Annotated in this window: 59 protein-coding genes and 1 tRNA gene (1 of these 60 cut by a window edge); 19 read left to right on the forward strand and 41 right to left on the reverse strand. The window is 68.1% G+C overall.

What is annotated here, in order from left to right:
• Window positions 1-110: 110 nt before the first annotated feature.
• The 10 genes from GLP40_RS14805 to GLP40_RS14855 form a co-directional block, all read right to left on the reverse strand.
• On the reverse strand, window positions 111-836 hold the full coding sequence (locus tag GLP40_RS14805; RefSeq protein WP_154788455.1) for a lysophospholipid acyltransferase family protein: 726 nt from the start codon (window positions 834-836) through the stop codon (window positions 111-113).
• Window positions 837-1,100: 264 nt separating this feature from the next.
• Window positions 1,101-2,105 carry an ROK family glucokinase gene (locus tag GLP40_RS14810; protein WP_154788456.1) on the reverse strand — a complete coding sequence of 335 codons (1,005 nt, stop codon included), beginning with the start codon at window positions 2,103-2,105 and terminating at the stop codon, window positions 1,101-1,103.
• Window positions 2,102-2,959 (reverse strand): hypothetical protein, encoded by an 858-nt coding sequence (locus tag GLP40_RS33850; protein ID WP_230329574.1) that lies wholly within the window; start codon window positions 2,957-2,959, stop codon window positions 2,102-2,104. Before GLP40_RS33850 ends, GLP40_RS14810 begins: the two co-directional genes overlap by 4 nt.
• Complete coding sequence (locus tag GLP40_RS14820) at window positions 2,956-4,560, reverse strand: ArsA family ATPase (protein WP_230329575.1); 1,605 nt, start codon at window positions 4,558-4,560, stop codon at window positions 2,956-2,958. Before GLP40_RS14820 ends, GLP40_RS33850 begins: the two co-directional genes overlap by 4 nt.
• A 47-nt stretch (window positions 4,561-4,607) precedes the next feature.
• Window positions 4,608-5,045: an SRPBCC family protein gene (locus GLP40_RS14830; protein ID WP_154788457.1), complete on the reverse strand. Its 438-nt coding sequence runs from the start codon at window positions 5,043-5,045 to the stop codon at window positions 4,608-4,610.
• Between the two features lie 19 nt (window positions 5,046-5,064).
• Entirely contained in the window at window positions 5,065-5,457 is a 393-nt protein-coding gene (locus GLP40_RS14835) for an SRPBCC family protein (protein WP_328290175.1), read from the reverse strand.
• Between the two features lie 152 nt (window positions 5,458-5,609).
• Window positions 5,610-6,767 (reverse strand): glycosyltransferase family 4 protein, encoded by a 1,158-nt coding sequence (locus tag GLP40_RS14840; protein ID WP_154788458.1) that lies wholly within the window; start codon window positions 6,765-6,767, stop codon window positions 5,610-5,612.
• Between the two features lie 268 nt (window positions 6,768-7,035).
• A complete protein-coding gene (locus GLP40_RS14845) occupies window positions 7,036-8,046 on the reverse strand; it encodes a peptidase MA family metallohydrolase (RefSeq protein ID WP_154788459.1) in 1,011 nt (336 codons plus the stop codon).
• A 110-nt stretch (window positions 8,047-8,156) separates the two neighbouring features.
• Window positions 8,157-9,161: an NlpC/P60 family protein gene (locus GLP40_RS14850; RefSeq protein WP_154788652.1), complete on the reverse strand. Its 1,005-nt coding sequence runs from the start codon at window positions 9,159-9,161 to the stop codon at window positions 8,157-8,159.
• Between the two features lie 257 nt (window positions 9,162-9,418).
• Window positions 9,419-10,036: a C40 family peptidase gene (locus tag GLP40_RS14855; protein ID WP_154788460.1), complete on the reverse strand. Its 618-nt coding sequence runs from the start codon at window positions 10,034-10,036 to the stop codon at window positions 9,419-9,421.
• 786 nt (window positions 10,037-10,822) lie between these two features.
• Here GLP40_RS14855 and GLP40_RS14860 point away from each other — a divergent pair.
• A complete protein-coding gene (locus tag GLP40_RS14860) occupies window positions 10,823-12,628 on the forward strand; it encodes a DEDD exonuclease domain-containing protein (RefSeq protein WP_154788461.1) in 1,806 nt (601 codons plus the stop codon).
• Window positions 12,629-13,018: 390 nt separating this feature from the next.
• Here GLP40_RS14860 and qcrB read toward each other — a convergent pair whose 3' ends face one another.
• From qcrB to ctaE, 4 genes are all read right to left on the reverse strand, one after another.
• On the reverse strand, window positions 13,019-14,638 hold the full coding sequence (qcrB, locus tag GLP40_RS14865; RefSeq protein ID WP_154788462.1) for a cytochrome bc1 complex cytochrome b subunit: 1,620 nt from the start codon (window positions 14,636-14,638) through the stop codon (window positions 13,019-13,021).
• Window positions 14,635-15,783 carry a cytochrome bc1 complex Rieske iron-sulfur subunit gene (qcrA, locus tag GLP40_RS14870; RefSeq protein WP_154788463.1) on the reverse strand — a complete coding sequence of 383 codons (1,149 nt, stop codon included), beginning with the start codon at window positions 15,781-15,783 and terminating at the stop codon, window positions 14,635-14,637. Before qcrA ends, qcrB begins: the two co-directional genes overlap by 4 nt.
• A gap of 73 nt (window positions 15,784-15,856) precedes the next feature.
• The gene (gene qcrC / locus GLP40_RS14875) at window positions 15,857-16,717 is read right to left on the reverse strand and encodes a cytochrome bc1 complex diheme cytochrome c subunit (protein WP_154788464.1); all 861 of its coding nucleotides are present in this window, start codon (window positions 16,715-16,717) and stop codon (window positions 15,857-15,859) included.
• Between the two features lie 81 nt (window positions 16,718-16,798).
• Window positions 16,799-17,410 (reverse strand): aa3-type cytochrome oxidase subunit III, encoded by a 612-nt coding sequence (ctaE, locus tag GLP40_RS14880; protein ID WP_328290176.1) that lies wholly within the window; start codon window positions 17,408-17,410, stop codon window positions 16,799-16,801.
• Between the two features lie 177 nt (window positions 17,411-17,587).
• On the opposite strand from ctaE, the gene GLP40_RS14885 reads away from it, so the two are divergent.
• Window positions 17,588-17,992, forward strand: a complete 405-nt coding sequence (locus tag GLP40_RS14885) for a hypothetical protein (protein ID WP_154788465.1) — start codon at window positions 17,588-17,590, stop codon at window positions 17,990-17,992.
• 144 nt (window positions 17,993-18,136) lie between these two features.
• Window positions 18,137-19,192, forward strand: a complete 1,056-nt coding sequence (gene trpD, locus GLP40_RS14890; RefSeq protein WP_154788466.1) for an anthranilate phosphoribosyltransferase — start codon at window positions 18,137-18,139, stop codon at window positions 19,190-19,192.
• 24 nt (window positions 19,193-19,216) lie between these two features.
• On the opposite strand, the gene GLP40_RS14895 is transcribed toward trpD, so the two are convergent.
• The gene (locus GLP40_RS14895) at window positions 19,217-19,771 is read right to left on the reverse strand and encodes a phosphoribosylanthranilate isomerase (protein WP_154788467.1); all 555 of its coding nucleotides are present in this window, start codon (window positions 19,769-19,771) and stop codon (window positions 19,217-19,219) included.
• A 108-nt stretch (window positions 19,772-19,879) separates the two neighbouring features.
• Here GLP40_RS14895 and GLP40_RS14900 point away from each other — a divergent pair, with 108 nt between their 5' ends.
• Window positions 19,880-20,191: a hypothetical protein gene (locus GLP40_RS14900; RefSeq protein WP_154788468.1), complete on the forward strand. Its 312-nt coding sequence runs from the start codon at window positions 19,880-19,882 to the stop codon at window positions 20,189-20,191.
• Window positions 20,192-20,200: 9 nt separating this feature from the next.
• Here the strand turns inward: GLP40_RS14900 and GLP40_RS14905 are convergent, their stop codons facing one another.
• A complete protein-coding gene (locus tag GLP40_RS14905) occupies window positions 20,201-20,476 on the reverse strand; it encodes an Lrp/AsnC family transcriptional regulator (RefSeq protein WP_154788469.1) in 276 nt (91 codons plus the stop codon).
• Window positions 20,477-20,551: 75 nt separating this feature from the next.
• Entirely contained in the window at window positions 20,552-21,007 is a 456-nt protein-coding gene (locus GLP40_RS14910; protein ID WP_328290177.1) for a MarR family winged helix-turn-helix transcriptional regulator, read from the reverse strand.
• A gap of 92 nt (window positions 21,008-21,099) precedes the next feature.
• On the opposite strand from GLP40_RS14910, the gene GLP40_RS14915 reads away from it, so the two are divergent.
• Window positions 21,100-21,951, forward strand: coding sequence for an NAD(P)H-binding protein (locus GLP40_RS14915; RefSeq protein ID WP_154788471.1), 852 nt, complete (start codon window positions 21,100-21,102; stop codon window positions 21,949-21,951).
• A gap of 23 nt (window positions 21,952-21,974) precedes the next feature.
• Here the strand turns inward: GLP40_RS14915 and GLP40_RS14920 are convergent.
• From GLP40_RS14920 to GLP40_RS14930, 3 genes are all read right to left on the reverse strand, one after another.
• A tRNA-Asp gene (locus GLP40_RS14920) sits at window positions 21,975-22,049 on the reverse strand.
• 93 nt (window positions 22,050-22,142) lie between these two features.
• Window positions 22,143-22,328, reverse strand: coding sequence for a hypothetical protein (locus GLP40_RS14925; protein WP_154788472.1), 186 nt, complete (start codon window positions 22,326-22,328; stop codon window positions 22,143-22,145).
• Between the two features lie 111 nt (window positions 22,329-22,439).
• Entirely contained in the window at window positions 22,440-22,904 is a 465-nt protein-coding gene (locus tag GLP40_RS14930; protein WP_154788473.1) for a carboxymuconolactone decarboxylase family protein, read from the reverse strand.
• A gap of 297 nt (window positions 22,905-23,201) precedes the next feature.
• Between GLP40_RS14930 and GLP40_RS14935 the strand changes: the two genes are divergently transcribed.
• Window positions 23,202-23,966, forward strand: coding sequence for a YdcF family protein (locus tag GLP40_RS14935; protein ID WP_230329576.1), 765 nt, complete (start codon window positions 23,202-23,204; stop codon window positions 23,964-23,966).
• 113 nt (window positions 23,967-24,079) lie between these two features.
• Here GLP40_RS14935 and fabG read toward each other — a convergent pair whose 3' ends face one another.
• Window positions 24,080-24,829: a 3-oxoacyl-ACP reductase FabG gene (gene fabG / locus GLP40_RS14940; RefSeq protein WP_154788474.1), complete on the reverse strand. Its 750-nt coding sequence runs from the start codon at window positions 24,827-24,829 to the stop codon at window positions 24,080-24,082.
• A gap of 47 nt (window positions 24,830-24,876) precedes the next feature.
• A complete protein-coding gene (locus tag GLP40_RS14945; protein ID WP_154788475.1) occupies window positions 24,877-26,028 on the reverse strand; it encodes an acyl-CoA dehydrogenase family protein in 1,152 nt (383 codons plus the stop codon).
• 142 nt (window positions 26,029-26,170) lie between these two features.
• Here GLP40_RS14945 and GLP40_RS14950 point away from each other — a divergent pair, with 142 nt between their 5' ends.
• Entirely contained in the window at window positions 26,171-26,845 is a 675-nt protein-coding gene (locus GLP40_RS14950) for a TetR/AcrR family transcriptional regulator (protein ID WP_328290215.1), read from the forward strand.
• On the opposite strand, the gene GLP40_RS14955 is transcribed toward GLP40_RS14950, so the two are convergent.
• Window positions 26,842-26,985: a hypothetical protein gene (locus GLP40_RS14955; RefSeq protein WP_154788476.1), complete on the reverse strand. Its 144-nt coding sequence runs from the start codon at window positions 26,983-26,985 to the stop codon at window positions 26,842-26,844. The genes GLP40_RS14950 and GLP40_RS14955 overlap by 4 nt on opposite strands.
• A gap of 138 nt (window positions 26,986-27,123) precedes the next feature.
• Between GLP40_RS14955 and GLP40_RS14960 the strand changes: the two genes are divergently transcribed.
• Together GLP40_RS14960 and GLP40_RS14965 are read left to right on the forward strand one after the other, a co-directional pair.
• The gene (locus GLP40_RS14960) at window positions 27,124-27,267 is read left to right on the forward strand and encodes a hypothetical protein (RefSeq protein ID WP_154788477.1); all 144 of its coding nucleotides are present in this window, start codon (window positions 27,124-27,126) and stop codon (window positions 27,265-27,267) included.
• 294 nt (window positions 27,268-27,561) lie between these two features.
• The gene (locus GLP40_RS14965) at window positions 27,562-28,803 is read left to right on the forward strand and encodes a metal-dependent hydrolase family protein (protein ID WP_154788478.1); all 1,242 of its coding nucleotides are present in this window, start codon (window positions 27,562-27,564) and stop codon (window positions 28,801-28,803) included.
• Here GLP40_RS14965 and GLP40_RS14970 read toward each other — a convergent pair.
• The gene (locus tag GLP40_RS14970) at window positions 28,794-29,507 is read right to left on the reverse strand and encodes a helix-turn-helix transcriptional regulator (protein ID WP_328290178.1); all 714 of its coding nucleotides are present in this window, start codon (window positions 29,505-29,507) and stop codon (window positions 28,794-28,796) included. The two genes, GLP40_RS14965 and GLP40_RS14970, sit on opposite strands and share 10 nt — an antisense overlap.
• Before the next feature lie 129 nt (window positions 29,508-29,636).
• Between GLP40_RS14970 and GLP40_RS14975 the strand changes: the two genes are divergently transcribed.
• Complete coding sequence (locus tag GLP40_RS14975) at window positions 29,637-30,146, forward strand: DUF2231 domain-containing protein (RefSeq protein ID WP_328290179.1); 510 nt, start codon at window positions 29,637-29,639, stop codon at window positions 30,144-30,146.
• Window positions 30,147-30,180: 34 nt separating this feature from the next.
• A complete protein-coding gene (locus tag GLP40_RS14980) occupies window positions 30,181-30,597 on the forward strand; it encodes a hypothetical protein (protein WP_154788479.1) in 417 nt (138 codons plus the stop codon).
• Between the two features lie 97 nt (window positions 30,598-30,694).
• Here the strand turns inward: GLP40_RS14980 and GLP40_RS14985 are convergent, their stop codons facing one another.
• The 4 genes from GLP40_RS14985 to GLP40_RS15000 form a co-directional block, all read right to left on the reverse strand.
• The gene (locus GLP40_RS14985) at window positions 30,695-32,050 is read right to left on the reverse strand and encodes a TIGR03118 family protein (protein WP_154788480.1); all 1,356 of its coding nucleotides are present in this window, start codon (window positions 32,048-32,050) and stop codon (window positions 30,695-30,697) included.
• An 89-nt stretch (window positions 32,051-32,139) separates the two neighbouring features.
• The gene (locus GLP40_RS14990) at window positions 32,140-32,637 is read right to left on the reverse strand and encodes a nuclear transport factor 2 family protein (RefSeq protein ID WP_154788481.1); all 498 of its coding nucleotides are present in this window, start codon (window positions 32,635-32,637) and stop codon (window positions 32,140-32,142) included.
• A gap of 13 nt (window positions 32,638-32,650) precedes the next feature.
• Entirely contained in the window at window positions 32,651-33,484 is an 834-nt protein-coding gene (locus GLP40_RS14995) for a TIGR03619 family F420-dependent LLM class oxidoreductase (RefSeq protein ID WP_328290216.1), read from the reverse strand.
• Between the two features lie 2 nt (window positions 33,485-33,486).
• Window positions 33,487-34,299 carry an SDR family NAD(P)-dependent oxidoreductase gene (locus GLP40_RS15000; protein ID WP_154788483.1) on the reverse strand — a complete coding sequence of 271 codons (813 nt, stop codon included), beginning with the start codon at window positions 34,297-34,299 and terminating at the stop codon, window positions 33,487-33,489.
• A gap of 105 nt (window positions 34,300-34,404) precedes the next feature.
• Here GLP40_RS15000 and GLP40_RS15005 point away from each other — a divergent pair, with 105 nt between their 5' ends.
• Window positions 34,405-35,010, forward strand: a complete 606-nt coding sequence (locus GLP40_RS15005; RefSeq protein WP_154788484.1) for a TetR family transcriptional regulator — start codon at window positions 34,405-34,407, stop codon at window positions 35,008-35,010.
• 232 nt (window positions 35,011-35,242) lie between these two features.
• On the opposite strand, the gene GLP40_RS15010 is transcribed toward GLP40_RS15005, so the two are convergent.
• The 5 genes from GLP40_RS15010 to cysD are packed head-to-tail and all read right to left on the reverse strand — an operon-like array spanning window position 35,243 to window position 41,228.
• Entirely contained in the window at window positions 35,243-36,376 is a 1,134-nt protein-coding gene (locus GLP40_RS15010) for a sulfotransferase family protein (RefSeq protein ID WP_154788485.1), read from the reverse strand.
• Between the two features lie 18 nt (window positions 36,377-36,394).
• Entirely contained in the window at window positions 36,395-37,246 is an 852-nt protein-coding gene (locus tag GLP40_RS15015) for an SDR family oxidoreductase (protein WP_154788658.1), read from the reverse strand.
• 2 nt (window positions 37,247-37,248) lie between these two features.
• Window positions 37,249-38,445, reverse strand: a complete 1,197-nt coding sequence (locus tag GLP40_RS15020) for a hypothetical protein (RefSeq protein ID WP_154788486.1) — start codon at window positions 38,443-38,445, stop codon at window positions 37,249-37,251.
• Window positions 38,446-38,451: 6 nt separating this feature from the next.
• Window positions 38,452-40,323 carry an adenylyl-sulfate kinase gene (gene cysC / locus GLP40_RS15025; RefSeq protein ID WP_154788487.1) on the reverse strand — a complete coding sequence of 624 codons (1,872 nt, stop codon included), beginning with the start codon at window positions 40,321-40,323 and terminating at the stop codon, window positions 38,452-38,454.
• A complete protein-coding gene (gene cysD / locus GLP40_RS15030; RefSeq protein ID WP_196054668.1) occupies window positions 40,323-41,228 on the reverse strand; it encodes a sulfate adenylyltransferase subunit CysD in 906 nt (301 codons plus the stop codon). Before cysD ends, cysC begins: the two co-directional genes overlap by 1 nt.
• A 337-nt stretch (window positions 41,229-41,565) precedes the next feature.
• Here cysD and GLP40_RS15035 point away from each other — a divergent pair, with 337 nt between their 5' ends.
• Complete coding sequence (locus GLP40_RS15035) at window positions 41,566-42,453, forward strand: helix-turn-helix domain-containing protein (protein WP_328290181.1); 888 nt, start codon at window positions 41,566-41,568, stop codon at window positions 42,451-42,453.
• A 115-nt stretch (window positions 42,454-42,568) separates the two neighbouring features.
• Here the strand turns inward: GLP40_RS15035 and GLP40_RS15040 are convergent, their stop codons facing one another.
• Window positions 42,569-43,741: an FAD-dependent monooxygenase gene (locus GLP40_RS15040; protein WP_154788490.1), complete on the reverse strand. Its 1,173-nt coding sequence runs from the start codon at window positions 43,739-43,741 to the stop codon at window positions 42,569-42,571.
• Between the two features lie 113 nt (window positions 43,742-43,854).
• Window positions 43,855-44,682 carry a helix-turn-helix transcriptional regulator gene (locus tag GLP40_RS15045; protein ID WP_154788491.1) on the reverse strand — a complete coding sequence of 276 codons (828 nt, stop codon included), beginning with the start codon at window positions 44,680-44,682 and terminating at the stop codon, window positions 43,855-43,857.
• Between the two features lie 84 nt (window positions 44,683-44,766).
• On the opposite strand from GLP40_RS15045, the gene GLP40_RS15050 reads away from it, so the two are divergent.
• Both GLP40_RS15050 and GLP40_RS15055 read left to right on the forward strand, forming a co-directional pair.
• The gene (locus tag GLP40_RS15050) at window positions 44,767-45,519 is read left to right on the forward strand and encodes an SDR family oxidoreductase (protein WP_154788492.1); all 753 of its coding nucleotides are present in this window, start codon (window positions 44,767-44,769) and stop codon (window positions 45,517-45,519) included.
• Entirely contained in the window at window positions 45,516-45,680 is a 165-nt protein-coding gene (locus tag GLP40_RS15055) for a hypothetical protein (RefSeq protein ID WP_230329577.1), read from the forward strand. The genes GLP40_RS15050 and GLP40_RS15055 overlap by 4 nt, the downstream gene beginning before the upstream one ends.
• On the opposite strand, the gene GLP40_RS15060 is transcribed toward GLP40_RS15055, so the two are convergent.
• The 3 genes from GLP40_RS15060 to GLP40_RS15070 all read right to left on the reverse strand — a co-directional run bounded on the left by GLP40_RS15060 (window position 45,677) and on the right by GLP40_RS15070 (window position 48,190).
• Window positions 45,677-46,216: an NUDIX domain-containing protein gene (locus GLP40_RS15060; RefSeq protein ID WP_154788493.1), complete on the reverse strand. Its 540-nt coding sequence runs from the start codon at window positions 46,214-46,216 to the stop codon at window positions 45,677-45,679. The two genes, GLP40_RS15055 and GLP40_RS15060, sit on opposite strands and share 4 nt — an antisense overlap.
• A 149-nt stretch (window positions 46,217-46,365) precedes the next feature.
• Entirely contained in the window at window positions 46,366-46,920 is a 555-nt protein-coding gene (locus GLP40_RS15065; RefSeq protein WP_328290182.1) for an NADAR family protein, read from the reverse strand.
• Between the two features lie 73 nt (window positions 46,921-46,993).
• Window positions 46,994-48,190 (reverse strand): hypothetical protein, encoded by a 1,197-nt coding sequence (locus tag GLP40_RS15070; protein ID WP_154788494.1) that lies wholly within the window; start codon window positions 48,188-48,190, stop codon window positions 46,994-46,996.
• A gap of 167 nt (window positions 48,191-48,357) precedes the next feature.
• On the opposite strand from GLP40_RS15070, the gene GLP40_RS15075 reads away from it, so the two are divergent.
• The 4 genes from GLP40_RS15075 to GLP40_RS15090 all read left to right on the forward strand — a co-directional run bounded on the left by GLP40_RS15075 (window position 48,358) and on the right by GLP40_RS15090 (window position 52,743).
• Window positions 48,358-49,617 carry an FAD-binding oxidoreductase gene (locus tag GLP40_RS15075; RefSeq protein WP_154788495.1) on the forward strand — a complete coding sequence of 420 codons (1,260 nt, stop codon included), beginning with the start codon at window positions 48,358-48,360 and terminating at the stop codon, window positions 49,615-49,617.
• Between the two features lie 122 nt (window positions 49,618-49,739).
• Window positions 49,740-50,558 (forward strand): SDR family NAD(P)-dependent oxidoreductase, encoded by an 819-nt coding sequence (locus GLP40_RS15080; RefSeq protein WP_196054669.1) that lies wholly within the window; start codon window positions 49,740-49,742, stop codon window positions 50,556-50,558.
• Window positions 50,559-50,860: 302 nt separating this feature from the next.
• On the forward strand, window positions 50,861-51,478 hold the full coding sequence (locus tag GLP40_RS15085; RefSeq protein WP_328290183.1) for a dihydrofolate reductase family protein: 618 nt from the start codon (window positions 50,861-50,863) through the stop codon (window positions 51,476-51,478).
• 218 nt (window positions 51,479-51,696) lie between these two features.
• Window positions 51,697-52,743: a hypothetical protein gene (locus GLP40_RS15090; RefSeq protein WP_196054670.1), complete on the forward strand. Its 1,047-nt coding sequence runs from the start codon at window positions 51,697-51,699 to the stop codon at window positions 52,741-52,743.
• A 325-nt stretch (window positions 52,744-53,068) separates the two neighbouring features.
• Here the strand turns inward: GLP40_RS15090 and GLP40_RS15095 are convergent, their stop codons facing one another.
• From GLP40_RS15095 to ctaC, 3 genes are all read right to left on the reverse strand, one after another.
• Window positions 53,069-53,323, reverse strand: a complete 255-nt coding sequence (locus GLP40_RS15095; protein WP_328290184.1) for a helix-turn-helix domain-containing protein — start codon at window positions 53,321-53,323, stop codon at window positions 53,069-53,071.
• 709 nt (window positions 53,324-54,032) lie between these two features.
• Window positions 54,033-54,449: a cytochrome c oxidase subunit 4 gene (locus GLP40_RS15100; RefSeq protein WP_154788498.1), complete on the reverse strand. Its 417-nt coding sequence runs from the start codon at window positions 54,447-54,449 to the stop codon at window positions 54,033-54,035.
• 12 nt (window positions 54,450-54,461) lie between these two features.
• Window positions 54,462-55,119, reverse strand: partial view of an aa3-type cytochrome oxidase subunit II gene (ctaC, locus tag GLP40_RS15105; protein ID WP_154788499.1) — the 3' portion only. It continues 461 nt past the right edge of the window; only the last 658 of its 1,119 coding nucleotides appear in the window; the start codon falls outside the window, past its right edge; its stop codon occupies window positions 54,462-54,464.

Consider the following 55,119-nt stretch of genomic DNA (forward strand, 5'->3'; position numbering starts at 1 on the left):
CTCGATGAGTTACCGACAGGTGCGAAATCAGTTGGCGTCTTTCATGGCGAAGGCCCCGGGAGCTGAGCTCCCGGGGCCTTCGCCGAATGACGCTTCGCTGAGCGAACGGATCAGCCCGCGATGGTCTCCGGGACGCGGTCGGCGTCCGGGCGGCTGCCGGAGGGCACGCCCTTCTTCAGGCTGGCGGCGTAGACGTCGACGTACTCCTGATTGCTCATCCGCATGAGCTCGTACATGATCTCGTCGGTGACGGCGCGCTCGACGAAGCGGTTGCCGCCCATACCCTCGTAGCGCGAGAAATCGATGGGCGCACCGAATTTCACGATCACCTTGCGCGGACGCCAGCGGAACGGACCGGGAGGGCACACCTCGTCGGTGCCGATCAGGGCGACCGGGATCACCGGCACTCCGGTCTCCAGGGCGAGGCGTGCCACACCGGTCTTGCCCTTGTAGAGGCGGCCGTCCGGGGAGCGGGTGCCTTCGGGGTAGAGCCCGACCAGGCGGCCCTCACCGAGCAGTTTGCGCGCGGTGTTGAGGGCGGATTCGGCCGCGTCCGCGCCGGAGCGGTCGATCGGGTACTGACCGGTGCCGGAGAAGAAGAACTTCTGCAGCCGGCCCTTGAGACCCGGGGTGGTGAAGTATTCGGCCTTGGCCAGATAGGTGATCCGGCGCGGGCTCATCAGGGGGGTGAACAGCCAGTCGGTGAACGACAGATGGTTACCGGCCAGAATGGCGGCACCCTTCGGGGGAATGTTCTCGACGCCCTCGACCTCCGGCCGGTTCACGAGATGCATCAGCGGCCCTACCAAGACGAACTTCAGCAGCCAGTAGAACATTGCGTCCTTTCCCTGTTTTCGATACCCGGGACCGGCCTCGTTGCGGGCACCACCACTGTTTGCCTACCCTACCGCCGAGTCCGCGCGGTAACCAAGCTTCCCCGCCTCCCCGGGACTTCAGCGGGCGGCTGAGAGCCGTTGCCCGTTACACGGCGGTCAGGCGCGAACCGATTTTGGGCGTACCCGACGAGTTACCCTAACCGGCACGAAATCAGTTGTCGCCTTGGGCAATGAGACAACTCGACGAGGTCAGGTCGGCGGTGGTCAACGACGGGCCTGCGCCACCGGGACCGCGTCCTGGTCTGTGAGCACCGCCGCGCGGGCCAGTTCGGCGGCGCCGATCATGCCCGCGGCCTCGCCCAATTGCGCGGTGCGAATGCGGGCCAGGCGGCGATGCCGGGCCCCGGTGATCGAGGTCGCGTAGTGTTCGCGTGCGTCGTCGAGGAACAGTGGGGCCGAACTGCTCACGCCGCCGGCCACCACGATCAGGTCCGGGTCGAAGATGTCGCTCACGAAGGCCAGGCCCAGGCCCAGCCAGCGCGCGAAATCGGCCATCACCTCGAGGGCGACCGGGTCCCCGTCCTGGGCTGCGCCCGCCACCCGGCGACCGGTCAGCGAGCCCGGATCCCGCCCGGCCTCGCGGGCCAGCACGGTGGACCGTTGCGGATCGGTCGCCAGCAACTCGATCGCGGTGTCCGCCAGAGCCGTTCCGCTGCAATACCTTTCCCAGCAGCCGCGCTTGCCGCAGGCGCAGGCGCGGCCATTCGGCACCACCTGCAGATGCCCGAGTTCCGGTGCGACGCCGAAGCTTCCGCGATACAACTGGCCGTTGCTGAGCAGCGCCGCCCCGATGCCGGTGCCGATCGCCACCAGCACCACATTGCGCCCGCCCGCCGCCGCGCCGAAGCGGTACTCCGCCCACAGCGCGGCGTTGGCGTCATGCTCCAGGATCACCGGCAGGCCGAGCCGGTCGGTGAGACGCTGCGCGACCGGGGCGTCCTCCCACGGCAGGTGCGGGGCGAAACGCACGGTGGCGCGGTCCTCGTCGACGAAGCCCGCCACCGCCAGCCCGACCGCGCCGATGGCGTGCCGGCCGCACAGTTCGCGCACCGCCCTGGCCAAGCCGTCCTCGAGGGCGCGCGCGGAGTGCGGCGTCGGCGCGGTCACGGTATCGAGCACCTCGCCCGCACCGTCCACCACCGAGGCCCGAATATTCGTGCCTCCCACATCGATACCCACGGTCAACGGCACGTTCGCACCGCCCCTCATGCCTTGATGGTCACATCGATGGGCGTGTACTTCGCGCGCTTGCCCCGCCGGCCGGCGCTCGGGGCCGTGGCCTCACGGCCGGGCGCGGGCCGATCGCTGGCCTCACGCGGGCGCGCGACCGGCGGACCGAACGGCTGACCGTGGTCCGCCGCCTCGGCACGGAAGCCGGTGCGCGGCACGGTGTCCGAGTGTTCCGGGCCATCCGCGCCGGGACGGCGAGCCGCCCCCGTGCCCGGACCGACGGGGTCGTCCGATGCCTCGGCGCCGGCGGCGGCGGTTCGACGCTCGGTTTGGTTCCGGGCGGCCGCGCGGCCCTGCGCGCCCGCGAGGAAACGCGCGAACACCGCGGCCAGACCCGCGCCCGGAGCAGGCTGGTCGCCGGGCACGGCGGATTGCCGTCCACCACGGGCGAATTCACCGTCCTCGCCCGCACCGGCCTCTCCACGGCCAGCGGCGTCGGCGAAGGGCAGATCGCCTCCGCCGGCGTCGGTTTCGCCCAGATGCGAATGATGGTGCCAGGCTTGATATTCCGGAGACTGCGGATCCAGGTCCGGAGGAATCACCGGATCCACCGGGACGCCGGCGAGCGCCTCACGCAGCACGGTCACGATGGCGGTGCCGTGTTCGGCGATGGCCGCCACCACATCATGGTGCTCACCGCGCACGATGGCCGCGGCTGCGCACACCGGACACCAGCTGCAACTCGACCATTCGGTGCGGCCCTCGGCGGCGGTGCGGCGCAGCACCGGCTCGACACGTTCGAGGACGGCCTCGGCCAACAGCCGCAGTTCCTCGGCGAATTCGCCGAGGTTCTCATCGGGGTGGCCGGGACGGGGGTGGTGCGTGGTGGTCATTTCGGCCAGACCTGAGGATCGGGCCGGAAGCGGATCACCAATTGGTCGCCGTCGAGTTCGGCGGCCTCGACCGTGCACCGCCGCAACACCGGGGCCAGCCGCAACCGCCGCCGGACCCCGTCCGCTCCCACGATCAAATCGTCCTCCACTCGTCCCAGCCGCAGCGTCGACGGATCGACCACCGGCAGATGCATGCGCATCGCGAACATCGAGTGCACGCCCGCCCCGGATTCGAGCCGTACCACCGGCTCGGCGGGAACGGGCAGCACACCGTCCGCATCTGTGCCAAGCATAGGGACCGGACGCCATCCCACCCAGTCACCACTCGCGTCCACCGCGTAGGACAGCGCCGCCAGCGAGTTCAGACCCACCGGCTCGGACCCCGCATGCCCCACGACCTGCACGGGCACCCCGCGCAACCGCGTGCGCAGCTCCTCCACCACGTCGAGTTGCTCGCCGCGCCGGTTGAAATACCACTGCACCGCCGGATGCGGCGGCTCGACCGGATGCGGGGGCGGCATCTCCGGCAGCACTTTGTTCACCAGCACCGCGTCCAAGCGGATACCCAGCAGCGCCGCCGCCGAACGCACCCGCGCCGATTCGGCCACCGCCACCTGCTCGGCGACGGTCACCAGCCGCGCGCCGGTGCGCGTCCGATCCGCCAGCAGGTCACGGGCTTCGGTGACCGCCTGCACGATCTGCTCGACGGTCACCGCCAGCACGGCCTTGCGGAAGTCCGTGCCGATCGCCTCCATCGTCCTGGCGTGCGCGGGCCACACCCGCTCCAGATATCCGAGCAACGTGTCCGGGGCGGTGACGATCCGCAGCATGTCCGCCGACGGCGGGCAGTCCACCACGATGTCGTCCCAGCGCCGGGCCTCGGCGAATTGCGTGATCTCCAGCAGAGCCAGCAGTTCCTGCACCCCCGGCAGGCCGGTCAGCTCCGCGGGATCCAGTGCTCCGAGGTCGAATCCATGATCGTGCCCCGCCCCGGACACCATGACCAGTACCTGCCGGAACCGATCCTCCAGCAGCGCAAGCGAATCCACCTCGATGACATCAAGCGTCGGCGGCGTACCACCGGGAACCGCCTGCGAGGCATCGGTGCTCGGATCGCCCGTGACGCGGCCGGTCCCCGCACCACGGAATACCCCTCCGGCGGCTCGGAACCCAGCATCGTCCGAGTAAGCCGCCGGACCACGGCCGAGCAGAGTGGCACCGTCTCCCGGCCGGGCGTCACCGATGTGCGGCCCGCCGGGCGCCTGCATCGCGGCACCGTGTCCAGGACCGGTGAAGTGCATCTCCGCCCCGGACCGCGAGGGTGCGGCGAGATCCGCCCGCCAGGCGGCGCCGAATTCCCCGGTGGCGGATCCGGATTCCGGGTCATCGGCGAATTGCGGTGCGGGGATGGCGAACATGGGGAGGGGCACAGTGGCGACAGCGGGGGTCGCGCCATGACGCAGGCGGTAACCCAGGGCGTCGCCGAGCGAATGGGCCTGATCGAGCGAGGCCAGCAGGACGCGGCGGCCGGCGCGGGCGTAGGCGAGTGCGGTGGCGCAGGCCAAGGTTGTTTTTCCGACACCGCCCTTGCCGATGAACAACTCGACGCGGGTGGCGGGGCGCGGCGAGCGTTCGGTACCGCCGGCGGTCAGCCTTCGACCCGTTTCTTGAGTTCTTTGAGGGCCGTGTCGGTGATGACCTTCTCCGCCTTGCGTTTGAACATGCCGATCATGGGGATGTTCAGGTCCACGGTCAGTTCGTAGACCACCTGGGTGGTGCCGTCGGGCAGGCCGATCAATTCGTAGGTGCCGTCCTGCGTCTTCTGCAGATCACCGTCGATCAGGCTCCAGCTCACCGCCCGGCCGTCGGGCCGCCAGGAGTAGGACAGGATGTAGGTGTCCTTGACGACGCCGGCGTCGAGCACGAAACGGGCGGTGCGGGCGCGGCCGTCCGGCAACGTGTCCAGCACCTCGACCGTGCGGGCCGCGGAGACCCATTCCGGATACGACTCCAGGTCGGCGATGACGGCCATCACTCGGTCCGAGGGGGCGTCGATCACGATCGACCGTTGAGTTCGATCGGCCATGGGCGGCAACGCTTCCTTTCTAGTGAGCGGCCGCGGGCGCGACCCCGGCCTTGCGTCCGGCCTCGAGGCGGGCCTTGATCTCGAAGGACATGACCTTGCCCGCGACGCGGCGGGTCCGGTTCAGGGCCAGCAGCTTACGTCCGGACATACCCTCGATGCCACCGCGTGGTTCGGCGTGCATGAAGTAGTGCATGATCACGCCGTCCAGCATGGGCTCCAGCCAGACCTCCATGGTGCCGTCCGCACCACCGCTGACGGTCCAGCGAATCCCCTTGTCGCCCCGGTCTTCCCGGACCTGCAACTGCAAGTCGGGCCACCAGCGGCGCCAGCGGGCACGATCGGCCAGTACCTCGGCCACGGCCGAGCCCGGCGCGGCGACGAAAGTCTGGTCGGCAACCTGGATACTGCTCACTGTGCCTATCTTGCCTTACGCGCCGCTCCGGGCGAGTTCGCGGCCCCGAAGTCTCGTTCTTCCCTCCCCTGCTGCCAGGTAAAGGTCTACCGAGCCGCGGTCCGGAATCGAGCGCTTCCCCGCGCTTGGCCGCGAACCTTCCGGTGATCGCCTCAGTACGCTCGTGTCTCGGCCGAAACGCTCGGATCCAGCAGCTCCCGTAGTCGCGCACCCATCAGGTCCCAGCGCCATTGCTGCTGCACCCAGGCTCGACCGGCCGCGCCCATGGCGGCGGCGGCATCACGGTCGGACAGGATGTCGACGATGGCGGCGGTGAGGGATTCCACCGAGCGGCCGTTCACGACGCGGCCGGTCTCACCCTCGCACACGGTCTCCGGTGCGCCCCCGGAATTGCCCGCCACCACCGGCACTCCCGTGGCCGAGGCCTCCAGGAACACGATGCCCAGCCCCTCCACGTCCAGGCCGAGACCGCGGGTGCGGCAGGGCATGGCGAACACATCGGCGATGGTGTGGTGCGCGGCGAGTTCGTTCGAGGGCACGCGGCCGGTGAAGACCACATCGTCGCCGAGCCCCATGACGTCGGCGAACTGCCGCAACTTCTGCTCGTACGGCCCGCCGCCGGCGATGACCAGCACCGCGCCGTCGATCCGCTTGCGAATCTCCAGCATGGCCGTGATCAGCATGTCCTGCCCCTTGCGCGGAACCAGCCGCGACAGGCACAGAATGGTCGGCCGGTCCCCGAGGCCGTAGCGGGCCCGCAATTCTGCCCGGGCGGCCGGATCCGGCTTGAAGACCTCGGAATCCACGGCGGGCGGCAGATATTCGAGCGCTGCCTGCGCCCCGAACGCCGTCGAGAACCGACGCCGCGTGTATTTGCTGACATAGGTGACGACATCGGTGTGATCGCCGATGACCCGCAGCGCCTGCCGCGCCCCGGGCAGCATCGACCAGCCCACCTCATGCCCGTGCGTGGACGCCAGAATCCGCTCGGCGCCCGCCTGCCGCAGCACCGGTGACATCAGCGCCAGCGGCGCCGCCGCCCCGAACCACACTCGATCGCACTTCTCGTCGCGCAGGAGCTTCTTGGCGCGCCGCGTCACCAACGGCGTCGGCAGCATCAGCGTCGTCGGATGTCGGACCACCTGAAACGGCTGCTGCGCATCGAACTTCCAGTGACTGTCCCCCCGCCACCGCGGCGCGTACACCACCAGCTCATCAGCGGGCAACTGCAGGGCGAGCGATTGCAGATACGACTGAATCCCACCCGGTCGCGGCGGGAAATCGTTGGTAACCAGCAGAGTTCGCCCCATGCCACAAACCTACTGCACCCGGTCCCCGCACTCCTCCCACCCCGAAACCTCGCACCCCGAGCCGCCAACCGGCTCGAGCAAGACCCGCGGCCCCGCGCCCTCCGGCGCCGCACCCCCGCCCCGCCTCGCAGCCCCACGGCCTTGCTCTCGAGGCCGAGCGCGTCGCGGCCTCGCGCGCCTCGCGGCGCGGCGTCTGCCGGCTCGATGAATCGAGACCGGAGCGCTGACCGCGGCAATCACGCGGGTCAAAGCATCATGACCTGGTGGCTCAGGCGCCTTCGGCGGTGCGGGTGGTGAGCCAGGCGCGCCACTGGGCGATCAGGTCCTGGTAACTGGCGCCGAGGATGGCGCGCAGGGCGGTGTCGACGGCGGACCTGTCCTTGGGGCCGGAGGCGAGCTGACGGTAGAGGTCGACGAGTTCGGGGTCGCCGTAGCGGTCGGCGATGAACGCGCAGACGGACCAGCCCTGTTCGTAGGCCAGGGAGGCCGTGCCGCTGGCGGGTTCGAACATGGCGTCGGGCGGAAGATCGGCGGGCAGGTCACCGGCGCGGGCGCGCGCGGTGAGGGTGGGGGCGATCTGGGTGATGGGGTGGCGCAATGCCCGGTGGGCCGAGTATTCGGCGAAGCCCTCGAGCATCCACATCGGGGAGCCGTCGACGGTGACCGCGCGGCTGGCCATATGGGTGAGTTCGTGACGCAGCACCGAGCGCAGCGTGTCCGCGCCCAGGCGACGTCCGGACTCGGGGCCGAAAACCACGCGCTGTCCGGTCAATTGGGCGCCGGGACGAAAGGGGTCGGCGACGGTGGAGGCCGCGACCTCGACGGGCACGTCACCGACAGCGTGGGTGAGGGCGGCGAATTCGGACGGGCTGGAGGCGACCACCACGACGGGCGCCTGATTCCAGTCGGCGCCCCACAGCGAGGTGACCGCGGCGGTGCTTGCCGCGAGTTCGCCTGCCAGCACATCGATATCGGCGCGCTGCCCGGAATGCCCCAGTACGATGCCGATCCGCCCGGGCCCGGTGGCCACCGTTTCCGCGATCACCTTGCCGTAGGACTCCATGGTCCTTTTCACCAGCGGCACCTGCGGATCCGTGGCCGCGAGCCGGCCGGAGTCCTGGCCCGGCACCACGGCGCGCAGCTTGGGCACGACCGAGTTCGGCAGCATGAGCAGCGCACCGCACGCGGCGGTCAGCGCGCTGACCATCACCAGCGTGAGGACGAACTGCAACCGCCGCCGCGCCGACAACCAGCCGCGCACCTGCCGCAGGGCGCTCATCGCCACCTCGCCGTGATCATGCTCCGCACGGTGGGCATGGGTGGGGACCCTCCGTGGTCACGCAAGCTGCCTCCTCCGGGTCCTGATCACTCATGCCGGGTTCGCGGAGTTCAGAACCGGCGCGCCGAATGGAACGGTGTGGAGCCCATCGGCGCGACCTGGACCGGAACGCCGAAAGTCGAAGCGTGCAGCATCAATCCGTTGCCGGCGTAGATGCCCACGTGTGAGATGTCAGAGTAGAAGAAGACCACGTCTCCGGGCTGGAGGTCCTTCTCGTCCACGGGCGTGCCGAAGCTGGACTGCTGCTGACTGGTGCGCGGCACGTTCTTGCCGACCTGGTGGAAGGCCCACTGCACCAGGCCGGAGCAGTCGAACTGGTCGGGGCCGGTGGCGCCCCAGACATACGGATCGCCGACGCGGGTCAGGCCCGCGGCCAGTGCGCTGGTGCCGGAACCGGGCACCAGGCCCCTGAGCAGGCTGTCGCGATCGAAGCCGGGAGGGAACATCGAACCCGCGAGCGCGGACTTGTCCCCGGCGGAGAGCTGACCCCAGGCGGCGATCACCTGAGCCATGGATCCTTGCAGCGCAGCGCGTTTGGACTCCAGATCGGACCGGACCGCATCGGCCGCGGCACTGGCGGCGCGGGCGGTGTCGGCCGCGGCGCGGGCGCTGGCCTCGGCGGCGGCGGCCGCGGCGGTGGCCTTCTGATATTGGCCCAGTTGATCATTCGTGCGCGCGCCCACCAGGTCCACGATGGACATCTGGTCGAGCAGCTGTTGCGGAGAGTTGCTCACCAGTAGCGAGGTGAGCCGGTTGGTGCGGCCACTGAGCAGCGCCGAGGTCGCGGCGCGATCGATGACCGGTTGGTAGCGGCGGATTTCCGCCTTGGCCGCGTCGAGCGTGGCTGCCGCGTCGGCGGCGCGCTGGTCGGCGGCGGTGGCGGCGGCGACCTTGGTGTCCAGATCGGCCTGCGCATTGAGCGCCTGCTGATTGAGCTGTTCGGATTGTCGCGACAGGTCGATGAGCCGCTGCACCGCTTCCCCAGCAGATGCCGGTGCGGAGGCCGGATCGGCTGTCGCGGGTCCGACGCCCAGGGCGCCGTAGGTGCCGACCATGAGTGCGCCTACCGTGAGGGCTTCACCCACCAGTCGCCTGGTTCGCTGACTGTGTGTCCGATGCTGTCGCCGCTGCGCTGCCACGGTTGGTGTCGTCCCGTTCTCTTACCCTGAGCCGGTCAAGAAGGTCTCGATAAGATTACGAAACGGCGACCGGTTGTGTCCAGCAGGCCACGGAATCATCACGGTCACCGTTCCTTCCGCAGGTCGGCCGCCTGCGGTCGGCTGGGAGAAGGATCCCCCGGTCGAACGAAGGATCAGATGCGACGCGCGCCCGCGAACGGCATCGAGGAGATCGGCGCGACCTTCACCGGCTGACCGGAGGTCGACGCGTGCACCACATTGCCGTCGCCAATATAGATGCCGGAGTGGCTGCCGCCGTAGAACGACACAACGTCGCCGGGCTCGAGGTCGTCGAACGATACGGGGCTGCCGGTATTGAGCTGCTCATAGCTGGTGCGCGGCAGGCTGACCCCGGCCTGGGCGTAGGACCACTGCACCAGACCGGAGCAGTCGAAGGCGTTCGGGCCGGCGGCGCCGTAGACGTACGGGTCGCCGACGCGGCTCATGGCGGCGTCGACCGCGACCCGGTGGGTGTTGTTCTGCGGGGCGAGGCTCGGAGCCCCCGGGGTGACGGTGCCCGGGAGGGCGGGGATCGGGATGGATTGCGGGACGCCCGGGATGCCGGCGGGGAGTTGGATCTGGTCGGGCACATCGATCGTGCCGACCGGCGTGTTCACCGGCTGGGCCGATGCGGGAGTGGCGGGCAGCAGCAGCGCGCTCAGCGTGGCAGCGCCGACTGCACCGGCCGCAGCGGCACGACGCGCAGTGCGCTGCATGCCCCGGACCTGTCGCTTGACGGTGATGGTCGCCATGGTGAGGTACTTCCAATCTGCCCCGCGACGCCGCACCCGGTGGTGCGTCGGACTCCGCGAGGTCTCAGGAAGATTACGAGCACATAACGGTGCTTTGTAAAGCCGTGATAAGGATTCGTGACTCGAAATTGTTACGCATCCCCATTTCGATGCGATAAACATCACAGCAATCACGAAACGATAACAGTGGCCGTTTTTCCGAGAGCGTCCCAATGGCTACCGGCGGGTAGCGCGTGCCCGCACGAGCCCCTCCCAACCTCGACGGATTCCACATAACACCAGGTAATGGCCATTGTTCGCGACCTGGTCGATCCCGACACGCCCATCCGACACGCCCGACCGCAGGACAGCGGGGCAGCACACACCGGACGCCGATTCGAATCGGTCACCTCACTCGCGGAATTCATTCACAATCCGAATGAATGTGACGCTGGCCACATTTTCCCTTATTCTCGTGAATTCGAGGATTTGATCTTGAGAATTTCCATCACATATCCAGACATTTCCCCAGGTCGCGCGTAGCAACTCCCTGGACGCGGCCCGGGTTCCCGGCCGACCTGCGAAGAACGCCGTACGACACACTCCCGGACGCGGTCACGACCCGCTCGCCTGCGGTCGTCACCCATCGCCGGACGCCTCATGATCGCCGCCGCGGCGGGAGCAGGCCCCGTCCACGCCGCCACCGCCACGGAATCCGACCGGGCGATCGGCCCCACCCGTGTATCGGGTGAGCGAGGGCCGACCGCACGGAGACCTCCGAGGGCAGCTCGCCGCCGATCGACGGGGATGCGGCGACCGAATCAGACAAATGCCTTGCCCAGGAAAGCGTGTCGGACCCTGCGCCTAGGCTTCCCGTCCGTGTCCGGACAGCTGGCCTTCGACGAGCTCGAAACCCCGCTCTATGACACGACGTTCGTGGTGGTGGACCTGGAGACCACCGGCACCAGTCCCGACGGCGACTCGATCACCGAGATCGGGGCGGTGAAGGTGCGCGGCGGCGAGGTGCTCGGGGAGTTCGCGACGCTGGTGAACCCCGGGTGCGCGATTCCGCCGCAGATCGTGCAGATCACCGGGATCACGACGGCCATGGTGATGGACGCGCCGCGGATCGAGCAGGTGCTGCCCGGATTCCTGGAGTTCGCGCGGGGCGCGGTGCTGGTCGCCCACAATGCCCGCTTCGACACGGGGTTCCTGAAGGCCGCGGCGGCGCGGTGCGAATTGCCGTGGCCCGCTTTCCAAACGGTGTGCACGGTCCAGCTGGCGCGGCGGGTGCTCGGCCGGGACGAGGCGCCCTCGGCCAAGCTCTGGTATCTGGCACAGCTGCTGGGCGCCGAGACACGGCCCACGCACCGCGCCCTCGACGACGCCCGGGCGACGGTGGACGTGCTGCACGCGCTGATCGCCCGGGTAGGCAATCAAGGAGTGCAGAGTCTCACCGAGCTGCTCGACTATCTGCCGGAGGTGACGCGCCGCCAGCGCGCCAAACGCGTGATGGCCGCGGACCTTCCGGCCACGCCGGGCGTGTACCTGTTCCGGGGGCCATCGGATGAAGTCCTCTACATAGGGACGGCGGTGAACCTGCGCCGTCGCGTCCGCAACTACTTCACCGGCTCCGACACCCGCCCGCGCATGCGCGAGATGGTGCAGCTGGCCACCCGGGTCGATCATGTCGAGTGCGCGCACGGCTTGGAGGCCGGTGTGCGCGAGCTACGGCTGCTGCTCGCCCACACCCCGCCCTACAACCGCAGATCGAAGTTCCCGCAGCGCGCGTGGTGGCTGACGCTGACCGATGAGCCCTTCCCCCGCTTCGCCGTCTCCCGCACACCCACCCGAGATGCGCTGGGCCCGTTCACCTCCCGCGCCGATGCGGTGGAGATCGCCGCGACCGTCGCCGAGCAGGCGGGCCTGCGCACCTGCACCACCCGGATCCCGCGCACCGGCCGCCACGATTGCCCGCCGGCCGTGGTCGGCGGTTGCCCGGCGAGTGCCCATGGCAGCCCCTTATATATAGAGGAGTACGAACGCGTTCCCGCCGCTGTCCGCGCCCTGTTCACCGGGGCCGACGACGCACTCTTGCACACCATTGCCGGGAAGCTCGAAACTCTGTCCACCGCAGAACATTTCGAGGCCGCAGCCCGCCTGCGGGATCGCACCGTGACAGTGGTCCGCGCCCTGCGCCGCACCCAGCGCCTGGCCGCCCTGGCCGCCATCCCCGAACTGATCGCCGCCCACCCCGACGGCGCGGGCGGCTGGGAGTTCGCGATCATCCGGCACGCCCGCCTCGCCGCCGCCGGCACCGCCGTCCGCGGCATCTCCCCCATGCCGGTGGTGGACCGCCTGGCGGCCTCCGCCGAAACCGTCATTCCGCCCCGGCTCGCCGGCCCCGACGACGACCCCGCGTATCCCCCACTGCGCGGCGCGCTTCCGGAGGAGGCGGGCCTGCTGCTCCGCTGGCTCGAACAGCCCGGCACCCGCATCGTCCGCACCACCGACGGCTACGCCGAACCTCGTCTCGGCGCGGGCGCGTGGCTGGACTGGGTCGCCCGCGCCGAGGCCGCCGCCCAGCGCACCGCCCCGGAGCAGACACCGTAGGAGTGACCGCGCCCGGTTCGGCCGCCGCCACCGTGCGCAGTGGGCGCATCCCTCGCCGGTGGTGTGGCCGCCGCCGGAGACCTACGCCGAGACGCGGCGGAGATCCTGCCGGGCGTGCGCTACCGGCGGCTCGTGCTGTGGCGGTTCTCGCTGGTGTGGACCAAGCCGAATCCGGATGGGCCGCAAGGCTGGTCGCTAGCGCGGGATGCCGTGCGCCCGGCCGGTCTCCACCGCGTACCGCGTCGCCATCGCGGGCCGGTCGCCCGCACAGCGGCGATAGTCCGGAGGCTGACGAAATCCCGCGGTCCTCGTCACCCGATCGCTTCGGGCCAGGAGAACGGGGAAGGCCCCGAGTCGAATTCGACTCGGGGCCCTCCCTGGTGACGACGATCAGTGATCGTGCTTGCCGATGGCGGCGTTCTGCGCCGCCTCCAGCACCTCGAGCATCTTGTGCTCTTCCTCGTGGGCGACGGCCACGTTCTCCGCCTGCTCCGACGCGGGGTCGGCGCGCAGGAAGGAGCCGGTGCCGGGCTTGCCGGCGGAACCCAGCTTGGCCATCTTCTTGGGCACCGGGGCGCCCTGGTACTCCAGCGGGATCGGGTGGCCGTGCGAGTCGACCGGGCCCAGCGGCTGGTGCACCTCGATGTACTCACCGTGCGGAAGCCGCTTGATGACACCGGTTTCCACACCGTGCTCGAGCACCGCGCGGTCACTGCGCTGCAGGCCGATGCAGAACCGGTACGCGACGAAGTACGCGATCGGCGGGGCCAGCAGCAGGGCGATGCGGAAGAACCAGGTGGTGGCGTTCAGCGAGATGTTGAACTTCAGCGCCAGGATGTCGTTCACACAGGCCAGGGTCAGCACCATGTAGAACGCGATGGCCATGGCGCCGATGGCGGTGCGGACCGGCACGTCGCGCGGACGCTGCAGCAGGTTGTGGCGGGCGGTGTCGCCGGTGAGGCGCTTCTCGATCCACGGGTAGGCGATCAGCACCACGAACACCACGCCCATGATGAGCGCGACCCAGACCGGCGCCGGGACCGTGTAGCGGCCCAGGTACAGCTCCCACGGCGGCATGAGACGCGCCATGCCGTCGGTCCACATCATGTAGAAGTCCGGCTGCGAACCCGCGGAGACCTGAGACGGGTTGTAGGGACCCAGGTTCCAGATCGGGTTGATCTGGAAGACGCCACCCATGATGGCGACGACGCCCAGGGTGAAGGCGAAGAACGCGCCCTGGTCGGCGGCGAACACCGGGATGATGCGGGCGCCGACGACGTTCTTCTCGGTGCGGCCCGGTCCGGGGAACTGGGTGTGCTTCTGATACCACACCAGCGCCACGTGCGCGGCGATGAGCGCCAGGATGATGCCCGGCAGCAGCAGCACGTGCGCGATGTACAGACGCGGAATGATGATGGTGCCCGGGAAGTCACCGCCGAAGATCAGCCAGTGCATCCAGGTGCCGATGACCGGAAGACCCATGGTGATGCCGCCGAAGGCGGCGCGCAGACCGGTGCCGGAGAGCAGGTCGTCCGGGATCGAGTAGCCGAAGAAGCCCTCGAACATGGCCAGGATGAGCAGCAGCGAGCCGATCACCCAGTTGGCCTCACGCGGCTTGCGGAACGCGCCGGTGAAGAAGATGCGGAACAGGTGGATGATGATCGACGACGCGAACAGCAGCGCCGCCCAGTGGTGCACCTGGCGCACGAACAGACCGCCGCGCACCTCGAAGGAGATGTTCAGCGCGGTCTCGTAGGCCCGCGACATGGTGACACCGCGCAGGGGCTGGTAGGCGCCCTGGTAGACGGTCTCGGACATGGACGGGTCGAAGTACAGCGTCAGGTAGATGCCCGACAGCAGCAGGATGATGAACGCGTACAGCGCGATCTCACCGAGCAGGAACGACCAGTGGGTCGGGAAGACCTTGTTGATCGATCGCTTGGCGAACGCCGCGACGCGGTAACGCTCGTCAATCTCGTTGGCCTGGACGGCCACTTTGCTAGGGCTCATGAACGACGCTCCCAGAAAGCCGGGCCGAGGGGCTCGATGAAGTCGTGCTGGGCGACCAGGTAGCCCTCGGCGTTGACGGTAATCGGCAGCTGCGGCAGCGCACGAGCGGCGGGACCGAAGACCGGCTTACCCCACTCGGTCGCCGAGAACTGCGACTGGTGGCAGGGGCACAGAATTCGGTTGGTCTGCTGCTCGAACAGCGAGGTGGGGCAGCCGAGGTGGGTGCAGATCTTCGAGTAGGCGAAGTAGTCGCCGAAGTTGAAGCTCTCCTGGCCCTTGCGCTTGATGGCGTGCTCCGCGTCCTGGGGCCGCAGGCGGATCAGCATGACCGCGTTGCGGATTCCGCGCAGCGACTGCAGGGTCGCGTGCTCGTCACCGCGCCAGGATTCCTTCCACGGGAAGACGGTCTCCATGGCGCCGGCGTCGAGGTCCTCCGGCTTGACGAGGACGATGTCCTCGGGCCGGCCGGTGTCACGACGCAGATAGATGGTCTCGCCCGGGTAGTCCGGGGTCCAGCCGGAGACCCACAGCGGCGACTTGTCGCGCTTGGCCCACGGGTTCTTGATCATGCCGCCGACGAAGACGAACAGCGCGCCGACGCCCAGCAGCCCGACGCCCAGGCCCGCGGTGCGGGTGATGAGCTTGCGGCGGCCCAGCGTTGAGGTCTCGGCGGCGTCCTGCAGCTGCGCGACCAGGGTGCGCCGGTTGACCTCCGAGGACGCGCCGTCGTGGCGGTCCTGGATGGAGATCTCGGCGGGAATGAAGTGCTTGCGGATCAGCACCACCGCGACGCCGATGGCCAGCACGGCGATGCCGAGGGTGAGGCCGTAGAGCGGGGTGGTCAGCGTGTACATGCCGTTGCCGTCCTGGTGACGGCCCTTGTACTCCCACGGCCAGAACAGGAAGACACCGATCAGCGCGGCACCCGCGAGCGCGGAGATGCCGAACCACAGCGCCACCCGGCGCTCGGCGCGCTTCTCGGCCCGGGTACCCGGGACCGGCCAGCGCGGGGCGCGGTAGGCGACGTCGACGCCGTCGAGCTCGGTACCGAGCTTGACCAGCTCGTCGCGGGACATGGCGTCGAGCTGCTCTTCGGTGGGTTCGGTGGGGCTGTCCCCCATGCTGTTTCGCTCCTGTTCACTCATGGCTGCGCCCTTTCGGTCATGAGTCCGGGCGCTGCGTGGTCATGCTGCGCCGCCGCCTCCGCACCTGACGTACTCATGACCGGGAACCGATCCACATCGCGGAACCGACCAGGACCACGATGCCGACGACCCAGATGGCCAGGCCCTCGGTCGCGGGACCGAAGCCGCCGAGGCCGTAGCCGCCCTCGGAATGGGTCTCCATGCGGTCCTTGATGTAGGCGACGATGTCCTTCTTCTCGTCCGGCGTCAGCTGCCGATCGGAGAACTTGGGCATGTTCTGCGGGCCGGTCACCATGGCCATGTAGATCTGCTGGTTACTGGCCGGCTCCAGCGGCGGCGCGAACTTGCCGGACGACAGCGCGCCGCCCTTGCCGGTGAAGTTGTGGCAAGACGCGCAGTTCATGCGGAACAGCTCGCCACCGCGGCCGAGGTCGCGGTCCTCGACGATGGACTCCTGCGCGATCTCGCCATTGCTGTCGCGCAGCACGGTCGGGCCGCCGCCCTGAGACTGGACGTACGCGCCGAGCGCGTCGGTCTGGTGCGCGTCGAACTTCGGGGGCTTGCGCTGGATCTGCGCCTCGTTGCGGGCGGCCGGCATGCGGCCGGAGGAGACCTGGAAGTAGACCGCGGCCTCACCGACGCCGATCAGGCTGGGGCCGCGATCCTGGACGCCCTGCAGGTTGGCACCGTGGCAGGTGACGCAGGAGGTGTCGTAGATCTGCTTGCCCTCGCGGATCAGCGCGGACTGGTCCTCTTTCGCGGTCGCGACCTGAGCCTGCGGGGTCAGGGCCGACGCCGCGAAGCCGGCTCCGACGAGGCCCATCAGGAGTACCAGACCGCCGGCCAGCTTCCGACGCATACGGCGCTGCTTGCGGATCTTGGTGGCCTGGCCGATCCCCTCGGGATCTGGCGCTGACGGGGGAGATGAACTCATCTGTGTCCCTTTGGAGTAGACGGAACCGACTTGTACAAGTTTGTGGTCGCCGACGCGGGCTGGGCCTCGGCGCGTCCGGTGCTAGCGGACGAAGTAGATCGTGGCGAAGAGGCCGATCCAGACGATATCGACGAAGTGCCAGTAGTAGGAGACGACGATCGCCGCGGTGGCCTGCGCGGGGGTGAACTTGCTGAGTTTGGTGCGGATCAGCAGGAACACGAACGCGATGAGACCTCCGATGACGTGCAGACCGTGGAAACCGGTGGTGATGAAGAACACCGAGCCGTACACGCTGCTGGAGATCGAGGTGCCCTCCTGGTACAGGGCGTGGTACTCGGTGGCCTGGCCGCCGACGAAGAACGCACCCATCAGGAAGGTGAGCAGGTACCAGCGCCGCAGGCCGAAGACGTCGCCCTTCTCCGCCGCGAACACGCCCATCTGGCATGTGAAGGAGGAGGCGATCAGCACCGCGGTCACCGGCACGGCGAGCTTCATGTTCAGCTCGGTCGGCTCCGGCGGCCAGTTTCCGTGGGCCTGCGCGCGAGCAACGAAGTACATGGCGAACAGGCCGGCGAAAAACATCAGCTCGCTCGACAGCCAGATGATGGTACCGACGCTGACCATGTTGGGCCGGTTCAGCGAATGCACACGCTGGGTAATGGCCGATCCTGGGGTCCCTACTGCGGTCGTCACGCGGTAAGTATGACTTGTCGTAGTACGACAGGCGTAGGCGGGTACGAAACTTTGTCGTACGTGTCGGAAAGCCCAGCGCGAGCGGGCGTCTCGCGGTGACCTTCGGCGTGTCACCGGAGAGCCTAGATTGCGCAGGTAAGAGGAAGCTGAGCCCTGCTGAGAGGGAGTTGAGCGGTGATGTCGTGGTGGCAGCGATTGCTGGGACGGGGCGGCACAACGAAACTTGATCCGGCGCGCCCGGATCTGGTGGTGGTGGCGTCGAGTTTCGATGATGCGGAAGCCTGTTCGACCGCCCTGGGCAAGGCCTTGGACTGGTCCGCCGATCAGCCGGTGGTGCTCAGGCACCATCTGCGGGTGCCCGTCGGCCAGGTGAATGCGGTGCAAGTCATCGCCGCGCAGATTGGCTATGACACCGCCTCGGTGGACGGCGCGGATCCCGCGAACCTGGTTTTGCAGCGAGTGCAGGTGCTCGACGCCCTGCACTGCTCCCAGGAACGTGCCCGCATCGCCGCGGTCGCGCACCGCCATGAAGGCGACGTTCTGGGCTGGGATGCGCTTCAACCCGCGGAACGGCCCCGCTAGCGAGAGTTCTGGGGCGGAGCTGCGGGAAATCCCGGGTGGGTCGGGGCGCAGCCCCCTGAGAGTCCCGAATGCTGGGTCATCCACACTAGGCTTGCCCCAACGACACTGGTGTCCGGCATCGACCGGCCACGGGAAGAGAAGGCAATGAGCGCGCGCAGCTGGCGAGAAATCCTCGGCATCCTCACCGACGGCAACGATCTGTCCTCGGATGAGGCCGCGTGGGCGATGAACGAGATATTCTCCGACAACGCCACCACCGCGCAGATCGCGGCCTTCGGTGTGGCGCTGAAGATGAAGGGCCCGACCCCGACCGAGTTGAGCGGTCTGGTCAGCGGAATGCTCTCGCACGCGCGGCGGGTGCCGTTCGAGGGCGCGGCGGTGGATATCGTCGGCACCGGCGGTGACCGCTCGGGCAGCGTGAACATCTCCACCATGTCCTCGATCGTGGTCGCGGCCACCGGGATTCCGGTGATCAAGCACGGCAACCGGGCGGCCTCCTCCAAGAGCGGCGGCGCGGACGTGCTGGAGGCGTTGGGCGTGAAGATCGCGCTGGGGCCGGAGTCGGTGGCGGAGTGCGTGCGGCAGACCGGCATCGGCTTCTGTTTCGCGCCGGTGTTCCATCCCTCGCTGCGGTTCGCCAGCCAGGCGCGCGGTGAGATCGGCATTCCGACGGTCTTCAATATCCTGGGCCCGCTGACCAATCCGGCCCAGCCCAGCGCGGGCCTGATCGGCTGTGCCTTCCCGGATCTGGTGCCGGTCATCGCGGGCGTGTTCGCCGATCGCGGGGCTTCGGCGCTGGTGGTGCGCGGCAATGACGGGCTGGACGAGATCACCACGGCCGACACCACCGATGTGTGGGTGGTCGCGGGCGGCCGGTCGCACGAAACCACCGTCGACCCGACTCGATTGGGTATCGAGCGGGTAGATCCGTCGGCGCTGCGGGGTGGCGACGCGCAGATGAACGCGGTGATCGCCCGCAATATGTTCGCGGGCGATCCGGGCCCGGTGCGGGACGCGGTGCTGCTGAATTCGGCGGCGGCCGTGGTGGCGTTCGATCTGACCGCCGAGGAGGTCGAGGCCGATCTGCACGCCAAGCTCGCGGTGGCGTTGAAGCGGGTGGCCGAGACCGTGGATTCCGGTGCGGCGGCGAGCCTGCTGGACCGCTGGGTCGCGGTCTCCAACGAACTCGACGCGAACTGATCCGGTTCGGGCCGGCGAGGCGCGTCAGGCCCCCGGTTCGGCCACCGAGTCCACGGCCTGCTTGAAGCGGCGCATGGCATCGAGACTCTTGATACCGGGCGCGGTTTCCAGCGAGCTGGAGACGTCGACGCCGAAGGGCCGGTGGGCGGCGATGACCTCGGCGACGTTGTCGGGGCTCAGACCACCGGCCAGCACTACCTGCCCGGGCGCCTTGACGAGCCAGTCCGGGAATTCGGTGAACACGCCCGACCCGACGCTGGCGTCGTAGAAGAAGTACTCGCAGGTCTGCTCCGGGGCTGGTTCGACGGCCGAGCAGTAGGCCAGATTCGGCAGCTCGGTCCAGTTGTAGAGCTGGATGACGTCGAAGTCGCCGATCACCTCGGCGACCTCGGTCCGGTCGAACGCGACGACGAAGGAGCGGATCTTTCCGCGCGCGTACGCGGCCAGTTCCCGCGCCCGGGCGGGCTCGACATACCGCTTGCTCTTGGGTGTGCCGACCACGCCGATGGCGGAATAGCCGAGTTCGACGGCCCAGTCGATCTGTTCCTCGGTGGTCAGCCCGCACACCTTGACGAACATGGGTTCCTGCCTTCTTCCTGGAAGATTTCCTTCGAGTGTCCTGAGAGTTCCGGGCACCCAGCTGTGTGTTCGTCGTTGGGGTCCGCGGGACGGCGCTAGAGTTTCGCCATGCGATACGGAGTGGTGCTACCCGGCCTGGTGGTCGCGTTCCTGGGCCTCGGCATCCCGGTGAGTGCCGCTCATTGGGCCGCCCATGACGGTGCCGCGGACCCCGGCACCCTCACCGTCGACGGCCGCAATTACGGCACTCCGGACGACTGCGTGACCATCCGCAGCGTGCCGCGCCGCCTCACCATCGACAATGCCACCACCCAGCGCGCCCGGGTGTACCTGTTTCCCGGCTGCAAGGGCGGCGTCACGCACACCATCGAGCCGGGGCACAACGGCACCGCGCTGGGCGCGTCGGTTCAGACCCGCTGACCCGGCCGGCTATTCGCCGATCGAGAAGCCGGCCTCCACGTCCGCGCGCGAGTAGGACTTGAAGGCGATGTGGGTGGCGGTGCGCAGCACGCCGGGCGTCTTGTTGATGTGGCCGGTGACCACGTCGGCGATCTCCTCATGGTCGCGCACTCGGACCACGGCGATCAGGTCCACATCCCCCGCGCACGAATAGACCTCGGCCACCCCCTTGATGTCGGCCAGTTCCTGCGCGGTCTCCGGAATCCGATCCGACTCGGCAGAGATCAACACGATCGCGGTAATCATGTGCCCAACTCTAGGTGATCGCCGGGGCGGCAGTGCCGATCCGGGATCGAACGGCGGCGGCAGGGGCGAACCGGGTCAGTCCGGGATCGCGTCGGTGTGATCGAGAGGTTCGCCGAGCAGGTCGGTGGCGGCGCGGTGGATCTTCGCCAGCGCTGACATGAGGTGGCGGCGTTCGGTGGCGGTGAGCTCGGCGGTGACCTTGTCCGATAGGGCCTTCCGGTCGGCCTCGACGGGTTCGCGGAGGGCGCGGCCGCGGTCGGTGAGCCAGAGCCGGACCAGGCGGTTGTCCTTGTCGTCGCGGCGGCGGGTGAGCAAGCCGGCGGCGGCCATGCGGGTGGCCATTTTGACGACGGTCGGCGTGGTGACGTTCAGGGCGGCGGCCATCTCCCCCGGCGTGCGGCCGTCCTGTTCCCACAGCACGGCCAGCACATGGTTCTGGCCGAGATGCAGGCCGAGGCGGCGCATATCGCGATCGGCCAAGGCGCGCAAGGCTTTCGAGGTACGGCCGTGTAGGTCGAGGAAGTCGGACACGAAGCCTCCGGTGGGTGCGGACGAGTATTGACCAATAATCATTAGCCGTCTAACGTTCTCTTTCAATAGACGGCTAACGATCTGGAGGTGCCATGCTACTGCTGACCGGAGCGACCGGGAACATCGGCCGCGAACTCACCCGCGTTCTCGACGCCAACGATCTCGATTTCCGAGCCCTGGTGCGCGATCCGGCGCGGGCCGCGACCCTGCCCGCGCACGCCGAAGCCCGCCTCGGTGACCTCGACGACCCGGAGAGCCTCGACCGGGCCATGATCGGTGTCACCAGCCTGTTCCTGCTGGTGCCCGGCATCGGTTTGGACCACACCCGCACCTTGCTGCTCGCCGCCGAGCGAGCGGGGGTGGGCCGGATTGTCATGATCTCCTCGGCCCATGTGCTGGTCGAACCGCTGCCCGCCATGGGCAGCTGGCATCACGAACGCGAGAACCTGGTGCGCGCCAGCGGAATTCCGTACACGATCCTGCGGCCGGGTGGCTACATGTCCAATGCCCTCGAGTGGATTCCCGCCCTCCGCGCGGGCGACCCCGTGCTCGACCCGTCGGGCCCGGGCCGCTTCGCCCCGATCGATCCCGCCGATATCGCCGAGGTGGCGGCCCGCTGTCTCACCGAGCCCGGGCACACCGGCGCGGCCTATCACCTCACCGGCCCGGAGAGTCTGACCGTCGCCGATCAGGTCGCCATCCTGTCCCGGATCCTGGACCGCGACATCAAGATTCGCGAAACCGCCACCCCGGAGGAAGCGGTGGCGGCCCGCTTCCCGCACGGCGCTCCCCCGCGCCTCGCCGAAGCGATTGTCGAGGGCTTCGCCCTCATGCGCGCCGACACCGTCGGCGCCCGCACCGATACCGTGGCCGAACTGCTCGGCCGCCCGCCCCGCGCCTTCGCCGACTGGTGCACGGCCCACCGTGAGGCCTTCGCGGATTAGCCCGAACGAGGCGAAATCGATTGCGCCAGTGACGGGATTCGAACCCGCGGTTTCTTCCTTGACGGGGAAGCGAGGACTCCGGACTCCTCCACACCGACTGGACCACCCCACGACCTGCGCGCCAGGGCGTCGGTGGCGTCGATGACAGTACTGACGCGTCGCCGAAGGCGATACCGAATTTCCGCGGCGGGTCAGCCGAGGTCGGCGAGGAGCACGCGGGCGTCGTCGACTTCGAGGACCTCGAGTTCCTCGAAGAGTGCCGGGGCCCGGCGGGAATGGTCGCGGGTGGCGGTGGCCGAGCCGAGTGCGCGGTCGTCTTCACGACGTACGTGACGGCGGCGGATCGGGTGGCGGTCAACTGGCCCCTGTTTTGTCACACACGCCGAGTGGCACACCGCCGCGGAGAGTCGTCCGATTCTCACCCGGTGGTGTGCCGCTCGCGGAGATCTACCGGTGTGCCCCACGGTGTTCGGGGCGCGGTCGGGTGATCACCACTGGCCGGGGACGTACTCCCCACCCAGCTGGCCGGAGATGACATTGAGGCGGTTCCAGGCGTTGATGGTCGCGATCAGCGAGATGAGCGCGCCGATCTGGTCATCGTCGTAGTTCTTGCGGACCTGCGCCCAGGTGTCCTCGGTGATGGCGCCGCCGTCGGCGAGGCGGGTGCCCTCGTCGGTGAGGGCGAGGGCGGCGCGCTCGGGCTCGTTGAACACGCTGGATTCCCTCCAGGCCGCGACCATGGCCAGGCGCACCGCGGTCTCGCCGGCGTGGGCGGCGTCCTTGGTGTGCATGTCCAGGCACATGCCGCAGCCGTTGATCTGCGAGGCGCGGATCTTGACCAGTTCCTGGGTGGCCTTGGGCAGGGCGGACTCGTCGACGACGCGGGCGGCGGTGACGAGTCGCTTGGTGAACTTGGCGGCGACTTCGTTGTCGTACAGGGCGAAGCGGGTCATCGTTCTCTCTTTTCTCTCTGTGCCGTTCGTTGGCTTCGTCAGGTTGACGACGCGGCCCGCACGGGTGTGACATCGGATCGACTGTGATGCCGGTCACCCACCGAGGCGGTCCGGTGCCGTGCCGACCTCTCGACAACGCCGGGCCCGCTCGGCATTTGCGCTGTTGAGATACTCTGCGGCCACGATGTGAATCTTGATTTCGCGAAATCGCCTCCATCGGAGGGGATCCGAGGCGATCATGGATCCGACGATTGTGAACCGACCGGTAGTCACATCCCGGCTACCTAAGGGGTTGCGATGCTCGACGCAGGCAGACATCGGAAGATCTCACCCAACGGTCAGTGGCAAGGAGTCAGCCCGCAGTTGCGGCGCAGCCGGCCCGGCCGACATCACCGCCGGATTCCGAACGCGTTCCGCACGAAGGCCATGCGGGCGCTGCTGCCCGGAGCCACGGTCATCGCGCTGGCGACGGCCGCCGCCCCGGCCCACGCCGACGCGGCACCGCAACCGGTGCGGATCGATCCCATCGCGGGACTGTCCCAGGACATGGTGTCCACCATCAACGCGCTGAAGACGATCAACTTCCCCGGCATGGACCTGCCGGGCCTGGACCTGCCGGCGCTGTTCACCCCGGACACCGCGATCGTGGTGCTCGGTTACGGCCTGCTGCCCGACGGTCAGATGCGCCCCGAACTGATGGCCCGCCTCTACGCCGGCTACGTCTCGGCGCTGCTCTCCCCGCAGGCACCGGTCATCGTGACCGGCGGCAACCCGCAGAACGGGGTGACCGAGGCGGATGCCATGGCGGATTGGCTGGTCGATCTGGGCATCGATCGGGGCCGCATTCACACCGAGACCAAGGCGAATTCGACGGTCCAGAACGCGGCGTTCTCCGCGCAGCTGATGGACGCCATCGGCGCGCACGCGGCCATCCTGATCACCTCGGCCGACCATATCGCCCGGGCGCTGACGAACTTCAAGGCCGCGGGAATCTCGGTGGTGGCGACCTTGACGCCGGATGCCTCGCCACTGTCGGCACAGCCGTTCGGACCGGTCAAATAGCCGGGAACTCCCGCTCCGCAGACGAAACATGAAGGCCCGCCGGCCGATTCGACCGGCGGGCCTTCGCAGCGGGTTTGAGGGACTTGGCCCTGAGAGCTCCGAGGGCCGGCCTTCTAGAGGCGACGTCCGCCGTCGACGTAGATGGTCTGCCCGGTGACGAACGAGGCGTCGTCGGAGACCAGGAAGGACACCACGTTGGCGATGTCGGCGGGCTCGCCGACGCGGCGCAGTGGGGTGATCTTGGCGGCCTCGGCGCGGAACTCCTCGGGCGTGACCCCCACACGGGCGGCGGTGGCATCGGTCATCTCGGTGACGATGAAGCCCGGCGCGACGGCGTTCACATTGATGCCGAACGGACCCAATTCCATTGCCAGCGTGCGGGTCAGGCCCTGGATACCCATTTTGGCGGCCGAGTAGTTGGCCTGGCCCCGGCTGCCCAGCGCGGACACGCTGGAGGTGTTGACGATCTTGCCGGACTTCTGCTTCACCATGTACTTCTGCGCCTCCCGTGAGCACAGGAACGTGCCCTTGAGATGCACGGACATGACGGTGTCCCAGTCGTCCACCGACATCTTGAACAGCAGGTTGTCGCGCAGCACGCCGGCATTGTTGACCAGCACGTCCACCGAACCCAGTTCCGCGGCAACGCGTTCGAAGGCGGCCTGGACCTGCGTTTCGTCGGTGACATTGCCGCCGACCGCGATGGCCTTGCCGCCGGCGGCGACGATGGCGTCCACCGTGTCCGTGCAGGCGGCCTCGTCGAGATCGACGATGGCCACGGCGAATCCGTCGGCGGCCAGGCGGGCGGCGGTGCCCGCGCCGATTCCGCGGGCCGCGCCGGTCACGACTGCGACTTTCGACATGTCTGGATCTCCCTGTCCATGCAGAGCCTTTTCAAAGTAAGGCGTTGTCAGAGGAAGGCGTTGACGCCGGTGAGGGCTCGGCCGATGAGCAGTTTCTGGATCTGGCTGGTGCCTTCGTACAGGGTGAGCACCCGGGCGTCGCGCAGGTACTTCGACACCGGGTACTCGTCGATGTAGCCGTATCCGCCGAATACCTGGATGGCATTGTTGGCGGCCTTCACCGCGGCCTCGCTGGCGAACAGCTTGGCGACCGACGCCTCGGTGCCGAAGGGCTTGCCCTGCTCGACGAGTCCGGCGACCCGCCAGGTGAGCAGCCGCGCCGCCTCGACCTCGACGGCGATATCGGCGATGAGTTCCTGGACCAGCTGGTAGGAGGCGATCGGCTTGCCGAACTGCTCGCGCTGCTGAGCGTATTTCACCGCGGCCTCCAGACAGCCGCGCGCGACGCCGACACACCCGGCGGCCACGCCCATGCGCCCCTTGTCCAGGGCGGCCATGGCGATCTTGAAGCCTTGGCCGAGCTCGCCGAGCCGGTTGGCGTCGGGCACGCGGACGCGGTCGAAGACCAGTTCGGCGGTGGCCTGGCCGCGCAGGCCGAGCTTGCCCTTGATCTCGGTGCGCCCGAAGCCTGGGGCATCGGTGGGGACCAGGAACGCGGTCACGCCCTTGGGGCCGGGGCCCCCGGTGCGCGCGAAGACGAGGGCGACATCGGCCCAGGTGCCGTTGGTGATGAACATCTTGGTGCCGGAGAGCAGCCAATCCTCGCCGTCGGCAACGGCTTTGGTAGTGAGGCTGCTCGCATCGGAGCCGGTGCCGGGTTCGGTGAGGGCGAAGCAGCCCAGCGCCCGGCCCGAGCACAGCCGCGGCAGCCACTCCCGTTTCTGGGCGTCGGTGCCGTAGGTCTTGATCGACTTGGATACCAGGCCCAGCGAGACCGAGACGATGCCGCGCACCGAGCTGTCGCCGCGCCCGAGTTCCTCGAGCAGCAGGCAGTAGTCCGTGGCGGTGCCGCCGGCCCCGCCGTACTCCTCGGGGATCTCGATGCCGAGAAAGCCCATGTCACCGAGCTTGCCGACGATCGCGACATCCACCGATTCGGCCCGATCCCAGGCGGCCGCGTACGGTACGACCTCTTTGTCCACCCAGGCCCGGGCCAGGTCACGCAGTTCGCGCTGCGGCTCGTCGAGTTCGAAGTCCATGATGGCGATCTCTCCTAACCAAACGTTGTTAGGTTTATGGCTTCCGAAGCTATCCTAACAGTGTTCGGTTTTTCAAGGACCGGGTGATAAATTCAACCCCACGGGGAATCGCGGGGGTCTTCCGCAGAAGGAGGTGAGCCGGATAGCCAGGCCGAAGGTGCCGCTGCTGAGCCGCGAACGCATTCGCGAGGCGGCCTTGACCCTGATCGACCGTGACGGGCTCGCCGAGCTGTCGATGCGCAAGCTCGCCGCCGAACTGGGCGTGCAGGCCGCCTCCCTCTACACCCACTACCCCACCAAGGACGCGGTGCTGGATGACATAGCAGCTGGCCTGATGGCCAGGGTCGACCCGTCGGCGTTCGATCAGGGCTGGCGCATCGGCCTCACCTCCTGGGCGCGCTCGTATCGCGACGCCCTGGTCCGACACCCGAATTTCGTGGCCTATCTGGCCGCCGGGCCCGGCACCCGGGACGAGAACCTGCGTACCGCCGACGCCGTCCACGGCGGCCTGGTCTCCGCCGGCTGGCCCCCGCGCGAGGCCACCATGATCGGCGCCGCGACCCGCTACCTGGTCATGGGCGCGACCATGGGTTCGTTCTCCCGCGGTTTCGTCGATGACATCCAGGTCTATCGAGACCGGTACCCCCACCTGGAGCAGGCGCATCTGCTGCGCGCCAAGGCCGACGAAATCGACGCGGAGAGTTTCGAATTGGCGTTGTCTGCCTTCACCGACGGTCTGGGACTGCGCTTCGACGCCATTGAGAAGGAGCGGGCCCGCCGTCGGCGGGCTCGTTCCGGAAGCACCGAATCCGGTTAGGACAGACGCGCTTTCGCGTCTTCATGGCGGAACCGGAAGTGCCGGTCCTGCGGGTCGGCGACGATGCCGTCGAGCGAGACGAACAGTCCTGCGGTGATCTCGCGCATCGGGGACAGCGCCCCGGATTCATCGGCGGCCACCGCCCGTTTCCTCCCGCAGGTGCCCCGTTCGGGCGGCTCGGCCGGGCCGCCGCCACTGCGCTGCCTTTCACCCATTACGCTGTGGCACAACCGAATCCACCGCTCGTACGGTTGGGAACGAGCGTGTGGGAGTCTGTGGTGAAGCGGCTGCTTTTTCTGATAATGACGGTCATCGTGGCGGCGTCCACCTATGACTACGCCCGATCGGCGGGCCACTACGGACTGGTCGTGGTGATGGGCGTCGTCCTGTCGCTGTTCCTGATCGGCAAGACCATGGAATAGCTCGGGCGGACGGCCCAGTAGACGCAAGCCGCCGTCGAGGCCGACTCCCGCGGCGCCCGGATCGGTGTCGAGTCCAGGCACCGTCCGCGTCGGCCTCCGCACCGGCCAGCAGTGCGACACCGCCATGACGACCTCGACAGTCGTCCGGCCGATCATCGACGCCGATGTTCCGAACCCGGTCGGCGAGGGCGGCGCGAGGTCCCCGGGAACCGTTCTTCCCTGTGCTGAGATAGGAGGGCCAGTCGGATAGAGCCCGCTTCAATTCGCCGGAACCGTTGGAACGAGAGGGTGGCCATGGCAACGCTATTGACCGGTGCGACCGTGTGGGACGGTCTCGGTGACGGTCCTGTGGGACTGCGGGATGTGCTGGTGGACGGTGAGCGCATCAGCGAGGTGGCCGAGCACATCGCGGTGCCGGAGGGCGCGACCGTGGTGGATGTGTCCGGGCACACGCTGACGCCGGGATTCATGGATTGCCATACGCATGTCACGGTCACGCCGGATCTGGTTTCGGCAATGGCGATGTCGCCGACCGCGACGGCGCTGCGGGCCATTCCGACTCTCGAGACGTTGCTGATGAACGGCTTCACGACCGTGCGCGATCTCATGTGCGCGGACCCCGGGTTCAGCGTGCTCGATCTCCGCGACGCCGTCGCGGCCGGACTCATCGTGGGGCCGCGGATGCTGGTGGCGCCGCACCTGATTTCGGCGCGCGGCGGGCATGGGGATTTCAGTCTTTCGATAGCCGGTGTGTTCCAAGGTGATTCGCACGTGCTGGAGCTGGCGGCCGCGGATGGCGCGGAGGAGATCCGGACCCGCGTGCGGCAGGAGATCCGGGCGGGCGCGGACTGGATCAAATTCGGTGCGACCGGAGGGTTTTCGAGCCCGTCGGACGATCCGGCGCACACGACGTATACGCAGGACGAGATGAACGCCCTGGTCGAAACGGCCCGTGATCTCGGTCGCCCCGCCACCCCGCACTGCTACGGCGACGAGGGCGTGCGCCGCGCGGTGCGGGCGGGAGTGCGCAGCGTCGAGCACGGCAACCTCGCCACCGCGGACACCTTGCGGATGATGGCCGATCACGGCGTGTTTCTGGTTCCGACCCAGTTCACCCTCCTCGAAGATGCCCGCCATGTCGATGATGACGAATTCTGGTCCGGCAAGCCGGTGTACAAGCGCCGCAAGTTCCAGCAGCACCGCAAGGCCCTGCTCGACGGGGCCGAGTTCGTCGCCGCCAGCGAGGTCGCGATCGCCTTCGGCACCGATGCGGGGATGTTCCCGCATGCGGAGAACTGGCGGGAGTTCCCGACCATGGTGTCGACCGGCATCACCCCGGCCCGGGCACTGCGCGCCGCCACCAGCGTCGCCGCCGAACTCCTGGGCCTGAACGATTTGGGCGTCCTCGCACCCGGCAAGACCGCCGACATCATCGCCATGCCCGGCGATCCTTTCACCGACATCTCCCTCACGGGTCAGGTCGACTTCGTCATGAAGGCAGGCACGATCTACAAGCAGCCGACCGATCACGCGTGAGTGCTATCGCGGTCGGCGGCGGCGCGCAGTTCGACACAGCATTCGCCGGGGCGCGGAGCCAGGACGGCTTCGATGGCGTCCGCACCCAGGCCGTCGATGACACCGGAGAGATAGGCGTGGTTGAGGCCGCACACCAGCGCCGGGGCCGAAGCCGCCAGGGGGTGGAAAGGGCAGTTGTGCAGGCGAATACAGGACGGACCGGTGCGACCAGGTTCGAAGCCCTGTTCCGCGAGCAGCGCCTGGAGCAGGGTGAGGGCGCGTTCCGCGCCGAGGCGGCCGGGCGTGACGCGCTCGCGTTCGGCGTCGCCGAGTTCGGTTCCGCGCCGGGTGGCCACGCGCAGCGCCACGTCGCGGGCGGTCTCGCCCGCGCCCTCGGTGAGCACGGCCCCCATCAGAATCTCGGCCAGCACCTCGTAGCGCCGCTCCGGAATGCTCACGCGCACATCGGTTTCGGCGGGTTCGTACACCTTGGGGGTGCGGCCGACGCGGCGGGTGAGGCCGACGGCCTCGTAGCGGGCCCGCAGCAGACCGGCGTCGACCAGCTTGTCCAGGTGGAAGGCGGCCAGTTTGCGGGAGATGCCGGCCTCGGCGGCGGCCTCGTCGCGGGTGACGGGGCGGCGGGCGCGGCGGATGTACCAGTACATGCCGCGGCGCAGATCGTCGTCGAGGACGGCGACGGCACCGATCGCGGAAGCGCTGGTCACGCGACCACAATAGCGCCGATCGTGTGGTCCGAAAGGCGATGGGTACCCCGATAGCGTGTACTCCTTGACCCGGCCGGGAAATTACACCAAGAATTATTTCCGAAAATAGGTGCTGGTTGGGAGGTTATTGTGAGCGCTGATCCGCAACAGGCGAAACAACCCGTGAGTGCGGCGCTGGCCGGGCCCTACGGCCATCCGTTCCATCCGATCCTGGTCACCGTGCCCATCGGGGCTTGGGTGGCGAGCCTGATCTTCGACCTCGCCTCGCATGTGGCCGGAGACCCGGCCGCACTGGCGCGCGGCGCGCTGTGGCTGATCGCCATCGGCGTGCTCGGCGCACTGGCGGCGGCGACCGTCGGGTTCCTGGACTTCCTGGCCATACCCGCCGGAACGCCCGCTTTCCGCACCGGCCTGCTCCACCTGGGCCTCAACCTCGGAGTGACCGTCGCCTTCGCGGTGGATTTCTTGTGGCGGCGGGCCGAGGGCACGCACGGCGCGGTGCCGTGGGGTCCGCTCGCGCTCTCGGTGGTGGCCCTCGCGACGCTGACCGTATCCGGTTATCTCGGCGGCAAACTCGCCTACCACTACGGCGTCCGGGTGGCCGATGAGGCCACCCAGGCCACGGGTTTTCGACGCTGAACCCCCATCAATCCCCCCTCGACAGGAGTTGGTCATGGCCATCGCGGCACTCATCACCTGGCTGCTCACCGCGACCGGCGGGTTCGTCCTGCTCGGTACCTGGATCGCCAAAGGCGGTGCGCGGCAACCGAGTAGCAGTCACCTGCCCCCACCCGTCCTGTTCGGCCATTTCCTGCTGGCCGCCGCCGGATTGGTGCTGTGGATCATCTACCTGGCGGTCGACACCAAGGCCGTCGCCTGGGTCGCGTTCGCGCTGCTGATTCCGGTGGCGCTGCTCGGCTTCTTCATGCTGCTGCGCTGGCTGCCGGTCTACCGGGCCGGTGCGGCCGGTGAGGCGCAGTCCGAACCGGCGGAACGGCACTTCCCCGTCATGATCGTGGGCGGACACGGCGTCCTCGCCGTCGTCACGGTGGTGCTGGTCCTGCTGGCCGCACTCGGCGTCGGCTCCTGACCGTGGCATCGAACCGGACGCACCCGGTCCGGGACATGAAAGATCCTGGGCCCCGAGTCGGAATCGACTCGGGGCCCAGAACTTTCGCGGCTGCTGCCTACTTCAGGCGCAGGCTGCCGAAGAGTCCTTCCTTCTCGTCGTTCGGCCCGGCGGTGAAGTAGAGGGTGTCGGCGTCGCCGAGGCTCTCGCCATTGCCGAACATCAGACCCCACAGGCCGTCGATCTCGGCGGGCTTGCCGTCGGCGTCGCGCAGATAGTCGACGAACGTGCCGGACTGGTCGTCCAGGGCGAGGATATGGCCCGCGCCGCCGAAGTTTCCGATCAGCAGCTTGCCCGACAGCGGGCCGAAGCCCTGCGGCGCGATGGTGACGGCCCACGGCGCGTTGAGTCGGCCGTCGGCGTCCAGGGTGCGAACCAGCTTGCCGTTCTTGTCGAATTCGGCGACCTGGCCCTTCTTGGCCTTGTTGCCGGCGTTCTTCTCCTGGTCCTTGTCGAGCTTGTCCTCTTCGCCGGCCTTCAGCTTGTTCGGGTCGCCGCCCGCGGACTGGGTGACGGCGTAGGTGACGAAAACGCGGTCGCCGATGGTGGCGACATTGAAGGGGGCCGGGTCGCCGACCTTCAGCTTCTTGCCCTTGGTGGCGTCGGCCGGGTCGATGGCGTCGCCGGTGGCGAAGGGGTTGGCGAAACCGGTGGTGGGCACCAGCTTCCAGTCCTTGTCGAAGGTGCGGATCTGCGGGTCCTTGCCGAAGTCGGCGGCCAGCAGCTTGGTGCCGGACGGGTCCAGGGCGATGCCCTTGAAGCCCATGCCCTGTGCGGTGCCGTCGAATTCGAGCACGGCCGGGCCGTCGTGGCGCACGATGGCGCCGCCCGCGCCCTGCTCGGTCCAGCCGGAGATCTTGCCGGAGTCGGTGGCGAAGATGAAACGCGCGGAGCCGGTGAGCTTCTCGTCCTTGCCGTCGTAGCTGACCGGCTGGTCCTTCACCGCGAAGATGTCGGAGGTGATGGGGGCCGGGTTGAAGACGACGCCGGTGGTCTTGCCCTCGCTGTCGTCGCCGTCATCGTCCGGGATGGAGTCCGCGCCCGGGATGGTGACCAACTTCAGCGGGTCCTGGAACATCTTCTGGTACTTGGCATCCGGCGACTTGGTGACGTCACCGACGAACTGGAAGGAGTACCCGCCCGCGCCGACCCAGAAGTGCCCGCCGGCGCCCTTGGGGCGATCTGCGATGCCCCAGGCGTTGATGAAGGTCGGAAAGGTGAACTGCGCCTTGTCCGACTCCTTGTTGGAGGCGATATTGATCTGGGCGTAATGGTTGCCGTCGAGCGCCTTCAGGTCGTCACCGGTCGACTTCGTAGTGCCGCATGCCGCCGCGACGACCAGGGCCGCGCCCAGTGCCGACACGCGCAGTAGGGTCTTGTGTACCGGCGGTATGGCGCTCGAGCGTCCGTTCATGTCAGGTCCTTCCAGCAAACGCCCAGGTGCGGCGTTAGGTGATGCTAACCATAGCTGCAAGGATCGGAGGCTCGTTAGGGGACCCTCAATCAGCCCTGAGCGTGGGGTTTCCCGATGGTCCGGGGTGCGAAGAGCAACTTCCGGGCCGCTTCGGAGCCGTCCAGCGCCCGCGTGACGCGCTGGGCGATCCGCCAGCCGCCGCGGGTGCGGACCATGTGGAAGCGGTTCGCCCCGGCCCGCCACACGAAGAATCCGCCGTCCTTGTGCCGGATCAGGAGCGATTCGCACACCGCCTCGGCGGTGTCCCCATCCACGGTGACGGACGCCGGACCCAGGAAATGCGCCGATCCGGCCGCGATGAGCGATTGGTGTGCGGTCGACTCGACCATGTCGCGCACCTGTCCGCGGTCGCGCATGTGCCAGCCCTCGACATCGTATTCGCCGTCCTCGGTCCACAATTCGGCCACGGCCTCGGCGGCCCCGGCATCGACCAGTGGGCCGTAGGAGGCGATCAATCGGGTGATGGCGAGTTCGTCCTCGAGCCGCCGCAGCCGGTCTTCCAGTGCGGCGAGACGCTCTTCGATCATGAGAATCCTTCTTCTACCGGAGATGGCGGTCGACCAGATCGCGTAGCGCGGCGAGCTGGTCGCAGTAGTGGTCGGCGCCGGAGGCTCGGACCGCGCAGGTGAGGTGAGTCGCCCCCGCCGCGCGCAGCGCAGCCAGACGGCGTAGCGAATCCTTCTCGTTCCCTTGCGGATCGAGGGCCACGCCGGGCGAGAGCACGACATCGAAGCCGTCCGGCAGGGTGACGGTGGCGAGCATGGCCGTGATCTCGTCGGCTCGCAGCCCGAAGGGAATCCACCCGGTGCCGAGAGCGAGGGCGCGACGCAGTGACCGCCGGGTGCGGCCGCCCACCCAGATCGGCACGGTGGTCGCGGTGGCATGGGGATCCAGCACGAGGCCTTCGACTTCACGCCGTCCCCACGCTCCGCGCAATCGGCTCAGTGCCGCGTCGGCCAGCGCGCCCCGGTCCTCCCAGGCCGCGCCCAGCAGGGCGAATTCCTCGGCGAGGGAGCCCACTCCGACGCCGAGCACCACGCGTCCGCCGCTGAGCCGGTCCAGGGTGCCATAGCTCTTGGCCAGGGCCAGCGGATGGTGGTAGCCGAGCACCAGAACGGAGGTGGCCAGCCGGATTCGCGTGGTGTGCGCCGCCAGGTACGACAGGGTCGCCAGCGGGTCCCAGTAGGTCGCGCCGCGCACCTCGGCCGCCGCCGCGGGCACCCCCACATGATCGGAGCAGGTGAGGTGGTCGAAGCCGAGTTCGTCGGCGGCCGTGGCGATTCGGGTGAGCTCACCGGGTCCGGCGGCGGCCTCCCACGGTGAGGCGATGCCGGGCACCTGCACCACGATGGGCGTGGACAGGCCGAGTCGAATGGTCATCGCGCCACCCGTCGCGGCAGTCCCATCAGCCGCCGCATGCCTCGGTCGGCGCGCAGCACGGCGGCCGCCCGATCCGGGTCATTGCGTTGGGCGGCTGTGGCCTCGTTGCCGGACATGATGTGCACCGGGCCGTGCCCGAGCCGCGAAAGCCCTTCGCGCGCCACGTCATCGGGCTCGGACACCGTCATTCCCGGGACCGTGAAGTCGAGCCCGACCCGCTCCATGGCGGGTGTCCGGGTCACGCCGAGTACCAGCTCGAGCACATCCACCCCGTACTCGCCGAGCTCGAGCCACAGGCTCTCGGCGAAGATCCGCCCGAACGCCTTGACCCCGCCGTAGACGGTGTGATGCTGCGAGCCCAGGTATCCGGCCAGCGAGCCGACCATCAGAATCCCGCCCCTGCCACGGTCTTTCATGGCGGCGCCGAAGTGGTGGATCAGCGCGAGGGGCGCGGTGATGTTCAGATCGATCACGCGCTGGAAGGCGTCCAGATCCCCGTCCACGAACGGCGCACTGTGCGAATTCGCCCCGGCATTGAGCACCAGCAGTCCGACCTCGACATCGTCGACCGCCGCGATGATCTCCCCGACCGCGTCGGCCGACGTCAGATCGATGGCCAGCGTCCGCGCTTCGACGCCCAGCGCCCGGCACTCCGCGGCCGTCGCGGCCAGCGGTTCGGCCCGCCGCGCCACCAGCAGCAGCGCGATTCCGGCCCGCGCCAGCTCCAGCGCGAACGACCGCCCCACCCCCTCCGATCCCCCGGTGATGATCGCCCACGGCCCATAACGCTGCGCATCCATACCGCTCATCGCGATTTCCTCACCTGTGAGAACGAACTCGGCACCCTCCAGTTCTACAAACTTCCCCGCCGAAAAACTAGAGTGAATTCTAGTTTTTTCACGGAAGGTGAGCTCATGCCCCGAATCCCGGAGCCCCGCACCCCCGGCCGCGTCTCCACCACCCGCCAATTGGAGCGCCAGCGCGCCATTCTGCGCGCCGCCGGAAGACTGGGCGCCGAGCACGGCCTGGAACGCGTACAGATGAGCGAGGTCGCCCACACCGCCGGAGTAGCCCTCGGCACCCTGTACCGCTACTACCCGTCGAAACACCATCTCTTCGCGGCCGTCCTGGACACCGCGGTCCGCGAATTGCCCCACCCCGCAGGGGTTTCCACCGACCCGGTCACCGGGGCCGCCGATTTCCTGAGCCGAGCGATCGGCGAACTGCTGCGCCACCCCCACCTGGCCCGCGCCATGCTCGTCTCGATGAACGCGGTACGCGCCGAGAAATCGGCGTCTCCCGTTGTCGCGCAGGACTATTCGATGCCAGAACGTATCCTCGCCGCCGCCGGCATCACCACCCCCACCACCGAAGACCACCGCCTGGCCCGTCTCTTGGAACAGTGCGTCTATGGCATCCTCACCTGGACCACCGCCGGCAACCTCACCACCGACCAGGCGATGGCCGACGTCCACCGAGCCTGCGAACTGCTCCTCGCTCCTTGGCGATCCTCGCGATAACCGCCCGGCTCGGCGTCGCGCCTGGCGGCATCCCACGCACGGCCGCCCCGGTCCTGCGAGCGTGAGGACCTCGGATCGCCGTCGACGAGTTGCACCGGACCGCTTGGACTTTCGCCCCGCCGACCATGCCACGGCGCGGCCGGCGATGGGCCGGAGCGACGGTGGATCCTCGGCCGGAAATGCCCGACGGCCGGGGCGCGCGGGTGCGCGTCCGGCCGTCGGGGGTGGATGATCAGAGGGCGAATTCGGCTCGGACCCGGTCTTCGGTGAGGCCGTAGTCGGCCAGGGAGTACTGGTGGACCGGTTTGCGGTCGCCGGACTTGCTCTCCTCGTCGAGGGCTGTCATCGCCGCGCGGGCCGAATCGGTGTAGTCCAGTCCGAACGCCGAGTAGATCTTCTCCACGGTTGCGAAGGGGTTGGCGCGGAGTTCGTCGAATTCGATGTCGAGGAACTGGTCCGGGTTGTAGCGGGCTCGGGCGGTGTTGAATTCACGGAGGCCGCGGGACCACAGCTCCAGCTGGGATTCGCCGATCTTCTCGCCGACGAAGGTGGTGGACCAGCCGTGGGTGGCCTGTTCGGACAGGCTGCAGGAGGAGCCGACGATGGTGACCGGGTCGCGGTGGGTCTGGATGATCAGCGCGTCCGGATAGACCTTCATGAGGGCGTCGAGGGCGAACAGGTGGCTGGGGTTCTTGAGGACCCAGCGGCGGTTGTCGCCGAGACCGATGAGTTGCAGGTTCGCCTTGTGCCGCGCGTAGGCATCGGTCCAGTCCTGCTTGCGCAGCCACTGTGAGTAGGTCGGCAGGTAGGCCAGCGATTCATAGGAGATGGACTTCACCGTCTGGCGCAGCAGCTGCCAGCACTCCTCCACCTCGGCGGCGGTCATGTAGTGCACGCCCATGAATTCCGGGTTCTCGATCCGGTGCTGGGCGAAGCCCTTGTCGACGGCCTGATAGACGGGGTTGTCGGCCCAGGTCTCGCGCGGCGGCCGCGGCTGCGGGAAGTCGGCCAGCCACATTTCGAGGGCCTGGTGCTGCGGGTCGGCCGCGAGCAGACGGTGCAGGGCCGTGGTGCCGGTGCGGGGCAGCCCGGTCACGAAAATCGGCCTGGTGACCTGGGTTTCGGTGTAGGTCGGGTTGGCCTGCCAGGACGCTTCGCTCAGCGCGCGGGCGACGAGCGCGCCGCGCAGGAAGTACCGGCTCATCTTGGAGCCGAGCTCGGTGAGCCCGGCGTCGCGCTGGTAGGACTCCAGCAGAACGCCGAGCGCCTCCAGATGGTCATCGGACCCGAAGTCGGTCAGGCCGCAGACCTTCGACGCCGAGCGGTGCAGGTCCTCGACGGTGCCGACGTTGGTACGTCCGCTCATAGTGGTGAAACTCCTTGCTCAGACGTGGTATTCGCCGCAGTTGACGTCGATGGTCTGCCCGGTGATGGCATTGGCCCACGGCGACATGAGGAAGACGATGGTCTGGGCGATCTCATCGGGCAGTGGCAGCCGCTTCAGGTCGGACTTCGCGGCGGTCTGCTGATAGACCTGTTCCTCGGTGATGCCGTACTTCTTGGCGATCTCGCTGAAGTACCACTTCAGCTGATCGGTCCAGATGTAGCCCGGCAGCACGCTGTTGACGCGAATCCCCTTCTCGCCCAGCTCGGTCGCCAGGGTCTGCGACATGGCCAGCAGCGCGGCCTTGGCGACCTTGTAGCTGCCGTAGCGGGGTTCGGAGTGCCGCAGCACCATGGAGCTGACCATGACCACCGAGCCCTCGGTGTCGGCGAGGGCGTCGGTGAACGCCTGCGTCATGCGCAGATTGCCGAGCACGGTCAGGTCCACGCTCTCGCGGATCTGCTCGAAATCGGTGCGGGCCAGCGGCTTCATGGAGGGGACCTTGAAGGCGTTGTTCACCAGCGCGTCGACCCGGCCGAAGGTCTCGAGGGTCCGCGTGGCCAGATTCCGGACCGTCGCCTCATCGGTGATATCGGTAGGCACGCAGAGGGTTTCGGCGCCTCCCTCGGCCGCGATCTCCTCGGCGACCTCCTTCAGCCGCGACTCGGTACGCGCCGCCAGCACGACCTTGGCCCCGGCCGCCGCGGCCTCCAGCGCGATAGAACGACCGAGACCGGGTCCGATACCGCTGACGACGACAACCTTGTCCGCCAGCAGGCCCGTCTTCAGTCGGTGGGGGGTTTCCGGGGCTTGCCCCGAAAGGTGCGACCGCGAGCTACCGGAGTTGTCCATGCTCACCCCAGCATCCTTTCCGCGAAGCCGCGCTGGCGAGCGGCGATGCGCTCACGCCATCCGGCCTCGTCGATTCGATTGTGTTCGTAATGCGGCAGGCGTTCCGCCACTTTGTCCAACGGAACGAGCTCGATGGTCGGCCCGTCCTGCGGTGTGATCGGCCGATCGGTGCGCTGCCACCGGAACTGGAGGATGCCCAGCTTGCGGCCGGTCGTCTCGATCCAGTTGGCAATGCCCGGGTTTCGGGCGGAGACGACCATGCGGATCATCCCGTCCGGATCCACCTGCGCCTGCCGATGATTCAGCGAGCTCTGATGGTTGACGTAGTCGAGGGAGATGTACCAGCGGCTCCCCAGCTGGAAACCCTGATACGGCGCATCGGATTTGGGCACGGTGATGATGAGCGCCTGATCGTCCTCGAGCTCGAAGTGGCCGACGGAGGAGTACTGGGTGCTCAATCCGCCAGGGGTGAGCCGAGGTTCGGTCAGCGTATTGACCGGCAGGTTCAGATAGAACCATTTCGGGAAGTTGAACCAGGTGTGCACCCGGGTCAGCAGCATGCGCCCGGCCGCCCGGTACCGCTTGCGCAGCTGTTCCACCCCGGCCTCGACCGGCGCGGTCCCGATGGTGTTTACCCGCTCGATGCGAATGCTGCCCTTGCGCTCGGCATTCCAGTCGCCGTAGACCTCGCGCACGGCCAGCATGGACGCGCCCTCGCCGAGTACGAAGTAGTTCGGCTCCGGATTCTCCTTGGGCGGGCCGAAGCGCAGCTGATAGCCGCCGTCCTCGTTGATCTGCAGGCGCCGGTCGTCGAACGCGTCGTCACCGTTCGGAACGTCGGTGGCGGTGTAGTCGCCCTTGAGCACCTGGAAACTCAGGTCGGCGGTGCTGCCGCGCACGCCGGTGAGCAGGTATTCCGCATTCGGCTCGATGGTGGCGTGGTAGTACAGCGTGTCCGGATTGTCCAGGCCCATCTTGGTGTAGGGCCCGGTGGAGGACACGAAGTACGGGTGGGAGGTGCCGTGCGCCCGCGACAGCTGCAGGACCGCGGCGATGCTGCCCTGCAGGTAGTCGTAGCCCTCCGCCAGATCGTGCGGGTCGCGGATGAAATCGGCGGCGGCGATGAGCTTTTCGGCCTCGGCGACCGCCACGAGGAACGGTTCGGTCAGAGGCGCTTCGGCCTTTTCCATGTCTGTCATCAGCTTTCAGCCGTTCTGTTCAACATTCCTGCCTAGGGACTCTCGAATTCGATGGGCGATCTCGGCCGGCGTCCCGTCCGAGGGGGTGATGATCAGGTCGGCGAACTCCGGCCGCTCGTACGGCGAGCTGATGCCGGTGAATTCGCGAAGCTCTCCGGCGCGGGCGCGCTTGTAGAGGCCCTTCGGGTCGCGCAGCTCGCACTCCTCGAGCGGGGTGTCGACGAAGATCTCCCGGAACGGCAGGCGCCTGGAGTCGTGCAGCTTTCGCGCCTCGCGCCGTTCGGCGCGGAAGGGACTGATGAGCGAGACGATGGCCACCACACCGGCGTCGGCGAACAGCGCCGCCACCTCGGCGACACGGCGGATGTTCTCGCGCCGGTCCTCGTCGGTGAAACCCAGGTTCTTGTTCAGCCCGTGCCGCAGATTGTCCCCGTCGAGCAGGTAGGCGGGCTGCCCGGAAGCGATGAGCTGCCGCTCCAATTCCACTGCGATGGTGGACTTCCCGGAGCCGGACAGCCCCGTCAGCCACACGGTCGCGCCGACGCTGAGCCGCTGCCCGCGCTCCACCGATGAGCTGTGCCACACCACATTCGACGCCTTCTGCCCGACCCGCGGCGCACCCGTGGAGCGCCCGGTGATCATGCCCGCGGCCACCGTCTGGTCGGTGGTCTCGTCGATGAGGATGAAGCTGCCGGTGGCGCGGTTCTCGCGATACGGGTCGAACAGCAGCGACTGACGGCTCTTCAACGTCACGCGCCCGATATCGTTGAGCCCCAGCCGATCCGCGTCCGTCTGCCGGTGCAGGGTGTTCACGTCGAGCCGGTAGTCCAGCTCGCTCACCTCGACCTTGGAGGTCTGGGTTGCGGTGCGGATGGAGTACGAGTTCCCGGCCCGCAGTTCGGTGTCGTCGGAGAACCAGCACACCATGGCGTCGAGCTCGCGATCGGCGTGCGGCTGGTTGCCGGGCCGCGCGAGCATATCGCCACGGCCGATGTCGATGTCGTCGTCGAGGGTGAGCGAGACCGCCATACCGGTGAACGCCTCGTCCACCTTGCCGCCACCCGGTCCCCAGATCTGGTTGACCCGGCTGGTGCGGCCCGAGGGCAGCGCCACGACCTCGTCGCCCGGTTTGAAGATGCCGCCCGCCACGGTGCCCGCATAACTGCGCTGGCTCTCCCCGTGCGGCCGGATCACGTACTGCACGGGCAGCCGGTTGTCGATGAGGTTGCGATCGGAGGCGACGTGCACCTCTTCCAGGTGCCGCAGCAGCGGCGGACCCGGATACCAGTCGGCGGTGCGCGCCGACGGGTCCACCACATTGTCGCCGTGCAGCGCCGATACCGGAATGAAGCTCAGATCGCCCACGTCCAGCTTGGTGGCGAAATCCGCGAATTCCGAACGGATCTCCTCGAATCGCTGCTCGGACCAGTCGACCAGGTCCATCTTGTTCACGCACAGCACCAGGTGCCCGACGCCCAGCAGCGAGGACAGGAAGGCGTGCCGGCGGGTCTGCTCGGAGACGCCTTTGCGCGCGTCGACCAGAATCAGCGCCAGGTCTGCGGTGGACGCGCCGGTCACCATGTTCCGGGTGTACTGCACGTGCCCCGGGGTGTCCGCGATGATGAATTTCCGTCGCGGCGTGGTGAAGTAGCGGTAGGCGACATCGATGGTGATGCCCTGCTCGCGCTCGGCGCGCAGGCCGTCGGTCACCAGCGACAGGTCCGGCCCGTCGGCGCCGCGCGAGAGGCTCGCGCGCTCGATGGCGTCCAGCTGATCGCTGAACAGGCTCTTGGAATCGAACAGCAGCCGCCCGATGAGGGTCGACTTGCCGTCGTCGACGCTGCCGGCGGTGGCGAGCCGTAACAGGTTGCGGCGCATCAGAAGTAACCCTCTCGCTTGCGATCTTCCATGCCGGAGTCGGAGATGCGGTCGTCGGCGCGGGTGGCGCCGCGTTCGGTCAGGCGGGTGACCGCGGTTTCGGCGATCACCTCGGCCGGATTGGCGGCGGTGGATTCGACGCAGCCGGTGCAGGTGGCGTCGCCGACGGTGCGGAAGCGCACCGTGGTCTCGAACATCTGCTCGTCCAGGCCGATCTCCAGGAATCGGTTGTCGGCCAACAGCATTCCATCACGCTCGACGACGGTACGGCGGTGCGCGTAGTACAGGCTCGGCAGCTCCACCTCGGCCTGGTCGATGTACTCCCAGATATCCAGCTCGGTCCAGTTGGACAGCGGGAACACCCGGATGTGCTCGCCCTTCCGGTGCCGCCCGTTGTAGAGATTCCACACCTCCGGCCGCTGCGCCCGCGGATCCCAGGCGCCGTACTCGTCGCGGAAGCTGAACACCCGCTCCTTGGCGCGCGCCTTCTCCTCGTCGCGCCGGGCGCCGCCGAAGACCGCGTCGAAGCGGTACTCGGCGATGCTGCGCAACAGCGTTGCCGTCTGCAGACGGTTGCGCGTCTCGCCGCGGCGCTCGGTCACGCGCCCGGCGTCGATGTCGTCCTGCACCTTGCCGACCAGCAACTGTGCCCCGAGCCGGGCCGCGGTGCGGTCGCGGAAGTCGATGACCTCGTCGAAGTTGTGCCCGGTGTCGATGTGCAGCAGGGGAAACGGCAGCGGCGCCGGCCAGAACGCTCGTCGCGCCAGTTCCAGCATGACCGCGGAGTCCTTGCCACCGGAGAACAACAGCACCGGCCGCTCGAAGGTCGCCGCCACCTCCCGAATGATGTGCACCGATTCCGCCTCCAAGGCGTTCAGGTGCGACAGCTCATATCCCGCGCGCATCTCTCGTCCCATTCACCGCGTCATCCGATCCGGGTGGCCAATCAACCCTTGTGGTGTCGAATATTCGACGCTATTGTTCGATAATATGACACCGACATTAGGTCGGTACCCGGGCGACGGTCAATACCCGCCGTCCGAATTCCCCACACCCGAGACCACTCCGGCGCCGATGACCGATACCCCGGCCGATACGATCGGGCGCGCCCCTCCCGCGCCGCCGGGACCGACACCAGCAGGGATCGAGTTGCCTGAATCCACCACCGCCCCTGTGGCTTCCGAACCGGGAACGGCGGCCGAACCAGGTCCGGCGCCCGCGTCGCCGCCGACCCATCGGGTCGTGCAGGCGATCGAGCTGCTGTCGCGCCATGCCGGCGAGCGCCTGTCACTGGCCCGCATCGTGCGCGCCACCGGCATGTCCCGGGCCACCGCGCACGCCGTGCTCACCCAGCTCACCGCCGACGGCTGGACAGTGCGCGACGGCGAGGGGAATTACAGCCTGGGCCTGGGCCTGCTGGCGGTGGCGCGCCGCGCCGACACCGCCTTCCCCCTGCGCCGCCTGGCCCTGAATCCGATGCGCACGCTCGCCGACGACCATGACGTACCCGTCTTCCTCGCCGAACTGGAGCGCCAGGGTGGCGTGCCGTCATTCACCCCTGGAAAGCCCGGGCAGAACATGGCGGGAGGGGACGCGGGCATCGACGCCATCGTCATCACCGAGGTGCTCGGCACACCCTCGGTCCCGTGGATCCGGCCCGCCCGCCGCATGCCCTTCGCCCCGCCCGTCTGCCGCGAATTCATCGCCTGGGCACCGGAATCCGAGCGCGAAGCCTGGCTGGCCGCCGCCGATCCCCGCCACCGCCCCCGCCTCACCGCGGTCCTGGACGCCATCGCCGCCCGCGGCTACTCCGTCGAACGCCTCGCCGACGAATCCGCCCCCATGCTCGAAGCCCTTGCCGCCCTACGTCACTCCCCCGTCACCGATCCCCTGCGCCACCGGCTCAGCGCCATGATCGCCGACCTCATCACCATCGACTATCTCCCCGACGAGCTGGGCGACCACAACGCCGTCGTCTCCGTGGCGGCCCCCGTCTTCTCCCCCGGCGGCTCGGTCATCGCCTCCATCGTCGCCTGCCCCGACACGAACCTGCCCGCCGCCCGCCTGCGCTCTCTCGCCGACGCCACCATCGCCGCCGCCGATACCGTCACCGCCTCACTGCGCAGCTGACACCCCCGGGCCCTACTACCGGGATCGCCGGTGATCGATACCGCGAGATCGTCGAATCCACCACGATCGGCGGCCCGCGCCTTCGGGTGCGGGCCGCCGAATCATGCCGCGGGAGTCAGCGATTGGCCAGTTCCGAGAGCTGGTAGGCCAGGGCGCGGCGAAAGGCGGGGATGCGGGCGGCGGTGCTGATGACCAGGTTCCGGATCAGCCGCGCGGGCAGCGGGCGCAGGGTGGCCATGCGGGTGACGCGGTCGGTGAAGCCGACCACGCCGAGCGCGACCGGGCGGCGGGTCCGCTCGTACTCGTCGAGGGTGGCCTCCGGAGCCCCCTCGGCCACCGCGGCGAGCAGGCGGCCGAGCATCGCGGCGTCCTGGATGCCGGTGTTCATGCCCTGGCCGCCTGCCGGGCTGTGCACGTGCGCGGCATCCCCGGCCAGCAGGACGCGCCCGGCGCGGTAGTGGTCGGCGACCCGGTGGTGCACGCGGAAACGCGAACTCCAGATGATCTCCTCGATTCGGGCGTGGGCACCCGGGCGGCGCGCGTCGACCAGCGCCTGCACGTAGGCCAGATCCTGGTGCTCGGGGGCGTCCGCCACGGTGGCGACGATGCGGAAGCGGTCGGGCCGCGGGTCGGGCAGCGGCGCGACGACGGTGACACCCTCGGGCGACAGGTGCAGGGAGACCTCGTCGCGCGGGTCCGGCCACGTCATGCGGACATCGGCGAGGACGAAGGATTCGGGGTAGGTGGCGCCGGTGAAGCCGATTCCGGCGGCCTCGCGGACCTTGCTGCGCATGCCGTCCGCGCCGATGACCCAGTCCGCGCGAATGGAATTCGCGCCCCCGTCGGCATCGAGGTAGGAGACGGTGACGCCGTCGGCGTCCTGGCCCACACCGGTCACCTCGGTGTGGCGATACACCTGCGCGCCCGCTTTCTCGAGGCGCGCCAACAGGATTGCCTCGGTCGATTCCTGACCGATCATCACGGTGTAGGGGTACTTGGTGGGCAGACCGTCGAACGAGATGCGGGCCAGCGCGTGATCGCCGTCGCGCATCACGAAGCGCGGCACCACGATTCCGCGCTCCAACAGTGCCGCGGTGACGCCGAACTGCTCGAGCACCTCGAGGGTGCGCGCGTGCACCACGACCGCGCGGGAGGTGTTCGCGCCCTCGGCCAGTTTGTCCAGCAGTACCACATTCACACCCGCGTCGGCGAGCGCGATGCCCGCCGTCATTCCGGCGGGACCGGCACCCACGATGACGACCGAGGCGGTGGCGGGGACGGTGTTCATGACGCCTCCTGAGGCTCTGCCAACATTTGTTGGCCAACGTCTGTTGAATTAGACGGTACTGCCCGACGCGAGGCATGTCAACACTTGTTGGCCAACGAATGTTGACCATATCTTCAGCGGTCGGCGGCGGCTGCCAGCGAGTGAAAGACGCTCGCGGTCCGAGTGTTCGGCGCCGCGCAGTAGACGATGACCCGCTGATCGGTGTCGGAGACGTGCAGCACCTGGCAGTGGAAGTCCAGCGGCCCGAGCTCGGGGTGACGGATGCGCTTGCGGTACGTGCGCCGCACCTCCACATCGTGGGCCGACCACATGTCGGTGAAACGCTCGGAGGTGCCGAGCAAGTCGGTGACCAGCGCGGCCAGCGCCGGATGCCCCGGATACCGGGCGTAGGCCGCCCGCAGGTCGGCGATGAGGGAGCGGGCGAAGTCGCGGGTATCGGAGTCGGCCCACTGCGGGTGGTCGGCGGCCTCCCGGAACATCCAGCGGATCATATTGCGCTCATGGCCGGGGACGGTGTCGAGATCGCCGAGGAAGGGGGTGGCCGCCCGGTTCCAGGCGAGCACCTCGTACGTCGCGTCCACCACGTAGGCCGGGGCCGCCAGATTGTCGAGAATGACCCGAACCGCCTGCGGCACAGTCTTGTTCGGCCCGGTCACCGCGGGCGGCGACTCCCCCGCCATGCGGAACAGGTACTCCCGCTCGTCGACGGTGAGCATGAGCGCGCGGGCCAGCGCCGCCACCACCTGCCGTGACGGTTTGGAGCCGCGGGCCTGCTCCATGCGGATGTAGTAGTCGACCGAGATGCCGGCCAGCTGCGCCACCTCCTGGCGGCGCAATCCCGGTGCGCGCCTGTTGATTCCATTCGGCAGGCCGACATCGCTGGGTGTCAGCCGGTTGCGCCGGGTTCGGAGGAAGGCCGCGAGTTCGTTCCTGTCAGCCATGGCACCAGTGTGGGCCGATTTCGCGGTCGAAGGTGGTACAAACTGGCCCTCCCCCGAAAACCGCGGCCGGGTGATGCTTTTCGCATGACTACGACCGCACTGATCACCGGAGCCAACAAGGGCATCGGCTACGAGACCGCCCGGCAGCTGGCCGCGCGCGGCATGACCGTCCTACTCGGCGCGCGGAATCCCGAACTCGGGCATGCCGCCGCCGACAAACTGCGGGCCGAGGGCGCAGACGCCCGATTCATCCGGATCGACGTCACCGACGAGGAATCCATCGCAGCGGCCGCCGCGCGCGTCGAATCCGAGTTCGGCACACTCGACGTCCTCATCAACAACGCGGCCATCACGGGCGGACTCGAGGGCGACGGCACAGCGTCCTCCGGCACCCTCACCACCCTGCGGCGGGTGTACGAGACCAATGTGTTCGGTCTGGTGGCCGTCACCAATGCCCTGCTCCCGCTATTGCGACGCGCCGAGGCGGCCCGAATCGTGAACGTCTCCAGCGAAGTCGGCTCGCTGGCCGGACGCACCGATCCGAACAGCCCCATGGCGCAGATGGTTTCGGCGATTCCCTACTCCTCGTCCAAGACGGCCGTGAGCATGGTGACGGTCCTGTACGCGATGGAACTGCGTGACACCCCGATCAAGGTGAACGCCGCCAACCCCGGTTACACCGCGACGGACCTCAACGGCCACAGCGGCTTCCGCACCGCCGAGCAGGGCGCCGAACCCAGCGTCCACCTCGCGACACTGCCCGCGGACGGTCCGACGGGCACCTTTTGGGGCTACCTGTGGGGTCAGGACGAGGAGTACGGCGTGATCGCCTGGTGAGACCGACCCGCTGCCCAGCTGAGACGGATCGCCGCGGTGCCACCCGCGTCGTTCACCGCACCGAGATCACCGGCTCGGCCGCCGACACCCTCGGCCCGGAGATCACCGCCGACTTCCCCGAAATAGTCGCGGGTTCGATCAAGCACGCCGGCCAGAACTAGCTCACCGCGCCGCCGCGCCTTTCATGCAGCAGCAGAAGGGAATACGCGGCCACACTCTGCGCGTCCACGATCGCGCCCTCCTGGATCATGGACTCCACCTCGTCGCGCGAGAACCACGCGGACTCCATGTCCATCTCCGAGGGCTCCCGCTCATGCGCCCCCTCGGTGAGCTCGGTAGCCAGCACCACATACCCGTAGTGCGTGCTGGTGGCCGGCGCCGGCGCCACCTTCCCCAGCACCGTGAACCGTCCCGCCCGCAACCCCGTCTCCTCCCGCAACTCCTGCCGGGCCACCGCGACCGGATCGCTCTCCCCCGCCACCGCCCCACCCGGAAACTCCCAGCACCTGCGCTCCAGCGGATACCGATACTGCTCCACCAGCTGAAACCGCTCACCATCCCACGGAATCACGATCGCGAAGTCCGCCTTGCGGATATAGGCATAGATCGACTCCTCCCCATCGACCTGCCGAACCACATCCTCCCGCAACGTGATCCACCGATTCGCATAAACCTCACGACTCCGCACAGTCTCCATCCCCCGATCCTCCCTCACACCCGATCGAGATCAGGGAGGGAATGCGGCGAATTCCCTCGACCACAACCTTCTGATCGTCATCAGCGCTCGGGCCGGCGAGTGGTGCTTCACCGGTTCTCGCCAGGGCGCCGGGGCGGCCGAGGGCGGAATCAGAGCTGGCGGGCGGGGGCCAAGGCGTCGCGGGCGTCCATGAGGGCGAAGCCGAGGAGGTTTCCGCCGCGCCAGCGCGATGGGTCGGACGCCGCGGGGTTCTCGGCGCCGAGGCCGATGCCCCAGATGGTGTCTCGGGGGGCGGCTTCCACGAGGACCTTGTCGGTGGTGGCGAGGAGGAAATCGCGGAGTTGGTCGTGCTGGCCGAATTTGGCGATGCTGCCGCGCAGGACGATGTCGAAGCGGTGGGCTTCCCAGGTGTCCTGGTCGAAGCCGGAGATGGCGCGGCCCATGCGTTTGGCATCGGCGGGGGTGTCGCTGGACAGGATGCGGCTGCGCATGTCCTCGTCGCCGAAGAGGCGGGCCTTCTCGGCCATCATGAAATGCTCTGCGCTGCCGTAGTTCTGGCCGTCGACGGTGAATTCGACGGGCCACCACTGGCTCAACACCCACTTGCCGACCTCATGGCCCGGGGTGCGGGTGTGCCCCCAGAAGAAGAGAAACTCCGGTCTGGCCCCGTCCGCCATGTCCGCTGTCAGCTGCGCCCTGTCCACGCCGCGACCCTAACCGACCCGGGTGACACAGTCGCGGAGATATCTCGCCACACGGGCGACGCGCCGCGGCAGGTCAGCTGGCGAGTGCGCGCAGACGAGTCATGATCTCCGCGGGCGGATGGTCATGCACGCGGTAGCGCGGCGGGTCGTACTCCGCGGCGAGTTTCAGCGGCACCAGACCGGACACGTCGTCCCAGGCGACGCGGAAGACATCGCCCTCGCCGGTGACGAAGCAGATGAAATCGGCCACGGGTAGCAGAGTGGTGGCGCCGTCGGTCCAGGAGGTCATGGTGTACTCGCCGCCGTCGGGTGCGCGCACGTGCAGCAATTCCATGATCGCGCCCTCACACCCCTCCTCGGCGCGCAGCTTCTCGGTCTGCGCGTGATACGCGCCGACGGCCAGCCGAGCCTGCGCGCGCCGGATGAGCGAGTAGGCCGGATGATCCTCGGGCACTTCGAGGGGAATCACCTCACCGTTGTCGTCGACGGTGTACGGGACGGCCGACAGCGGGCGCAGTGCGGCTTCCTGCCGCTCCGCGGCCAGGGCGAGCAGTTGCGGCATCACCGCGGGCGTGGCGCCCAGCACGACCAGCATGCCGAGGTGGCCCGGCAGGAAGAGCAGTGGACGCGTATCGGTTCGAGCCCGCACCCCTTCGAGCCAGCCCGCCACCAGCGGTAGCGAACCGACATAGCTCTCGCCGTCGTCATCGGCGAAGTCCAGCACCCGCACCCCCTGCGGCGGGTCGAAGGCCTCCATGGTGTTCATGGCCAGCTCGGTGAGATTGGCGTGCGCGATGGAATACACGTGTTCGGCGTCCACGCCCCAGCGCGAGAGATCCTGTTCGGTCACGAACTGCACGGTGCTGGGGAGGTCGATGACCACCAGCTCGGACAGATACGGCAGCGCCGGCCGCGAGAGCACCAGGTCCCGCCCGTCCAGCCCGGCGACCTTCACCGCGCCGTATCCGGCCCGCCGCAGCACCGGCCGCAACCGGTGCGCCACCTGCTCCCAGCCCTCCGGCGCGTCCGGCGGCAGGATGAGGTTGTCCACGGCATCGAACAGCCCCGCGCTGATCTTCCCGTTGAACCGGCGATACAGCGTGTCCAGATTCAGTTTGGCGACGTATCCGTTCCTGAGCCGGTACGCGATCTCGTACGCCTCGGCGTCGAATTGCGCGGTTTCCACGGCCTCATATCCCCGCACCTGTTCCAAGACCTTCTTGCCGAACCGAATTCGCGGCGAACCGAAGACCCCACCCAGGAAACCCATATACCGGACTCTACGCGCGAGGGCCGACAAACGCTCCCCGCAAACCCCTAGGGAACCTGTGTGCCACAACCCGAAACGCGCTGTTCACAGCGTGTCCGCGCACTGCTCGCTGAGACGCTTGTCCAAGTACGAGCACGATGCGCGTGACTATGGTTAGCTGTAGCGCCATGAGCACGCCCGTCTCCACCCACCCCGACGAATTTCTGCCCCGCGACACCGCGGATGTGGTTCGGACCGTTCGGGATTCGCGCCGTTCGACGAAACCGCTGATCATCCGGGGTGGGGAACGACCGGACGAGGAGCTCGCGCTGCCGGATCAGGGCAGTGTGCTGAGCCTGCGGAAGATGAACCGGGTACAGGTGGTGGACGCCGATGCCGGGACGGTACGTGTACAGGCGGGGGCGCGGCTGTACGACATCGACCGGACGCTGAGCGCGCACGGGCTCGGGCTGCCCATCGTCGGCGACCATCGGGACATCACGGCGGGCGGATTCGCGGCAGTGGGCGGGCTGTCGGCGGCGTCACACCGCTTCGGCATGTTCAGCGATAATGTGGCCGAACTCGAATACGTCGATCAGGACGGGCGTTTCGGCACCTGTGGGCGCACCCATCACGCGGAACGCTTCCGCCGGGTCCTGGGTGGCGGCGGGCGCACCGGGATCATCACCGCGCTCACCCTCGAGGTGACCAGCGTGGACAAGGACCGCACCTGGCTCACCACCGACGCGCACCGGTTCCTGGACTTCGACACCTGGGTGGAGCACTCCTACAGGGAGATTCAGTCGCCGGGTGACGCCATGCTGCAGGTGGGTCGCTGGGTGGACACCGCGCCCCTGAAGGTTGCCCGACCGGTCGGTACTGGCACCGTGCAACTGGGCACCGTGCGCTTCGGACAGTGGTCGAGCCTGCACCCCACCACCCCGAACCTCTCACTGCGCGCCCGCCGCGAGGTCGGCGCACGCGCCCGAAAGTCACTGGGCGCCATCGCCGCTTCGGCGGGCGGCCGCGCCGGTATGCCGGTCCGCAATGCCGCCGCCGGCGCGCTCATGTTCGCTCCGAAGGTGCTGACCCTGCGCGATGCGGAGTACCTGGCCGACACCGTGATCAGCTCCTCGGAACGCGGACCGGCCTACCGCGTCTCGGTTTTCGCGCCCATGTCCTCCTATGCGCGAGTCTTCCACGGCCTGCACGACCTGTTCGCCGGGCACCGCGAGCGCACCGGCTGCTTCACCGTCATCTCGGCCATGACCTACGGCGTGCGATCCAACTACCTGCGCGAACTCGACAATGAGGACCACGGCTTCATTACCTTCACCTGCCGGTTGCGGCCGGCGGCGCTGCCCTCGGAACTGTTGCGGGACATCGTTTCCGCAATCGACGAGATCTGTCTCGCCGAACGCGCCCGGCGTTATGACCCGACCGAATAGAATGTGCTTCGCCGCACTGTCAGCTATCGGTTAGCAGCCGGGCGGGGCGGCGGTATCGGCACTGTCGGTGGGGTGCCGGTGCATGGTTCATGCTCAATCCTCAGATGAAGGTTGCCTGTCCCATGATCGAATTCCGTGCTGCCCGCCGTCCCCGCACCGCCGGATCCCTCCCGGAGGAATGCCCCATCGAGGGCAAACGCATTGTCGTCACCGATGCCTGCTCCGAGATCGGCCGGGAGACCGCGCGATTACTGGGTCTTCACGGCGCCGAGGTGATCCTGGTGGCGCGCAACGGCTCCCAGCTGATCCGGGAGTGCGCCACCATCATTCAGGCCGGGGGCCGCGCCCACTGGTACCGCTGCGACCTGTCCGCGCTCGGCGACGTGGACCAGCTGGTCGAGTGGCTGCTCACCGAATTCGACGCCGTCGACGTCCTCGTCAACAACACCGGCCGTCCCACCCGCCGCCCGGTCCTGCAGTCCCTGGACCGCTTCCGCGACTACCAGCGCATGATGGCCGCCTACTACTTCGGCCCCCTACGCCTGACCCTGGGCCTGCTTCCCGCCATGCTCGCCGGCGGCTCCGGCCATGTCGTGAATGTCGGCCCCTGGAGCGCCGAGACCGGCGCCGCGCCGAACTTCGCCTCCTACGCCAGCGCCCAGGCCGCCTGGGCCACCTTCGGCCAGTGCGCCGACGCCGAACTCTCCCCGCGCGGCATCCACGTCACCACGGTCCAGTGCCCCGCCTTCGAACTCGACACCGGCTCTCCGGCCTGCGTCCCCCAACACCCCACCCTGGACCCCGCCGAAGCGGCTCGCTGGATCGAATCCGCCATCCGCACCGGACCGGCCCAACTCCAGCCCCGCTTCCCCAGAGCCCTGCTCGGCCTGGCCTCCATGTCCCCCCGCACTACCCGCCTGAAGCACGCCCTGGGCATCTGAGCTCGTAGTGAGAAGCCCACTCGACTCGTAGAGAGAAGCTCCCATCGTCATCCCGGCATGCTTTGCCGGGATCCACGGCAGGCACGGTGGATTCCGGCCGACAGCGCGCCGGAATGACGAAGCGAATTCCCCGGTCCCGCAGTAACCAATGAGGGGAGGGCGGGCCGTCCGGAGGACGTGCGGACGGCCCGCTTTTCGAAACATCCTGTGCCGCAGCCGGCGAACTCCGGGTTTGGCGGACCGATGAATTCGGGATGGGAGCCACGTCTTCATGCTGTGACCAACTTTTCGAAGGAGCTGCTGTGCGCGTTCTGGTTGTGAACCATGTCAGTTTGGACGGTGTTATGCAGGGGCCTGGGCGCCCCGACGAAGACACCCGCGATGGCTTCCGTCACGGTGGCTGGGCCGTGCGCGACAACGACTCGGCCATGGGTCCGAGCATGAGCGAGCGGATGGGCGAGGGATTCTCCTGGCTGTTCGGCCGACGCAGCTACGAGGACATGCTGACTCACTGGAACCGGGTCGGAGGCCCGTTCAAAGAAGGCCTGAACCGGACCCAGAAGTACGTGGTCACGTCGAACCCCGATACCCGACTGCCATGGCCGAACTCGACACCACTCACCGATGACATCACTGCCCAGATCTCCACGCTGCGCGAGCAGCCGGGCGGCAATCTTGTCATCATGGGCAGCGGCCAGCTCGTCCGTTCACTGCTGCCTTACGGTCTGATCGACGAACTACTCCTGATGATCCACCCCGTGGTCCTCGGATCGGGCCACCGTTTGTTCGGCCGGGATGACCAAGTACACCAATGGAAGCTTGTCGACTGCACACCGACGGCCACAGGCGTGCTGATGGCGACTTACCAGCCGGCTCATATATCCTCAGGACTCCCGCCGGAAGGCGTCGACGTCCGATAATGCCGTCGGGCGGCCTCCGGTCGCTGCCGGCAGGTCGATGTCCCGCCGTGCTCCGAGCACCGACGCAGGCGCATGGACGGTGGCACGACAACAGCACTCGTAGCTTCGAGAACAGCCCGAGCTCATACCACCGGGGCTGTTCTCATACCCGGGTACGGGTCCGCAAACCCACCGCCGGGGGACGTGACGAGGCGGGCGCTGCCCCTAGCGTCACCGCCATGACCACGCACGACCGTCCGATGCTCGCACCACTCATCGACCCCACACCACCGCGCCGGCTGCATCGGCCCCTGCTCGCCAGTACAAGCGCCATGGCCGCCCTGGGCGTATTTTCCCTGTGCGCCATGGCCTTCGACGACCGCATCCTGCTCGGCGAATCGGTGTGGCTCAAGCCGCTGAAGTTCGCTGTCGCCATGGCCCTCTACTGCGGGACCTTGGCGTGGCTGATGTCATTCCCGCACCGCGGGCGACGCCTGACCTGGTGGATGGGCGTGGTCTTCGCCGCCACCGCAGTCATGGACGTAGGTTTCATCGTGGTACAGGCCGCGCGCGGCACCTTCAGCCACTTCAACACCCAACACGACACGGTCAACACCATCGGCCAATGGGTGTTCACGATCGGCGTGCCCGGACTGTTCCTGGCAAATCTGGTGATAGCGGTAACCCTCTCGTGGCAGCGCATCACCGACCGGCCCACCTCTCTGGCCATCCGCGCGGGCCTGGGCATCGCAGTGCTCGGCATGGCGCTTGCCTACATCATGGGCTACAGCGGCACCCAACACACCACCGATGCCGCCGGTCGCCCTGTCACCCTGATGTCGGGCCACACCTTCGAAACCGGGCGGCCCGACGTGCGTGACGGGGTCGCGGGCATGCCCCTCACACACTGGTCCACAGTAGGCGGCGATCTGCGGATCGCGCATTTCGCGGGCTTGCACGGCATTCAGTTGCTCATCGGGGCGGCAGCGGTGCTGGCGCGGCTGGCTCCGGCGGTGGGTTGGCTGCGTCCCGAGCGCACCCGCGCCCGGCTGATCGGGGTGCTGGCGATGGGGTACACAGGTTTGGTGGCAGTGCTGCTGTGGCAAGGGTTGCGCCGGCAACCGGTGACCCGGCCCGACGGTGAAACCCTCACCGCCTTCGGCCTTGTCGCCGCCCTCACCGCCGCCGGAATTGCGATCGTCCACGGCCTGAATGTGCGGGCCCGGCCGGCCGAGATCAGTGCAACGGTTCGGCCTGGCGGATCAACGCCACCAATGCCGCAGTGAGATCGCCGAGTTCGATCATCTCGGTGTCATCGGAGAGCGCCGAGCCATAACGACCGACCGTCCGAATCCGGATCTCCGTGTATCAGGGATATCCGGACTGGTGGCAGTGGGCTACGGCGTTATCGGAGACCTTCGGATACGCATGTGAGTCCTCGTGGCGTGGGTTTGAATAAGAGTGGACGGCAACGCATTCGACGGCTGTGTGTCCTGTCGGCCCGTGGGGTCCAAGTCCCGCCGGATCTGGCGATTGGCCGCCACCGCAGATAGAGACCTCGTACCGGCTGCGGGGTGGCGCCGACCGCAAGGCGCGGGTGAAGGCGCACAGCTACCACGACAACGGCGGCTCGCGTATTTGGTCAGGTAGTACAGCTTCGCGCCCGTTTCGAGGTACCGGCCGACTGAGCCGGTCTGCCATCCCGGCTTCGCCCAGGTCGCGATACCGGTCTGCCCACCGTTTGGCGGTCGTGGCCGATACCTGGAACCGTTCGGCGGCCCGCCGCAGCGGCCAGCCGTCGTCAACGACACAACGCGCCAGCCGCAATCGGCCCAGCTCCGACAATGGCGCATTACGGTGGGACACGAAGACCTCCGACGGTGGGTGTGTTTGTTTGGCAGCTCGCACTTCACCCGGAGGTCTTCGTTTTGTCAGCACGCCACGCCGTCACCAACGTCCGTGGTCAGTACAGCTAGCCGGTCGAGGACGAATCGGGTGTCGGCGACGCGGACCTGTAACGCTTGTCCGATCTGCGCGTTGACCTGGTCGGCATCGGCGCCCCGCGGCAGAACGCTGTTTTGGAGCCGTCCGCTCCGGGGAATTCGGTCGCGAGCGATTCATAGGTGTGGCTGATGGTGACCACGACGAATCCGTGACTGGCGAGATCCTCGGCCTGCGCGGTTCTGGTCTCGCGCGGCATGCCATGCCGGGGGAGAACAGTACGATCGGTCGCCGCCCATCAGCGCTGTTCGCAGCCGCGTCGGCCTGACCGTGGCTCGGCGCCAACGTCCACGACCCCGTGATCGACGGACCGACCTTGGCCAAGCCGTCCGCGTAAGCCTGGGACACTTTTTCGGAAACCCAGGGCCGCAACGGCATTACTGCTCGTTCGGCGGCGGGGTACCAGATGCTGATCATCAACTCGCGTGTACGAGTCGGGAGATGCGGATCGTGACGAGACGGATCGACCAGATGCACATCGACCACGCGATTGCTTCAGAGCCGGTCGACTCAGGCAGGCCAATAGCAAAGCGCCCCATCCGAATTCGGATGGGGCGCTTCGAAACGTGCCGCGTCAGTGCTTCTCGGGGCCGAGGTGGTACTCGAACACCAGGCCGCCGGCGGCGACCAGGACGCAGACCACGCCGATGCCGATCAGCCAGAACTGGAAGAACGCGAGGCCGAGGGCGGCGATGGAGCCCGCGCCGGCCAGCAGGATGGGCCAGAACGAGCCGGGCGAGAAGAAGCCCAGGTCGCCGGCGCCGTCGATGATCTCCGCCTCTTCGTAGTCCTCGGGACGCAGGTCCAGGCGGCGGGCGACGAAACGGAAGTAGGTGGCCACGATCAGCGCCAGGCCCGCCGACAGCACGATGGCGGTGGTGCCCGCCCACTCGACGCCGGTGCGGGAGCGGCCGGTGAAGTAGCCGTAGACGATGGCCACGATCACGAAGAAGACCGTGATCAGTTCGAAGATGCGAGCTTCGACCTTCATGTCAGTTCATCCTCACTTGGCGTCGGCGAGTTCGTTACCGCGCGCCTTGCGGTCGGTGTTGAACGGCTTGGTGGAGGTCGCCACCGGCGACTCGCCGATGCTGGCGAGTGCCTCGGCGTTGGTCTTGTGGTCCTTGACCCGGGCGTCCATGTACTTCTGGAACTTCTCCGGCGAGACGACGCGGATCTCGAAGTTCATCATCGAGTGGAAGGTGCCGCACATCTCGGCGCAACGGCCGACGAACGCGCCTTCCTTCTCGATCTTGGTGACCTGGAAGCGATTATCCGAGTTGTTTTCCTTCGGATTCGGCATCACGTCGCGCTTGAACAGGAACTCCGGGACCCAGAAGGAGTGGATGACGTCGGCGGCGGCCAGCTCGAACTCGATGTTCTTGCCGGACGGCAGGACCAGCACCGGAACCTCGTTCGAGGTGCCGACGGTCTCGACCTTGTCGTAGTGCAGGTAGGAGATGTCATTGGCAGGCAGGCCGTTGTTCGGGCCGGGCTGCGGGTGGCCATCCTTGGTCGCTTCCTTGTAGCGATCCTTGATGTCCTGGTTCATGTCCTGGCGCTCGGTGTCGACGCCGTTGTAAACCGGGCTGCCGTCCTTGAGGTCGACCTTCTGGTAACCGAACTTCCAGTTCCACTGGTAGGCGGTCACGTCGACCACG

This window comes from Nocardia aurantiaca (assembly GCF_009708175.1).
Lineage (GTDB): Bacteria > Actinomycetota > Actinomycetes > Mycobacteriales > Mycobacteriaceae > Nocardia > Nocardia aurantiaca.

Excerpts from the sequence above, each read along its gene's own strand:
- GLP40_RS14860 (WP_154788461.1), top strand. The coding sequence starts at position 10,823 with ATGCGGCGACCGAATCAGACAAATGCCTTGCCCAGGAAAGCGTGTCGG.
- GLP40_RS14885 (WP_154788465.1), top strand. The coding sequence starts at position 17,588 with ATGTCGTGGTGGCAGCGATTGCTGGGACGGGGCGGCACAACGAAACTT.
- qcrA (WP_154788463.1), bottom strand. The coding sequence starts at position 15,783 with ATGAGTGAACAGGAGCGAAACAGCATGGGGGACAGCCCCACCGAACCC.
- GLP40_RS14905 (WP_154788469.1), bottom strand. The coding sequence starts at position 20,476 with ATGATTACCGCGATCGTGTTGATCTCTGCCGAGTCGGATCGGATTCCG.
- GLP40_RS33850 (WP_230329574.1), bottom strand. The coding sequence starts at position 2,959 with ATGACCACCACGCACCACCCCCGTCCCGGCCACCCCGATGAGAACCTC.
- GLP40_RS14845 (WP_154788459.1), bottom strand. The coding sequence starts at position 8,046 with ATGAGCGCCCTGCGGCAGGTGCGCGGCTGGTTGTCGGCGCGGCGGCGG.
- GLP40_RS14985 (WP_154788480.1), bottom strand. The coding sequence starts at position 32,050 with ATGAACGGACGCTCGAGCGCCATACCGCCGGTACACAAGACCCTACTG.
- GLP40_RS15010 (WP_154788485.1), bottom strand. The coding sequence starts at position 36,376 with ATGAGCGGACGTACCAACGTCGGCACCGTCGAGGACCTGCACCGCTCG.
- GLP40_RS14805 (WP_154788455.1), bottom strand. The coding sequence starts at position 836 with ATGTTCTACTGGCTGCTGAAGTTCGTCTTGGTAGGGCCGCTGATGCAT.
- GLP40_RS15080 (WP_196054669.1), top strand. The coding sequence starts at position 49,740 with ATGATCGAATTCCGTGCTGCCCGCCGTCCCCGCACCGCCGGATCCCTC.
- GLP40_RS14945 (WP_154788475.1), bottom strand. The coding sequence starts at position 26,028 with ATGGACTTCGAACTCGACGAGCCGCAGCGCGAACTGCGTGACCTGGCC.
- GLP40_RS15045 (WP_154788491.1), bottom strand. The coding sequence starts at position 44,682 with ATGGCTGACAGGAACGAACTCGCGGCCTTCCTCCGAACCCGGCGCAAC.
- GLP40_RS14895 (WP_154788467.1), bottom strand. The coding sequence starts at position 19,771 with ATGTTCGTCAAGGTGTGCGGGCTGACCACCGAGGAACAGATCGACTGG.
- fabG (WP_154788474.1), bottom strand. The coding sequence starts at position 24,829 with ATGTCGAAAGTCGCAGTCGTGACCGGCGCGGCCCGCGGAATCGGCGCG.
- GLP40_RS14850 (WP_154788652.1), bottom strand. The coding sequence starts at position 9,161 with ATGGTCGGCACCTACGGCGCCCTGGGCGTCGGACCCGCGACAGCCGAT.
- GLP40_RS14980 (WP_154788479.1), top strand. The coding sequence starts at position 30,181 with ATGGCCATCGCGGCACTCATCACCTGGCTGCTCACCGCGACCGGCGGG.
- GLP40_RS14810 (WP_154788456.1), bottom strand. The coding sequence starts at position 2,105 with ATGAGGGGCGGTGCGAACGTGCCGTTGACCGTGGGTATCGATGTGGGA.
- GLP40_RS15090 (WP_196054670.1), top strand. The coding sequence starts at position 51,697 with ATGACCACGCACGACCGTCCGATGCTCGCACCACTCATCGACCCCACA.
- GLP40_RS14900 (WP_154788468.1), top strand. The coding sequence starts at position 19,880 with ATGCGATACGGAGTGGTGCTACCCGGCCTGGTGGTCGCGTTCCTGGGC.
- cysC (WP_154788487.1), bottom strand. The coding sequence starts at position 40,323 with ATGCGCCGCAACCTGTTACGGCTCGCCACCGCCGGCAGCGTCGACGAC.
- GLP40_RS15005 (WP_154788484.1), top strand. The coding sequence starts at position 34,405 with ATGCCCCGAATCCCGGAGCCCCGCACCCCCGGCCGCGTCTCCACCACC.
- GLP40_RS15060 (WP_154788493.1), bottom strand. The coding sequence starts at position 46,216 with ATGGAGACTGTGCGGAGTCGTGAGGTTTATGCGAATCGGTGGATCACG.
- GLP40_RS14830 (WP_154788457.1), bottom strand. The coding sequence starts at position 5,045 with ATGGCCGATCGAACTCAACGGTCGATCGTGATCGACGCCCCCTCGGAC.
- GLP40_RS15000 (WP_154788483.1), bottom strand. The coding sequence starts at position 34,299 with ATGAGCGGTATGGATGCGCAGCGTTATGGGCCGTGGGCGATCATCACC.
- GLP40_RS14965 (WP_154788478.1), top strand. The coding sequence starts at position 27,562 with ATGGCAACGCTATTGACCGGTGCGACCGTGTGGGACGGTCTCGGTGAC.
- cysD (WP_196054668.1), bottom strand. The coding sequence starts at position 41,228 with ATGCGCGCGGGATATGAGCTGTCGCACCTGAACGCCTTGGAGGCGGAA.
- GLP40_RS14935 (WP_230329576.1), top strand. The coding sequence starts at position 23,202 with ATGCTCGACGCAGGCAGACATCGGAAGATCTCACCCAACGGTCAGTGG.
- GLP40_RS14930 (WP_154788473.1), bottom strand. The coding sequence starts at position 22,904 with ATGACCCGCTTCGCCCTGTACGACAACGAAGTCGCCGCCAAGTTCACC.
- GLP40_RS14855 (WP_154788460.1), bottom strand. The coding sequence starts at position 10,036 with ATGGCGACCATCACCGTCAAGCGACAGGTCCGGGGCATGCAGCGCACT.
- GLP40_RS15020 (WP_154788486.1), bottom strand. The coding sequence starts at position 38,445 with ATGACAGACATGGAAAAGGCCGAAGCGCCTCTGACCGAACCGTTCCTC.
- GLP40_RS15100 (WP_154788498.1), bottom strand. The coding sequence starts at position 54,449 with ATGAAGGTCGAAGCTCGCATCTTCGAACTGATCACGGTCTTCTTCGTG.
- GLP40_RS15040 (WP_154788490.1), bottom strand. The coding sequence starts at position 43,741 with ATGAACACCGTCCCCGCCACCGCCTCGGTCGTCATCGTGGGTGCCGGT.
- qcrC (WP_154788464.1), bottom strand. The coding sequence starts at position 16,717 with ATGAGTTCATCTCCCCCGTCAGCGCCAGATCCCGAGGGGATCGGCCAG.
- GLP40_RS15070 (WP_154788494.1), bottom strand. The coding sequence starts at position 48,190 with ATGGGTTTCCTGGGTGGGGTCTTCGGTTCGCCGCGAATTCGGTTCGGC.
- GLP40_RS14990 (WP_154788481.1), bottom strand. The coding sequence starts at position 32,637 with ATGATCGAAGAGCGTCTCGCCGCACTGGAAGACCGGCTGCGGCGGCTC.
- GLP40_RS14915 (WP_154788471.1), top strand. The coding sequence starts at position 21,100 with ATGCTACTGCTGACCGGAGCGACCGGGAACATCGGCCGCGAACTCACC.
- GLP40_RS15015 (WP_154788658.1), bottom strand. The coding sequence starts at position 37,246 with ATGGACAACTCCGGTAGCTCGCGGTCGCACCTTTCGGGGCAAGCCCCG.
- trpD (WP_154788466.1), top strand. The coding sequence starts at position 18,137 with ATGAGCGCGCGCAGCTGGCGAGAAATCCTCGGCATCCTCACCGACGGC.
- GLP40_RS15050 (WP_154788492.1), top strand. The coding sequence starts at position 44,767 with ATGACTACGACCGCACTGATCACCGGAGCCAACAAGGGCATCGGCTAC.
- GLP40_RS15075 (WP_154788495.1), top strand. The coding sequence starts at position 48,358 with ATGAGCACGCCCGTCTCCACCCACCCCGACGAATTTCTGCCCCGCGAC.
- GLP40_RS14840 (WP_154788458.1), bottom strand. The coding sequence starts at position 6,767 with ATGGGGCGAACTCTGCTGGTTACCAACGATTTCCCGCCGCGACCGGGT.
- qcrB (WP_154788462.1), bottom strand. The coding sequence starts at position 14,638 with ATGAGCCCTAGCAAAGTGGCCGTCCAGGCCAACGAGATTGACGAGCGT.